Origin of the sequence: Collinsella sp. AF02-46-1 (assembly GCF_003465825.1) — a bacterium.
Taxonomy (GTDB): Bacteria; Actinomycetota; Coriobacteriia; order Coriobacteriales; family Coriobacteriaceae; genus Collinsella.
This window is the reverse complement of record NZ_QSBV01000002.1, coordinates 57,672-115,342: the sequence shown is the minus strand read 5'-3', so window position 1 is coordinate 115,342 and position 57,671 is coordinate 57,672. Positions and strand designations below refer to the sequence as shown.

Below are 57,671 nucleotides of genomic sequence, written 5' to 3'. Positions count from 1 at the left end.
TGGGCGAGAGCTCTACCATCGTCAAGCTTCACGGCGAGGGCGCGCTTCGCCGTCACCTTATGGACCTGGGCCTCATCAAGGGCACTTCGTTCAAGGTCGTTAAGGTTGCACCGCTCGGAGATCCGGTCGAGATCAACGTGCGCGGCTACGAGCTTTCCATCCGCAAGGAGGAGGCTGCCGTCGTCGAGGTCCAGTAAGGGCCCGCGGCAACTATTTATGCAGATAAAGTTAGGTTTTTCTAACTTAAATTTGCAATGTTGAAGCACATTATCCAGCCCGTGCGGAGAAAGCAGCGCGGGCACACAAGGAAGAAGGATTGAATGGCGGATTCTCAGATCCATGTCGCGCTGGCGGGTAACCCCAACTGCGGCAAGACCACGCTTTTCAACCTGATCACCGGCGCCAACGGCTACGTTGGCAACTGGCCCGGCGTCACGGTTGAGAAAAAGGAAGCCAAGCTCCTGAGTGACAAGAACGTCACGATTACGGACCTCCCCGGCATCTACTCGCTTTCCCCCTACAGCCCCGAGGAGCAGTGCTCGCGCGACTACCTCATGAGCGGCGAGCCCGATGTCGTTGTCCAGGTGGTCGACGCGACCAACCTTGAGCGCAATCTGTACCTGGCACTTCAGGTCATCGAGACCGGCCTGCCCGTGGTCGTCGCCCTCAACATGGCCGACCTGGTCGAGAAGAACGGCGACAAGATTGACACGGACAAGCTTTCCAAGAAGCTCGGCTGCCCGGTCATGATGATCTCGGCTCTTAAGAACAAGGGCATTACCGAGCTCTTTGAGCAGGTCAAGAAGTCCGCTGCTTCCAAGGGCCAGGTGCCGGAGCACAAGTTCGATTCCTCCATCGAGGACGTTCTGGACCACATCGAGAACAACCTGCCGGCGAGCGTTCCCGCCAACAAGCGTCGCTACTACGCTGTCAAGCTGTTTGAGCGCGACGCGGACGCCTGCAAGCTCATCAACCTCACCAAGGAGAAGGCCGCTCGCGTCGAGCAGCTGGTCGCCCAGTGCGAGCAGGATTGCGACGACGACGCCGAGTCCATCATCACCGGCGAGCGCTATGGCGTGATTGCCCACATTATCGACGAGTGCATGACCAAAGCTCCGGCCAAGATGAGCGCCTCCGAGAAGATCGACCGCGTGGTTACCAACCGTATCCTGGGCCTGCCGATCTTTGTGGTCATCATGTTCTGCGTGTACTACATCGCCGTTTCCACCCTGGGCGGCACGGTGACCGACTTCACCAACGACCAGCTCTTTGGCACCGACGGTTGGTATGTGCTCGGCCAGGGCCGCGACGCCTACGACGCAGCTGTCGAGGCTGCGGGTGACGCCGCCGACTCGGTCGACCCGGCACAGTACGGCCCCTATGTTCCGGGTATTACCACCGTGGTGCACGATGCCCTTGTGGCGGGCGGCACCGAGGACGGTGGCCTGGTCGATTCGCTGGTCTGTGACGGTATCGTCGGCGGTCTGGGCGCCATCTTCGGCTTCGTGCCGCAGATGTTCCTGCTGTTCGTGATGCTGTCTTTCTTGGAGGACTGCGGCTACATGGCCCGCGTCGCCTTCATCATGGACCGCGTGTTCCGCCGCTTTGGCCTGTCCGGTAAGTCCTTCATCCCCATGCTCGTGTCCTCGGGCTGCGGCGTCCCCGGCGTCATGGCCACCAAGACCATCGAGAACGAGAAGGACCGCCGCATGACGGTCATGACCACCACGTTCATTCCCTGTGGCGCCAAGCTGCCGATCATCGCTCTGCTCATGGGTTCCATCATCGGCGATTCTTCCACCACCGCCGCATGGATCAGCCCGCTGTTCTACTTCTTGGGCGTCTTTGCCGTCATCGCCTCGGGCCTCATGCTCAAGAAGACCAAGCTCTTCGCCGGTCGCCCGACGCCGTTCGTTATGGAGCTTCCCGCCTATCACTTCCCGGCAATCCGCTCTTGGGCGCTGCATGTATGGGAGCGCTGCTGGGCCTTTATCAAGAAGGCCGGCACGGTCATCTTCGCGTCCACCGTCGTGGTTTGGTTCCTCTCCAACTTTGGTAGCTACAACGGTTCCTTCGGCTTCCTGCCTGCGATGGACGGCATCCCTGAGGAGTTTATGGACTACTCCGTGCTCGCCATGCTGGGCAACCTGGTCGCTTGGATCTTCGCCCCGCTCGGCTTTAGCACCTGGCAGGCCACCGCGCTGACTGTCTCTGGACTTGTCGCCAAGGAGAACGTCGTCGCCACCGCCGGCTCGCTGCTGTCCGTTGCCGACGCCGCCGAGACCGACCCGAGCCTGTGGACCGCGTTTGCGGGCATGTTCCCCACCATGGGCGCTTGCGTTGCCTTTGGCGCCTTTAACCTGCTGTGCGCCCCGTGCTTTGCCGCCATGGGCACTATCCGCAACCAGATGGACTCCGGCAAGTGGACCGCGATTGCCATCGGCTACGAGTGCGCCTTTGCCTGGGTGATCGGCCTGTTCATCAACCAGTTCTACAACCTGCTTGTCTTTGGCCAGTTTGGTATTTGGACGGTTGTAGCCATCGTTCTGCTGGTTGCGATGCTCTTCCAGATCTTCCGTCCCATGCCCAAGCACGCTTGGACCGACGAGGACGAGACCAACACCGCTTCCGCTGCAGTTTCCGCTTAAGTCCGAATAAGGATCAGCCCCTTTCCACGAGCCCGGGTGTCCCAGCGACACTCGGGCTTTTTGGTGAGGGAGATGTGGCGTTTCCGCAGATAAAACCGACCAAAATATACCTGTCCCTTATTGGCAGGTGGAGAATGGGGTAAAGTAAGTGATGGTTAACTAGAGGAGGCTTGCTATGGCACCTATCGATATTGTTGTACTGGCTATTATCGGTATTGCGTTTGTCGCCGTGTGCGTGCGCATTTATCGCAAGGGCACCTGCGCCGACTGCGCTCAAGGTGGCGTTTGCACAGGACATTGTTCCAACAAAAAGACCTGCGCCGCACTTAAGGGCGTGGACAAAATTGCCGAAGACTTGGGCCGCGGTATCAAGTAAGGTTCGTCATCCAAGCGCCCCGCGAGCATCCGTTCGCGGGGCGCTTTGCACATTTGGGGGCGAGCGTGGCGAGTTGAAGGGTGATTTTGGGGTATCGTTACCTGTACTGTTAATTGGCAACTTATCTATAACGGAGTAACCCCATGAGCGCTCGCGTAACCATGAAGGACATAGCCGCCGAGCTTGGCGTTTCCATCAATACCGTGCATAAGGCCCTGACGGGCAAGGCCGGCGTGAGCGAATCCGTGCGTGCCAAGGTGAATGCCAAGGCCGAGGCCATGGGTTACCACCGCAACACAAGTGCCTCGAGCCTGCGCCGCAAGGATATCAACTTGGTGTTTTGCCTGCCCCGCGCATCGCGCGAGGGGGCGTACTTTTTCCGTTACCTTTGGGAAGGCTGCAACCGCTTTGAGCAGGAGGTCATCGATCAGGGCATTACGGTTGAGCGCGTTGAATTTGGCGTGGGTGGCTACGCCGATGCGCTCGAGCAGATTGATGAGCGTCTGCAGGTGGGCGAGAAGATTGATGGCCTGCTTGCCTATGTTCCGGGCGATGACCGCGCAACCGAGCTCTTGAGGCAGATTGCCGAGGCGGGCGTGACAATCGAGCTCGTAGACGGCGACCGCCCGCACCTCGATCGCCTGGGTGCCAGTCTGGCGGACTATTCCGCGGCGGGCAGTCTTATGGCGGAGCAGGCGGCAAATCTGGTCCACGCTTCTGGGGCTGACGCCCGCGTGCTCCTGTTGGCGGGCGACCCTTATACCGACTCGCACTATCTGACCGCCCGCGCCTTTCATAATTACCTGCGCGAGCACGATATTCCATGGCGGGTTGAGGACCTTGCCGGTGCCCATGCGCAAGTCAAACAGCTCGAGCGCGAGCTTGAGCAGCGCTTGAGTGCGCCGGATGCTCCCGAGCTCATCTGTAGCGTTTTTGCCGTTGGTTCCGAGGTGGTCGCCGATGCGCTTGTTTCGAGCGGCAAGGCCGGCAAGGTCATGGTGATCGGCAACGACCTGTTCCCCGAGAGCGCCCTGGCCTTACGCCGTGGCATTTTTACCAATATCGTCTATAAGGACCCGGTGAGCTTGGCCTACCGTGGTGCCAAGACCTTGGGCGAGTATTTGCTGTGGGGTAAAACTCCGGCGGAGCCCGTGCAGAAGGGTGCTGTGGAGATGGTGTTTGCCAGCAACGTCGACCGCTACTGCGAGCTTGCGGGAATTTAGCCGTTTGGTCAGGTACCCCCTCTTGCGGCGTGCATTTTTTGGAGTATTCAGCAATGGCGTGTTCCGAAAGAGGCTCAGAACGACTGTTTTAAGTGCCTCCGATGGCGTAAATCGCCATCGGAGGCACTTTTTTATGCCGATCGGGCGCGATATGCGCATCAAATAGGGCGTCGAGGACGGTGCGCAGTACGCCCCGATGCTGAATATTCCCAAAAATGTACGCCGAGACATGACCCACCTGAGCAAAAACGCCCAGGTTCGGTGTTCGGGGACGTTAGTCCATCCGCAATGCATGCGTGTCACGGCTCCAACAACCGTTGAACGGACAAAATCGACCGTTCACCCCATGGTGGTTAGGTGAACGTTCACCTTTTAAGTCGCAATGAATTAGTATAGTGAACGTTCACCTAGAGGATAACGAGCGCATCGTGTGCCCGCTCCGCCAACAAAGGGGTTGTTTGATGAAAAACTTCATGGACGATCAGGATTTCCTGCTGAGCACCAAAACCGGCGAGGAACTGTTCCACAACTTTGCCGAGGGTATGCCCATCGTTGACTACCACTGCCACATTTCTCCCAAGGAGATCTGGGACGACAAGCGTTTTGAGAACATTACCGAGGTTTGGCTGGGCGGCGACCACTACAAGTGGCGCCTAATGCGTGCCAACGGCGTCGACGAGCGCTTCATTACCGGCGATGCCCCTGCTCGCGAGAAGTTCCAGAAGTGGGCCGAGACCCTGGGCCGCTGCGTGGGCAACCCCGTCTTTGAGTGGAGCCACCTGGAGCTTAAGCGTTACTTTGGCTACGAGGGCGTCCTGAACGGCAAAACCGCTCAGGAGGTCTGGGACCTTGCCAACGCCAAGCTCGCCGAGGCCAGCTTTACCTGCCGCAACCTCATCAAGCAGTCCAACGTCCGCATGATCTGCACTACCGACGACCCCGCCGACAGCTTTGAGTGGCACAAGAAGATTGCCGCCGACGACAGTTTTGACGTTCAGGTCGTTCCCGCCATGCGCCCCGATGCCGCCCTGCGCATCGAGCGTGGCCAGGAGTTCGCCGACTACTGCAAGCATCTCTCCGAGGTTGCTGGCGTTGAGATCAGCGACTTCGAGGGCATGAAGGCTGCCATCTCCAAGCGCTACGACGTTGCCCACGAGCTGGGCTGCCGCGCTTCCGACCACGCGCTCGACTACGTTATGTACGTTCCGGCTACCGCCGACGAAATCGAGACTATCTTTGCCAAGGGCCTTGCCGCCGAGCCGCTTACCGAGGACGAGGTCCTCAAGTACAAGACGGCCTTTATGCAGTTCGTCGCCGGCGAGTATGTCCGCCTTGGCTGGGCCATGCAGCTGCACTTTGGCTGCAAGCGTGACAACAACCGCGCTATGTTCGCCAAGCTCGGTCCCGACACCGGCTACGACTGTATCTCCAACTACACGCCGTCCGACCAGCTGGCCGATTTCCTCAACTCCATCCAGGAGTCCACGGGTCTGCCCAAGACCATCCTGTACAGCCTGAACCCCATCGACAACACCATGATCGATACCGTGATAGGCTGCTTCCAGGAGGCTCCGACCGCCGGCAAGATCCAGAACGGCTCTGCCTGGTGGTTCAACGACAACGAGGTCGGTATGCGCGAGCAGCTCACGGCTCTGGCTAACGAGGGCGTGCTGGGCAACTTTGTGGGCATGCTTACCGATTCCCGCTCCTTCCTGTCCTACCCGCGTCATGAGTACTTCCGTCGCGTGCTGTGCGGCGTGATCGGCGAGTGGGTCGAGCAGGGCAAGTATCCGGCCGACATGGAGCTGCTGGGAGCCATCGTGCGCGACATTAGCTACAACAACGCGGTCCGCTACTTTGGCTTTGACCTGGATACCGTCGAGGCCTAAACCCGCATCGAATCACACCGAACTCGGGAGCGCCGTTGCCACACGCGGCGCCCCCGTTTTGCCTGCACGCTAACAGCAATCTAAGGAGAGACATCGATGGAGAACATCAGCTACGAGACGCTCGAGAAGATCGGCTACAAGGGCTACCTGCTGCCCAAGGACGCGCCCGAGAAGGTTCTGCAGTTTGGCGAGGGCAATTTCCTGCGCGCCTTCGTCGACCGCTTCTTTGACATGGGCAACGAGGCAACCGGCTGGAACGGCAAGGTTGTCATGGTCCAGCCCATCAGCGGTGCCTTTGGCTTTGCCGACGGCATTAACGCTCAGGATGACCTGTACACCGTGCTGGTGCGCGGCAAGGAGAGCGGCAACACGGTCGACGAGTCCCGTGTGATCAGCGCCTGCAGCCGCTGCCTCAATCCGTATCGCGAGGACGACTACCGCGCCATGATGGAGGTCGCCGTCTCCGACGATTTGGAGATTATCGTCTCCAACACCACCGAGGCCGGTATCGCCTACGATCCGTCCTGCAAGGCCGACGACATGCCGCCCGCGAGCTTCCCCGCCAAGCTTGCCCAGGTGCTCCACACCCGCTGGGCCGCCGGCAAGCCGGGCGTCATCGTGCTCGCCTGTGAGCTCATCGATCACAACGGCGAGGAGCTGCTGCGCATCATGAACCAGTACGTGAGCGACTGGGGCTGGGAGGACGAGTTTGCGCAGTGGATGGCCAACGACTGCACCGTCTGCACCACGCTCGTCGACACTATCGTCCCCGGCCGTATCCGCGACCCCAAGGAGGCCGCTGCCGTGGCCGAGCGCCTAGGCTACGAGGATCCCTTCCTGGCCGTGCGCGAGCCCTTCCAGATGTGGGGTATCCAGGGCGATGAGTCGCTCAAGGAGCGTCTGCCCTTCGTGAAGGCCGGCCTGCCGGGCGTCTTTGTGACCCCCGATGTCACCCCGTACAAGAAGCGCAAGGTCCGCATCCTCAACGGCGCCCACACTGCCTTTGTTCCGGGTTCCTGGGTTGCCGGCTTTGACATCGTGCGCGATTGCATGCATGACGAGACCGTTCGCGGCTTCATGAACACCATGCTCTACGACGAGGTCATCCCGACGCTTGCCGCCGATCTTGATGTCGAGGACTGCAAGGCCTTTGCCGCCGCCGTCGAGAACCGCTTCGACAACCCGTTTATCGACCACGCGCTGCTCTCCATTTGCCTCAACTCAACCGCCAAATGGCGTGCTCGCGACCTGCCCACGCTCAAGGACTATGTTGCCGAGACCGGCAACCTGCCCAAGTGCCTGGCGACGAGCCTCGCTACGCTCATTGCCTTCTATACGCAGGAGCTCGTTGCTCGCGAGGGCGATGGCCTGCACCTGCGCCGCGCCGACGGCACCGAGTACACCGCTCAGGACGATGCCTTCGTGCTCGATTTCTACGCCGCCCACGCCGGTGCAGACGATGCCGAGCTGGTGCACGACGTGCTCAGCAACGAGCAGATGTGGGGCGAGGACCTTACGCAGATCGCCGGCCTTGAGGAGTTTGTCGTCAACGCGCTTGCCGTTGTGCGCGCCGAGGGCGCCAAGCAGGCATTTGCCAACGCCCAGGCCTAAATCCTTCTGTGCGCCCGCCGGGCAACTGGCGGGCGCCCGCTGACTTCTGCTCAACCTGTAGGGTTAGGACCATTTGTAATGAACACTATCCAGATCAATCCGGCCGATAACGTGATCGTCGCGCTGTCGCCGCTTGCCAAGGGCACCGCCGTCGCGGTTCCCGGGGTGGGCGAGGTCGTTGCCGCGGAGGATATTCCGCAGGGCCACAAGATGGCCGTGCGTGCCATTGCGGCGGGGGAGGACGTCGTCAAGTACGGTCTTCCTATCGGCCACGTGACGGGCGACATCCAGCCCGGTCAGTGGCTTCATACGCATAACGTCAAGACCAACCTTTCGGGCGAGGTCGAGTACGCTTACAACCCGACGCATCCGGTCGTTGAGCCGGTTGAGCCCGAGACCTTTATGGGCTTCCGCCGCGCTGACGGCCGCGCCGCCACGCGCAACGAGCTGTGGATCATCCCCACGGTCGGCTGCGTCAACGAGGTCGCACGTGCCATGTGCGAGCAGGCTCAGGATCTGGTCGAGGGCTCGCTGGAGGGCGTTTACTACTTCCCGCATCCCTTTGGCTGCTCACAGACCGGTGCCGACCATGCCCAGACGCGCCGCTTGTTGGTGGCGCTCTCGCGTCACGCAAACGCTGCGGGTGTGCTGTTCCTGTCCCTCGGTTGCGAAAACTGCACGCACCAGCAGGTACTCGACGAGCTCGGTGACTTCGATCGCGAGCGCGTTCGATTCCTCGCCTGCCAGGATGTAGCCGACGAGCAGGTCGAGGGTCACAAGATCCTGTCCGAGCTTGCCGACCTGGCCAAGCAGGCCAAGCGTGAGCCCATTCCTGCCTCCGAGCTGGTCATTGGCCTTAAGTGCGGCGGCTCTGACGGTCTTTCGGGCATTACCGCCAACCCCACGATCGGTCGCGTGAGCGATATGGTCGTCGCCCGCGGCGGCACGTCGGTGCTCACCGAGGTTCCCGAGATGTTTGGCGCGGAGAGCATTCTGCTCGATCGCTGTGAGAGCCAGGACGTCTTTAACGCAGCTGCCGACATGCTCAACGGCTTTAAGGACTACTTTATCAGCCACGGGGAGGTCGTCTATGAGAACCCGAGCCCCGGCAACAAGGACGGCGGCATTACCACGCTCGAGGACAAGAGCTGCGGCTGCGTGCAAAAGGGCGGATCTGCCCCCATCGTCGACGTGCTGCCGTATGCCGGTCAGGCTACCAAGCATGGCCTGAACATGCTGTGCGGCCCGGGTAACGACATGGTATCCACCACGGCCCTGACGGCTGCCGGCTGCCACGTAATCCTGTTCTCGACCGGCCGCGGCACGCCGTTTGGCGCACCGGCGCCTACACTCAAGGTGTTCACCAACCAGCGTCTGTGCGACCACAAGGCCAACTGGATGGACTTTAACGCCGGCGTGGTCGCCACGGGCGAGCGTACACTCGACGAGGCTGCCCACGACCTGTACCAGCTGGTGCTAGAGACGGCGAGCGGCAAGCTTACGAGTGCCGAGCGCCGCGGCTGTCACGAGATCAGCATCTGGAAGGACGGCGTCTGCCTGTAGCGGTAAATGGGTTCGCATAGGGCGCTATTGACCATGGCCCCGTCGGGAGTGTTCCCGGCGGGGCCATGTTTGTTCTGTCTGTTCGGGCGTGTCTTTCTGAGGGTACGGGAGCGGCGAAAACAATAAACGTTCACCTAATCGACCTCAAATTTAAACCCACTCAATACCCATGTAATCGTGATTTTTTTCAAGTCAGATGTCCGTTTAACGGCAAAAAACGACCGTTCAAGGATAATATAGAAGTGAACGTTCACCTATCATACGCAATCGCGCATAATCTAGCTAAACGTTCACCCTACGAGTGGGCGATATGCAGACAGACATCGGTATGGACTCCAATGTCTTGTTACAAGACAATCGAGAAAAGAGAGGGAGCTCGATGACTAACAAGATCGGTAAAAAGCGCAAGATCACATTCTGGACGCGCTTGGGCTTTGGTATGGGCGGCATGCTCAACTCCGGTGCCCTGAGCTTTACGCACAGCTACATGGTGCTGTTCCTGTCCACGGAGTGCGGTCTGTCCGCAGGCGAGGCTGCGCTGATCAGCTCGTTCGCCATCTATCTCAACGCCATTCTGTGCCCGCTCATGGGCTTTGTGGCCGATAACTTCTACGCTACTAAGATCGGCCGCATCTTTGGCCGCCGCCGTTTCTGGATCTTGCTGGCTATCCCGATGATGGTCGCCGAGCCGCTCATCTTTGTGGCTACGCCGTTTGGTTTCCCGTACTACTTTGTGTTGTACCTGATCTACAACGTCGCGTACACGTTCTGCACCGCCAACCTGTCGCCGCTTACCATCGAGATGACCGATGACTTCAAGGAGCGTACGTACCTCACCGGCTACAAGCACCTCTTTGGTAACGCCGCCGGCTTCCTGATGGCAGCACTCGTCGGCTTTGGCTTTGGCACCTTCGGCGAGACCAACCCGTTCAGCTACTTCATTATTGCTACGATTAACGCTTCGGTCATGGCAATCTCGCTGCTGTGCGTGTACCTGTCCACGTGGGAGCACACCCCCGAGGAGGTCGCTCAGGAGAAAATCGAGAGCGTCGGCGAGGGTATCAAGAAGTTCTTCATCGACGTTGTCTCCACCTTCCGCAACAAGTCCTTCCGCAAGGTCCTGTATGCACAGGTCTCCACGAAGCTCGCTGCTGCCTGCTGGTCTGCCTGCCTGTCCTTCTTCATCGTCTACTGCCTGCAGATTCCTAAGTCCTACGAGTCCGTGATGGAGATGCCCGGCAAGGTCGTCGCTATCGTCTGCACCGCTATCTGGGTCGCCCTCATGGCCAAGAAGGGCTTCCACAAGTCTTGGTACCTGGCCAACGTCGGTTGCGCTGCGTGCATCATCGCCTACAACTACTTCGCCTTTGGTCAGATCAACGGCACCTCCACGGTCGCCATCGCCATGATCGCCTACCCCATCATCTTCGCCATCTGGAAGTTCTTCTACGTTGGCTTCCAGTATCTGCCCGATGTTCTGCTCAACTACATCCCCGATGTCGATGAGCTCATCACCCTGCGTCGTCGCGAGGGCATCTACAGCTCCGCACAGCAGCTCTGCCAGCAGATTGCCCAGGCTGTTGCCGTCAACGTATGGGCTATCGTCCTTGCTGCCTCCGGCTTCATTCAGACCGCCGGCAACAGCGACGCCGTGACCCAGCCCGCCACCGTGCCTCTGTACATCTGCGGCTACATGCTCATCGGCTGCGCCGGCTTCTTCCTGCTCGCGGCCGTCCTTGCCCGCGGCATCAAGATTGACAAGGAGCAGTGCGACATCCTTTGCGACGAGATCCACCGTGTCAAGGAGGGTGGCAAGATGGCCGACGTCAAGCCCGAGGTCAAGGCGCTTTGCGAGGAGCTCTCCGGCTTTAAGTACGAGGACTGCTTTGCCCACAACAATGTTGGCTTCCAGGACGGCAGCGTAATTCCCGCCGAGTAGGGCAGGCGCATCGTCCAAACCACAGGGCCGTGCCACCGGAGATCCACCGGCGGGTACGGCCCTTTTTTAAAAACGAGTAGTATGAACTTCTGATTACATTTGAGGGAGAGACCCATGGAGACGAACGTTATCTGGCGCAATGCCCGCGCGGCCGTTATCGAGCTCGACGATGGCGGCTACTTTACCTGTGCCGATACGTGGGAGATCTTTGTCAACGATGAGCCCGCCGGTACCACGAATACGGTCGAGACCTATGTCGATGGCCTGACCCCCGGCAAGCGCAACCTGATCCGCTTTGTCTGCGGCGAGCGCGAGTTGAGCGTAGGCGTCACCACGCCGGCGGAGCCCTTTACCATCAACGTTCGCGACTGCGGAGCCAAGGGCGATGCCGAGCACGATGACACCACCAACATTCAGGCTGCCATCATGGCCTGCCCCAAGGGCGGGCGCGTGCTGATCCCCGCCGGCAACTACCGCATCAAGTCCCTCTTCCTTAAGAGCAATATCAACATCGAGCTTGCCGAGGGCGCGGTGCTGCTGGCCCGTCACGAGCGCGCGGCGCTTGCCTACATTCCGGGCACGGTCACGGGCGACGAGGGCGCCGGGTATGCCGGCACCGACATGCTGCCCCTGGGCCGCTGGGAAGGCGAGAGCTTTTCGACCTACTGTTCGACCTTTACGGGCCTGAGCGTGCACGACGTGTGCATCTATGGCCGCGGCGCCATCGACGGCCAGACCGATTTTGCCGAGGACAACTGGTGGAACAAGGACTTTAAGAACATCTTCCGTCCCGAGGAGGGCCGCGAGGTCGCCCGCCCGCGCATGATCTTCCTGTCCGAGTGCGAAAACGTGAGTCTTGCCGGCTTTACCGTGCGCAACAGCCCGGCGTGGAATATCCATCCCATTCTGTGCGAGCACGTCGATGCCCTGTGCCTGTCCATCGAGGGTCCCAAGAACTCCCACAACACCGACGGTTTCGATCCCGAGAGCTGCAGTTTTGTCCGCATCCTTGGCTGTCAGTTCTCGGTGGGGGACGACTGCATCGCCATCAAGAGCGGCAAACTGGGCATTGAACCCGAGCTCCGTCCCGCCACGCACGACGTGCTGATCTCGCACTGCTACATGCACGACGGCCACGGCGCCGTGGTGCTGGGATCCGAGGCCGCCGGCGGCATCAAGGACCTCACCGTGAGCAAGTGCCTCTTTGAGCGCACCGACCGCGGCCTGCGCGTCAAGACACGCCGCGGACGCGGCAAGGACGCCGTCAACGAGGGCATCACCTTCGAGCACATTCGCATGGATAAGGTGCTCACGCCCTTCGTGGTTAACTCGTTCTACTTCTGCGACAAGGACGGCAAGACCGACTACGTTCAGTCTCGCGAGGCGCTGCCCGTCGACGACCGTACGCCCGGCTTTGGCGCCACGACGTTTTGCGATATCGAGGCCACCAACTGCCATGCGGCCGCGGCCTATATCACGGGCCTTCCCGAGAGCAAGGTGACGCGCCTGACGTTCCAGGATGTCCATGTGACCTTTGCCGCCGATGCCGAGCCCTTTGTGCCGGCCATGGCCTGCGGCGTGGAGCCCATGGTGCGCCAGGGCATCATCGCGCAGAACGTGAAAGTCCTCGACCTGCAGAACGTGCGCATCGAGGGTCAGGATGGCGACGAGCTGCAGCTGCAAAACGTCGACAAGGTTATCCGCGCGTAGGGTAGTGCTCCTGCACAAGTGAATACGGCATGTTGAGGCGTGCGACGGTCGGGTCTGCCCGGCTGTCGCACGCAATCTATAGGTGCCGGTATTGCACGGTGGGTGTTCTGTGACAGAAAGCGTAATGACAGATGAGTGGTAAAGAACAGCTCTTTGAGGTATCGCTCGAACGCGAAGGCGCGTATCGCAGCATTTCGGCGGCGCTCGAGGCGGCGGAGCGGTGTGTGCCCGATGCGACCGTGCCGGTGCGCGTGCTGGTGGCGCCGGGTGAGTACCGCGAACGGGTCGAAATTCGTCGTCCGCATGTGACGCTCGAGGGCGAGACGGCCGACAGCGTGCGTATCGTGGGAGGCCTGGGTGCCAAGATGCCTTCGGAAGATGGTAGCTGCCAGGATGGAAGACTCGGCACCTTCCGTACGTACACGGTGCTGGTCGATGCCGACGACGTGACGCTTGCGGGTCTAACAATCGAAAACAACGCCGGTGATGGGCGCGAGGTCGGCCAGGCGATTGCCCTGTATGCCGATGGTGACCGCCTGGTTGTCGATGCCTGCTGCATTAAGGGACACCAGGACACGCTCTTTTTGGGGCCGCTGCCGCCGCGCGAGGCCAAGCCGGGCGGCTTTATAGGCCCCAAGCAGTTCGCCCCGCGCCGCGTGGGGCGGCAGTATTTTCGACGTTGCCGGATCGAGGGCGATGTCGACTTTATCTTTGGCGGCGCGCGTGCCTACTTTGAGGGGTGTGAGATTCGCTCGCTCAACCGCGATATGGATGTCAACGGGTATGTAACGGCAGCCTCCACGCCTCAGGGCGAGCCGTACGGATTTGTGTTTCATGGCTGTTCGTTTACAGCCGATGAGGGCATTGCCCCCGGATCGGTCTATCTGGGTCGTCCATGGCGCGAGTGGGCCCAGACCGTTTTGCTCGAATGCTGGCTGGGCCCCCATATTTCACTCGAGGGCTGGTGGGATTGGAATAAGCCAGCGGCACATGACGGCACCCTGTATGCCGGCGGTGCCCTGTTTGGCCCGGCGGGTGATACTGCCGCTTGGGTGCCGTGGGCGCATTGCCTGACCGGTCAGGATTCCGAACGCTATGCGCGTGACCGAGTGCTTGCCGGCACGGATGGTTGGGATCCCGAGGGCGGCGACGGTGATGCGGTAGAGACGGCCGGGCTATCTGCCAATGGCCGCACCGTGCACATCGAGACGTACTACGAGGACGAACCTGCGCTGCGCGCCCGACTGAAGCGCGAGGGGCGCTCGGCCGCATTTACGGGCAAGACTCCCACAGACTTTGAGGCATGGAAGGCTGCGACCAGGACTCGTCTGTACGATATTTTGGGTCTTTCGCTTATGGACCGCGCCCCGATTGAGATTCGTGAGCTCAATCGCGTGCGGGTTGCCGGCAGCATCGTGCGTACTCATGCGGTGTTGCAGGTTGAGCACGATGTGTGGATGCCGTTTTACCTGTTGGAGCCGTCCCGCCCCAAGCTTGACGAGCGGGGACTCAAGCGCTGCTATATCTGCCCGCATGGTCACCAGGGGGCGGGTGCTGCAAGCATAGCCGGCGTTGCGGGCGTGCCGGCGGTCGACGATGCCGTGCGTAAGTTCAATTACGACTACGGTCTGCGTTTGGCGCGCATGGGTTACGTGACCGTCTGCCCCGATGCGCGTGGTTGGGGATACCGTCGTGACTGGAAGGGTCAGGGCGACGACGAGAACAGCTACCTGCGCGGTACGTGTCTGAATCAAGCACGTATGGCCGAGCCGCTGGGTCTTACGGTCGCGGGCCTCAACGCCTGGGACAACATGCGCTTGATTGATTACTTGGAGACACGCGGTGACATTGCCATGGACGACCTGGGCTGCTTTGGTTTTTCGGGCGGCGGTTACATGACGTTGTACCTGTCCGCGCTCGACCCGCGCGTGCGCAAGGCGTTTGTCTCGGGCTATCTGTACGGCGTTGATGATTCGCTACTGCACCTCAACGGCAATTGCAGCTGCAATTACACGCCTGGACTCTGGCGTCTGCTCGACATGGGCGACATTGCATCGCTTGTCGCGCCACGGCCGCTCTTGGTTCAGAGCTGCGAGAAAGACCATCTCAACGGCGCCCGCGGGCTTGCGAACGTAGACGAGCAGCTCGATATCGTTCGCGACGCCTACGCGCTGCTGGGCAAGGACGAAAACCTTCTGCACGAGGTCTGCCCGGGTGGACACCACCTGGGCGTGGCGCATCTTGCCGAGGATATCGAATGGCTCGATTCGCAAGTTGCGGAATGCGCCCACGCATAGCCCCTCGGATGTTGCGAATGAACGGTATGTACCTGTATGACCGCCGGTGTGCGGGTGAGGAGAAGAATATGGAAACGAAAAACTTGAGCGAATTGACCATCTGCTGCTTTGGCGATTCGACCACCTGGGGCGATAACGGATGCGGCGGGGGAGGCAACGATATCTCCTGGACTTCGCACCTGGGTGCGCTGCTGGGCGGCGCTACGATCGAGAACTTTGGTATTAAGGGTTCGCGTATTGCCGTCAAGGCCGACCGTAGCGATTCGTTTGTCGAGCGCTTGGACGGCATCGATCACACGGTAGATATCTGCATCGTCTTTGGCGGCGTTAACGACTTTAGCCGTAACGTGCCGCTGGGAGAGCTGGGCAGCACGGACGTGCACGAGTTCTACGGTGCGCTCGACTACCTGATCCGCACCATCACGGCGCGCTCGCCTCAGGCAAAGCTGGTGTTTATGACGCCGTGCAAGACGAGCGGCAAACACGAGAAGGATATTCCGGCAAGCAACGAGGCCAACCATCTGGGCCTGACGCAAGACGCCTATGTGCAGGCGATGCTGGAGGTTTGCGATCGCTACTCGGTGCCGGTGATCGACCTGTATGCGCAAAGCGGCATCAGCCCGTTTTTGCCGGAGCACCGCGAGCTCTACATGCCGGACGGTCTGCATTACAGCCCTGCCGGCTATGAGCGCCTGGCGCATCGCATCGCTGCGGGCCTCACCGCCGTTTGCCGTTAAAAGTTTGCCGTTCACGGGGATTATAGGGTTAACGTTCACCCTATAATCCCCGTTCGCGTTACACTAGGGGAAACGTTCACCCATCAATAACGTCAGAGGGGACAGCAATGGGTTGCAATCAGATTCTGGACCGTTATATCGAGCAGTTGATCGAGACCTCTACGCCTCAGGCGCCGGCCTGGAATATCGAAAAGCTTCGCGCCGGCAAGGAGAACACCTGGAATTACATTGACGGCTGCATGATCAAGGCGCTCATCGAGCTGTACGAGATCACCGGCGAGCAGCGTTACCTGACCTTCGCCGACGACTATATCGACTTCTTTGTCCAGGATGACGGCACCATCAAGCATTACGATCCCCAGGAGTACAACCTCGACAACGTCAACGCGGGCAAAACCCTCTACAAACTCTATGACCTGGTGGGCAAGCCCAAGTACCGTGCCGCCATGGATACCATCTACCGTCAGCTCGAGACCCAGCCGCGTACCAAAGAGGGTGTGTTTTGGCACAAAGCCGTCTACCCCAACCAGATCTGGCTCGACGGCATGTACATGGCGCAGCCGTTCTACATGCAGTACGAGCTGAGCTTCCACAACCGCCGTGCCTGCTCGGATAGCTTCCATATGTTCCAGGTGGTGCACGACCTGATGCGCAACCCCCTCAACGGCCTGTACTATCACGCCTACGACGCGAGCCGCAAGCAGTTCTGGTGCGATCCCGTCACCGGCCTTTCGGCCAACTTCTGGCTGCGCGCCGAGGGCTGGTTCGCCATGGCGCTCATCGATACCTGGGAGCTCATGCCGCCCTCGATGTCGGCCGAGAAGGACGAGATCCGCAAGATGTTCCACGACCTGATCGACGCCATGCTGCCGTATCAGGACGAGAAGACCGGTATGTGGCACCAGGTCATCAACCTGCCCAATATCGCCCCCAACTATCTGGAGGAGTCGGGCAGCGCCATCTTTGCCAACGCCATCATGAAGGGCGTGCGCCTGGGCGTGCTGGGCGAGCGCTACTACCAGTACGGCCGCCGTGCGTTTGACGGCATCTGCGACACGTGCCTGTCCGAGCGCGACGGACAGCTGGCGCTCGACAACATCTGCCTGGTGGCGGGTCTTGGCAACACCGCGCACCGCGAGGGCACGTTTGGCTACTACATGAGCGAGCCCGTCGTCAAAAACGACGCGAAGGGCGTGGCGCCGCTGGTGCTCGCCTATATCGAGACTATGCATCATGACAAGTTGGCCGGTAAGCGCGATCCGCTCGCCCCTTCGGGCGTGTGCTCCATCGATGACCCGTTTGGCGGCTACACGCCGGGCATCAATGCTCATAAGGGGCGTGAATAGCGTGGGGGCCATTACTCCGGGCGTGCGTTTACACGATCTTCCGCAGGGGACCGTCGAGGAACGCATTCGCATGGCAGGAGAGCTGGGCTTTTCGTGCATTCAGCTGCCGAGCAAGGTGCTCTACGCATCAATGGGAATCGATCGATGCGGTCTGACCCGCGAGCTCGCCGAGCATTTGCGTGCGGTGCTCGATGAGGCGGGCGTTTCGGTCGCCGTGCTCGGCTGTTATAAGAATCTGGCGACGCCCGATCGACAACAGCTCACGGATAACTTTGCCGAGTACGAGGCGTGCTTGAACTTTGCTCAGATGCTCGGCGGCTGTCCGGTTGGCACCGAGACCGGTCGTCCCAATGCGCAGAACTGCGTTGCTGGCGACCGTATGACCGACGAGGCACTCGATGCGTTTATGGATGGACTCGCGCGCGTCTGCGAGTGCGCCGAGGCCGTGGGTGGGCAAATACTGATCGAGCCCGGCTGGAACGAGACGGTCAACACGCCAGATCGCTGCCGTGAGGTGCTGGAGCGCGTCCCGAGCCCGGCGCTCGGCGTGATCTACGACCCGGTGTCGCTGCTGCATCCCAGCGTCGTTGGCGAGGCGCAGGAAATCACCGCGCGTATGCTCTACTTATGCGGCAGTAAGATTCGCGTGCTGCACGCCAAGGATTTTGAGGTCGTCGACAACGAGGACGAAGCCGGCTGGTGCGATGGTACGGGTTCTCGCCTGGTGTGCCACGGCGTGGGCGAGACGGGCCGCTATGACTTTGAGCCCGTGGTGGCCTGGGCGGCTGCCGCCTGTTCGGGGATTCCTTGTGTGGTCGAGAACAGCGTGCCGGCGACGGCGGCTAGCTGCCTGGCGACACTCGAGCGCATGTCCGCTCGCTGCGGGGCTCCGCATCGCGAGATATAGCATTGGCTTTTGCCGTGGCGGCATATTGAGTTTGCTTGACTGGGGGCGGCGGTGAAGGGTTTTTATCGTCGCCTCATTGGATTACATCAAAAAGGGGAGTTGCGTGGCTATCCACATTGTCGAAGAGGCGAATCGTTGCCTAGGTTGCAAAAGGGCGTTCTGCCAGCTTAAAGGCTGCCCGGTGCAGACGCCTATTCCGCAGGTCATTGACTTTTTCAAGCAGCGTCGTCTGGAAGAGGCAGGTGAGCTGCTGTTCCAGAACAACCCCATGAGCGCGGTCTGCTCCATGATCTGCAACCATTCGGGCCAGTGCGAGGGCGCGTGCATTCAGGGCCGCAAGGGCGCACCGGTGCATTTCTCGAGCATCGAGAACTATATCTCGACTGCGTATTTGGATCGTAGGGAGTGGAAGCCTGCGCCGTCGTGCGGCAAGCAGGTTGCCGTGGTCGGTTCCGGTCCTGCCGGCATTACCGTGGCCATTAAGATGGCCCAGCTGGGCTGTGCCGTCACGGTGTTTGAGCAACGCCCCGAGATCGGCGGCGTGCTGGAGTACGGCATCCCCGAGTTTCGCCTGCCCCGTGCTCTCGTGCAAAAGTACCGTCACGTGATGTGCTCGCTTGGCGTACGCGTCCGTCCCTCGACCACCATTGGCGGCGCGCTGCATATCGACGACCTGTTGCGCGACGGCTACGATGCGGTCTTTGTCGGTACCGGTACCTGGCGCGCCCGCAAGCTGGGTATTCCCGGCGAGTCGCGTGGTAACGTACTGTTTGGTATCGATTACCTGGTCGATCCCACGAGCGTGGCGATCGGTCAGAACGTGGCGGTTATCGGCGCCGGCAACGTGGCCATGGATGTTGCCCGCACGGCTCTGCGCTCGGGCGCTCGCAAGGTTACCGTGTATGCCCGATCGCGCCATATCTCGGCCATCGATGACGAGGTGGAGCTGACCGAGCTTGACGGTGCCGAGATCGTGCGCGGCAAGGCGATTTGCGCCATCGACGATAACGGTCCGGTTTTCGAGACGGCTATCTTTGACGAGGGCGACAACGTGGTGGGCTACGAGGAAGAACTTGACCATGTGCCCGCCGACACGGTTGTGATTGCGGCCTCGCAGGTGCCCAAGGACAAACTGGTGCTTACGACGGGCGGTCTGGAGACCGACCATCGCGGTCTTCTTTCGGTCGATGAGTGCGGCATGACCACCGTGCCTGGCGTCTTTGCCGCCGGCGACGTGGTCAACGGCCCGCTCACCGTGGTCCATGCCGTAGCCGGCGCCAAGCTCGCCGTCGAAGGCATGACCAGCTATCTGGGCCTCTAACCCACCCCGCCCATCAGTTGCGGTGAAATACGGACTGTTTTGGCTGTCAAAGGCCTTATCTACTCCGTATTCCACCGCAACTTTTTGTGGGCTGAGTAAAAGCCGGGGGAGCGTGCGCGGTCGGGTACGGCGCGGTTACTGCTACGATAGATAGGTCAGTAACTGCCGCCGAGCGGCTCAAACGAAAGGAACCCTGTATGGAGTCTTCCGCCTACCCGATGCTCTTTAGCCCGATCAAGGTCGGTACGACCGAGGTCAAGAACCGCGTCTTTATGCCGCCGGTGTCCACGAACCTGGCCGATCATGGCTATGTGACCGACGACTTGGTCGATCATTACCGTGCCCGTGCCAAGGGCGGCGTGGGCCTCATCATCACCGAGGTCGTGACGGTCGAGCCCACCTATACCTATCTACCGGGTGACATGTGCTGCTACGACGACACGTTTATCCCTGGCTGGGAAAAGCTCGCCGCGGCCGTCCACGAGTATGGCTGCAAGATCATGCCGCAGCTCTTCCACCCCGCCTACATGGCCTTTAACATTCCGGGCACGCCGCGCCTGATCGCTCCGTCCTTTGTGGGCCCGTCCTATGCCCGCGAGGCGCCGCGCCCCATCACGGTCGATGAGATCCACGAGCTCACGCATCAGTTTGGTGACGCTGCTGTGCGCATGCAGAAGGCCGGTGTCGACGGCGTCGAGGTCCATGCGGCACACGCCCACGGCATGCTCGGCGGCTTTTTGACCCCGCTCTATAACAAGCGCACCGACGAGTACGGCGGCTCGCTCGACGCCCGCATGCGCTTCCTGCTCGAGGTCATCGCCGAGATTCGCGAGCGCTGCGGCAAGGACTTTATCATCGACGTCCGTATCTCGGGCGACGAGTACACCGATGGCGGCCTGACCCTCAACGACATGATCTACGTCTCGCGTCGCCTGGAGAAGGCCGGCGTCGACATGATTCATGTGTCGGGCGGCACCACCATCAAGCGCGGTTCCGCCATTCCCGCCGCCGGCACGCAGCAGGCCTCGCACGCCGCCTGCTCGCGCGAGATCAAAAAGCACGTCAACATTCCCGTTGCCACGGTCGGCCGCATTAACGAGGCATGGATCGCCGAGGAGCTGATCGAGGACGGCGCTGCCGACATTTGCATGATGGGCCGCGCCAATCTGTGCGATGCCGAATTCTGCAACAAGGCTGCTGCCGGCAACGCCGACGACATCCGCCCCTGCATCGGTTGCCTGCGCTGCCTGAACGGTATCATGTTTGGCAAGCGCATCTCCTGCACCGTCAACCCGGACGTGGAGCGTGACGAGGCTGGCTACGAGCCTGCCGCCGAGGCAAAGAACGTGCTCGTTGTGGGTGCCGGTCCCGCGGGCATGGAGGCAGCCTATATTGCCGCCAAGCGCGGCCATAACGTGGTGCTCGTGGATAAGCAGGACGAGCCGGGCGGCGAGATGCGCATTGCGGCCGTTCCGCCGGCAAAGCAGGAGCTCACGCGCGTGATCAAGTATCAGTACCGTCGCCTGGCCGAGGCCGGCGTCACGTGCGTCTTCGGTACCGAGCTTTCGGCCGAGGACATCCAGCGCGACTACGCGGGCTACGAGGTTGTCCTGGCTTATGGCGCCGAACCCATCGCCCCGGCCTTTATGCAGGGATTTAAGCAGGTCATGACGGCTGACGACCTGCTGGGTGGCAAGGCTTTCCCGGGCAAGAAGATTGTCATCGTGGGCGGCGGCACCGTCGGTTGCGAGACGGCCGATTACCTGGCCCCGTTGGTCAACGATCTGTCGCCGGCAAACCGCGACATCACCGTTATCGAGATGACCAAGACGCTCGCCGCCAACGAGGGTGGTGCCGGTCGCGCGGTGCTCATCACGCGCATGCTCTCCAAGGGCGTCCATGTGCTAACCGAGGCCAAGGTGACCGAGATCACCGAGGATGCCATCAGCTACGAGAAGGATGGCGAGGCCCACACCATCGCCGATGCCGATACGCTGGTGCTCGCCATGGGCTATCGTCCCAATACCAAGTTGGCCGACGACCTTGCCGCTGCCGGTGTTGCCACCCACGTGCTGGGCGATGCCAACAAGTGCGGCAACATCCGCGATGCCATCGGCGATGGCTACAAGGTTGCCTGCGAGCTGTAGGCTCTCGGCAAATAGGGGAGCGGCCGCCTTGCGGTGGCTCAAGCGATAGCCAATCAAAAAAGGCGCCGCGACACATGGATTGTCGCGGCGCCTTTTGTCTGGCGGCTTGTTGGGGGGGCGGTGCGCCCCGTGGACCTTATTACAGCCCCAAGAGCTCCTTGACCTTGGCGATGATGGCCTCGTCGGTGGCGTTGGCAAAGAAGTACTCCTGGAAGTGCTCGCCAGCGAGGGCGCCCTTCACCAGATCCTGATCGATTTCGCCCAGGACGTCGACGAGCGGACGCATGGTCACAGCGCGCACGCCGTCGAGAATCTTCTTGTTGCGCTGCTCGGGCTCAACGCGCTCGGCGGGGTAGCCGTTGCCCGAACCAAAGCCAAAGAGCTTCTCGAAGGTGTACTCGAGGTTGAGCTCCTGGCCCCAGCCGTTCTTGAGGGCGAAGGGCATGGCGACGGCATTGCCATCGTTGACCTGGGCAAAGGTGTAGGCATCCAGCGGGTCGGCAACATGGCCGCACAGCACGCCGGGGAAGGAGTTGCAGGCGAGCATGGCGCCCTCGCCGGTGCCGCAACCGGTCACGACGTAGTCGGCAGCGCCGGAGTTGAGCAGCACGGCAGCAAGAATGCCGTTCTGCACGTAGGTGAGGGGCTTGGAGTCGGCGTCGGCATACATGCCATAGTTAAAGACGGTGTGCCCCATGGGCTCGACAACCTTCTTAAGGGCAGCCTCGATCATAGGGTTCTTGGAGTTCTGAGAATTCTCGTTGATTAGAGCGATCTTCATTTGAGTTAACCTTTCAACTAAATCTTCCAGTTTTTTGTTTCTGTGCGCGGGCGGCGGCAAAGCCAATCCGCGATGAGCTATGCGGGCGGTCGGCAGTTAAGTCTGTCGCGAGTTCCGCACGCAAAGGAAAGCACTTAATGTGCTTTCCGTCTTGCGCAGGACTGTTCGAGCAGCAGACTTAACTGCCGACCGCCTCGCCCGGTTTCCTTATTGCGGCTGTTTGCCGATGTATGCGAGGATGCCGCCGTCCACGTACAGAATGTGCCCGTTGACGAAGTTCGATGCGTCGGAAGCCAGGAACACGGCGGGGCCCTTCAGGTCCTCGGGCGTGCCCCAACGGGCGGCCGGCGTCTTGGCAATGATGAACTGGTCAAACGGGTGGCGTCTGCCGTCGGGCTGCGTCTCGCGCAGCGGTGCGGTCTGCGGCGTGGCGATGTAGCCGGGCCCAATGCCGTTGCACTGGATATTGGCCTCGCCAAACTCGGAGCAGATGTTCTTGGTGAGCATCTTGAGTCCGCCCTTGGCGGCGGCATAGCCCGCGATGGTCTCGCGGCCGAGCTCGCTCATCATGGAGCAGATGTTGATGATCTTGCCGTGACCCTTGGCGATCATGCCCGGCAGGCAGGCCTTGGACACGATAAACGGGGCATTGAGGTCGATGTCGACGACGCGACGGAAGTCCTCGGCGCTCATGTCGAGCATCGGGGTGCGCTGGATGACGCCTGCGTTGTTGACCAGAATGTCGGGCGTGGTGCCAAAATCGGCCTCGATCTTGGCGATGAGCTCGGCGACGACGGCCTCGTCGGTGACGTCGGCAACATAGCCGTGAGCATCAAAGCCCAGCTCGCGGTAGTGCTTCTCGGCCTCGGCGACCTTGTCGGCGTGACGGGCGTTAAAGGCGATCCTGGCGCCGGCTTCGCCGAGTGCCTCGGCCATGGCCATGCCGATGCCATAGGTGGCGCCGGTCACGAGCGCGACCTTGCCGTCCAGGCGGAAGCTGTCCATAAGGTTAGACATTACAATCCTTCCAAAAGAAACGTTCATCTATATAAGTCTTGCTTCTATTACAAGTTCAGTATAGGAGAAGCGGAGGAATTAAAAGTCAGGTTTTCCTAGAATCAGGTGAACGTTCACTTTTAAAAGGTGAACGGTTGCAGCCGCTCGTCGCGATATCTGCTACATGGAGTAGCGCCCGTGCGCATCGCATTTCTCCTCTCATAGATGCGCGGCGCAAGAGGTCCCGAGTTCAACACGAGCTCGGGGCCTTTTTGTTTGGATTACGGACGCATTGCCGGACGAAAACACTATGCGTTTGGTAAATAGTCGTATGAACGTGAAATTTGTATCTAGTTTCCGTACGCAAATAAGACGAAAACAGTTTGCGTCTGATTCTAAGCCGTACGCAAATGTTTTTCGTCTTATAATACGGTTCAGATGAGCATGAAAAGGAGAAGGACCGTACGTATGGTTGTCAGAGAGAGTCCTACCGTCGAATACAAGGAAAGCGTAACGCCGACGTTTCTTAAAACGGTGAGCGCCTATGCAAACTACGGGACGGGCAAGATAGAGTTTGGCGTTGACGACGGTGGTGTTGCAGTCGGTCTTTCTGACCCGGTTGCGGAGTGTCTGCGCATCGAGAACATGATTAATGACAGTCTGGATCCTGCGCCTCGTTACACGCTCGAGCTCGACGAGAACCGCGGAACTGTAACGCTTACGGTTTACGAGGGGCAGGACAAGCCCTATCGAAGCAAGGGGAAGGCCTACAGGCGAAATGATTCGGCGACGGTAGAGGTCGACCGTTTTGAATACGGCAGGCTGACGCTCGAAGGCAGCAATCTGACGTTCGATGCGCTCACCTCGGCTCGCCAGGACCTGAGTTTTCATACGCTCGAACACAAGTGCATCGAGCATCTAGGCATTTCTGAGCTCACGTCGGATATCATGCGAACGCTTCGCCTGCTCGGCAAGGATGGCTATACCAATGCCGCGGCGATATTGGCGGATAACAACGAATTTCCGGGCATCGACTGCGTTCGTTTTGGCGACACCGAGGACGTGCTTTTAGATCGTGAGACGACGACGGGCCTGTCTGCAATTGAGCAGGTTGATAGAGCAGTTGCCATGTTCGCGCGCTACTATCGTTATGAGCGCATCGAAGGTGTCGAGCGTGTTCAGACCGACCGGATTCCCCTCGAGGCATTCCGCGAGGCAGTTGCAAACGCTCTAGTGCATCGGACGTGGGACGTGCAAGCGAATGTTCAGGTTGCTCTGTATGATGATCGCGTCGTTGTGACTTCACCCGGGTCGTTGCCCGCTGGCTTGACGACGGAGCAATACCTGTATGGACAGATATCCGTGCTCAGAAATCCCATCGTTGCCGAGGTCTTCTTAAAGTTGGACTATATCGAGAAGTTTGGAACGGGAATTGCGCGCATTAGGCGTGCCTATCGCGATTCGATTAATCAGCCGGTCTTTGATATTCGTGGCGGCGTGGTAGCTGTCGCGTTGCCCGTTACCGATGCCTTTGAAGGGTCTGGAGAAGAGGCTCAGGTTCTTAAGGCCTTGTCGGGCGGACGAATTATGTCGCGAAGTGAGATTGAGAAACAGACGGGGCTGAGCCGTGCGCGAACATTGTCCGCGCTCGAATCTCTGCTCAGCCGAAACGCGATCATGAAACAGGGGACAGGCCGCGCCACGAAATACGAGCGAGCGTAGTCCGAAAGACCTGTGTTACCAGGCAGGCCCCAAGCCGCGAATGGCTTGGGGCCTTTTGCATGCCGGCTGGCAATGGACCAATTTATGTCAAGTTATAGCAACATATAGCTCCGCTTGCGGGGTTTGCGACGGGCTATTCCTCATCGTCCGTATAGCGCGTGCGTCGTTATTTGCGACATCGATATGCCGGGCACTCGAGCCTCGTTTGCTCCGCGGCTGTTCGCTATTTGGCGCCAAACGCCATGCGGACGAATCGCTGGGCAAACAGCTTGTTGGCGAAGTTGATGATGTGGCCCAAGAACAGTGCCGAGATGGCGGTGGTTACGCCAAAGCCGCCTAAGTTGTGCATGCATACCAGCGACAGCGTGAGCGAGGCGGCGACATGCGAGCAATCGAACATGACCTTTACGTCTCCAAAACGGCGCTTGAGCTTTTCCGCAATGACCTGCACCAAGCCGTCGGGTGCGTTGGGGACAACGCCCATGTTGACGACGAGACTGACGCCAAATGCGGTGATAGCGAGGGAGAGCAGCATGGTCGCAACCTGCGCGGGGAGCGCCGTGGGATGCAGCGGGTTGAACGCCATGAACAGATCGGTGAAGCCGCCCATTAGCGTTGAAAAGCAAAGCTCGAGCAAAATGCGCGGTTGAAATTCGCGTCGCAAGATGGCGAGCTGCGCCGCGATGTAAGCGACATAGGTAGTTGTAATCCAAAAGCCGAGCGTCTTGCCCGTGAGCATGGATAGGGTCGTGGCAAAGCACGTGAGCGCGGCGACGCCCAGGCCAGATGCCGTCTGGAGGCTCATACCGAGTGCCAGCACGGCAACGCCCGCCAGATACATCAGCATTCTTATGACGGTATGACGCCAGTCGATCTTCTCGCCATGCATGATGATGAGCGGTCGCATGCTGCTGCATCCTTTCGATTGAAGGATATTTAAAGAGAAATGTCTGACCTGGGCCGGCAAAAAGAGGGTTATCGGAGGCACTGCCTCAACGGCAGAAAAGCCGGCCCCATGGTCAGTCGTCTAGGAATGTCTCGTTGTGCCAGAATGGGACTGAAGGGCTCAACGAGACGGGAAGAAAGCAAATGGCATGGCATGGGCAATAGGATGCCAAGATGGTAGGGTGCGTCTTAGCATCCTATTGCCCAGGCTTGACGAAATCGGTTTCGTTGAGATTTAGTATACGCATGGGAATCCATTTGCAAAGCGAAATAGAAGAAATTAGGTGAACGTTCACCTAATTGCAACAACTTATCGGTCAAAAGCCGAATCCCGGCCCTACCCCTCAAACATCGCCGTGGGATGGGGGATGCGATAGTATTACGTGGAGTTATTCGACAAACCGTGGGCTTCATCCGAGGGCTTTATGGAACAGCACCAGCATTATCAGAGCCTGCAAGATCAGGCATACAACGCATTACGCTCCAAGATCATCTATGCCGAGCTCAAGCCCGGCACGCGCCTTTCGGCGATTGGTCTGGAAAAGGAGACGGGGATCGGGCGCACGCCAATTCGCGAGTCCTTTGTGCGCCTGCGCGAGCAAGAGCTGGTGGAAACGCGTCCCAAGAGCGGCACCTACGTCTCTAAGATCAGCATGGAACACGCCGAGAATGCCTGTTTCTTGCGCGAGAAACTCGAAAGAAGCGTACTCATTAAATGTTGTTCGGCTGCCACGTCCGAGCAAAAGCATCGGCTCGAGCAGATTCTTGCCGAGTCCGAGTCGCTCGACCATAGCGAGACGCGTCGCTTTTTCGACTTGGATAACCTGTTTCATGAGACGTGTTTTGAGATTGCCGGTCGTCACATGCTGTGGGATTGGATGAAGAGCGTCAACACGCATTTTGAGCGATACAACTGGTTGCGTATGGTGTCGCAGGATCTGGATTGGGAGCCGATTCGTCGACAACATCGTCGGATTCTCGAGGCCATTAAGAGGGGCGATACCGACACGGCGAGCTACCTGGCAGAGACGCACTTGCACCTGATGCCCGAGGAGCAGGGTCCGGTTATCGCCTTGCATCCCGACTACTTTGAGCTGTCCAAAGACTCGGCCATCTAACTCGCCCCTACATTAGTTGCGGTGAAATAAGGATTGTTTTGCGGCTCTGACGGCGTAAACAGTCCCTATTTCACCGCAAGTGCTGGGACACATCGGGGCATGAAAAAGCTGCGGCGCCGCTTGGAGGAAAAGACCGGAAGCAAGGGTCCATTCCTTCAGGCGGCGCCGCAGCTGTTTTGGTGGCTCGGCTTTTGTCGAAGTGGCTCAGCTGGGCGCGACTACCAGCCGAGTAGGAAAAGCGGCTCGGGGGCGTGTCGCTTCCGTCACGTTCTATCAGCATACAAGACGGTTTTGGTTCTTGTTCGTGACGGAAACGGCGCGCTTCCGAGCCGCTTTAAAAGAAAGGGGGCGAGGTCTAGGACACGCCCCCTTTCACGATAGAGAGCTAAACCTAGCCGCGGACCTTCTTGACGACGTCCATGGCCTCGCGGGCGATCTGCTCGACCTTGGAGAAGTCGCCGTCGGCGAACAGAGCCGGCTTGACCATCCAGGTGCCACCACAGGCGATGATGGCGCTGGAGCTCAGGTACTCCTCGACGTTGGCGGTGCTCACGCCGCCGGTGGGCATAAAGCGATGACCGACAAACGGAGCGGCGAGGGCCTTGATGGTGTTCAGGCCACCATACTGAGCCGCGGGGAAGAACTTGGTGATCTTGAGGCCCAGGTTCTCGGCCGCGGTGACCTCGGAGGGGGTCACGGTACCGGGAAGGACGGGCAGGTCGATGTCGATGCAGTGCTTCACGACGTCCTCGTTGTAGCCCGGGGAGACGATGAACTTGGCACCGGCGGCGCGGGCCTGCTCAACCTGCTCGACAGTCAGGACGGTGCCGGCGCCAACGCACATCTCAGGCTCGGCCTCGGCCATGGCGGCGATGCACTCGGCGGCGCAGGCGGTGCGGAAGGTGACCTCGGCGGACTTCATGCCTGCTGCCATAAGGGCGTGGGCGAGCGGAGCGGCGTCCTCGACCTTGTCGAGCACGACGACCGGCACGATGCCCAGGGACTCAAGCGTGGTGTAGAACTGATCGAACATGATGTTCCTTTCGATGTACGGCGCGCGCGGGCGCGTGATTGCCAAATATGCTGGTCATGAGCCGGTTTTGGATTGGTTATCGGAGGCACTGCTTGGGGTCACAAGCAATTCCAAAACCGGCTGCGCGACCAGTCGTGTAGGAAATGCCAGGCAAAACCGGAATGGGACTGGTGGTTTTGCCCGACCGGAGGAATCGGGGAGCGGGCCGCAGAGGTATGGGTATGGAAAGCTGCGGCCCGCGGAATGGGGACGGCTTAGCGCGCGACGCGAGTGCCACCGTCGGCGGCGGATGCCACGGCTGCGATCTCGTCTGCGGTCACCAGGTTGGAATCGCCCTTGATGGTGAGCTTGAGGATCGAGGCCGCAATCGCGTAGTTGACGGCGTCCTGCGGGTCGAAGTCGTTGATGAGGGCATGGACGAGGCCGGCGTTAAAAGCGTCGCCGGCGGCAACGCCCTCGAGCACGTGCACATCGTGAGCAGGGGAGAACCAGTGCTCGCCGCTCTCGGCGTCAAAGAGCATGCCCATCCAGATGGAGCGCTCGACGCAGGAGATGTTGCGGACGACCGAGGCAACCTTCTTGCAACCGTACTCGGCGCAGATCTGACGGGCCATCTCGACGTAGGTGTCGCGCTCCTCGATGCCGTGGGCAAGGGAGCCGGAGACGCAGGTCATACCGAGACCGGCAGGAGCGTCCTCGTCGTTGGCAATGCAGATGTCAACGAGCGGCAGGAGTTCCTTCATGGTGGCCTGCGACTTCTCGGGCGACCACATCTTGCCGCGATAGTTCACGTCGCACACGGTGGTGATGCCTTTGGCGCGGCAGGCGGTGAGGGCATCCTTGCAGGCGGCGGCCATCTCGTCGGAGACGGCGGGCGTCACGCCGGAGAAGTAGAAGACGTCGATGCCCTTGAGGATCTCGTCCCAGTCAAAGACGTCGCGCTTGGCCATGTTGATGGCAGAGTACTTGCGGTCGTAGACGCAGCCGTTGCCGCGCTGCGAGGCGCCGACCTCAAACACATAGGAGCCAAGACGGTCGCCCTGGCGCACGACGCGCGAGGTATCGACGTCGTAGACCTTCAGCGAACGCAGGGCGCACTCGCCCAGACGGTTGGCCGGGACAACGGAGACGTAAGCGGCCTTGTCACCCTGGTAGGCCAGGGAAAGGGCGGTGTTGGCCTCGGCACCGCCGTAGCGGACATCAAACTCGGTGGCCTGCTCAATGCGCAGGTGATCTTTGGGCGAGAGCCTCATCATGATCTCGCCGAAGGTAAGAACCGTTTTACCCATGGTCGCGCAGCTCCTTCTTGCTCGTGCGTTCACCTTTGATATGGCGTTGGCACGGAGGTGCCAAGACGGTAGGGTGCATCTTTGCACCTCCGTGCCAACGCTTGCCGAAATCGGTTTACGAAATCGGTTTCGTTTCGAGTTGTAGTATACTCATCTACAACGTTTTGCAAGCGGGATTTTTAAAAAAATGCCTAAAATGGCTCAGACTGCCGACAATTGGGAAACGGGGTGCGCTATGGCGCAGATGAGAATCAAGGACATTGCCGCCGAGGCGGGCGTGAGCCCGGCCACGGTCTCGCGCTATCTCAACAACCGCCCCGGGCAGATGACCGAGGAAACCCGCGCTCGCATCGCGGCAGTTATCGAGCGCACCGGCTATCGTCCACGTGCCGCCGCGCGCAATCTGCGCAGCTCGCGTACCAACCTCATCGGCGTGATTTTGGCCGACATCGCCAACCCGTTCTCGAGCGCCATGCTCGAAGGGCTTTCCGCCAGTGCCGCCGCGCGCGGCTGCTCGCTCATGACGGCCATTAGTGGCAACGACCCCGCCAAGGAGGCAGAGTCGCTCACCAGACTTATCGATGCCGGCGTGGACGGCCTGGTCGTCAACACCTGTGGCGGCAATGACGAGGCAATCGCCGCGGCAGCGGGACGCTTGCCCGTCGTGCTGCTCGACCGCGATATTGCCGCCGGCGGTGTCGATCTGGTGACTTCCAACAACCGTGAACTGGTCGCCGGCCTGGTAGACGCCTTGGCTGTCGCGGGCAGCGAGCGCCTGTGTCTGCTCACCGAGGCAAGCGACGACAGCCCTGTGCGTCGCGAGCGTGCCGAGGCCTTTGTCGACGAGCTTTCGCGCCGCGGCCTGGCCGGCGAGGTCGTCACCCTGGCCGACGGCGGTGCCACGGGCGTTGGTCGCTTAGACGAGACTATTCGCGACAACGCAGGTAAAAAGCTCGGCCTTATCGCCGTCAACGGCTTGGTCTTCCTACGTCTGACCGAGGCGCTGGCACAGCTGGGACCTTCGTTGCCGGCTGGGCTCAAGATCGCGACATTTGACGATTACCCTTGGAACCATGTGCTCTTTGGCGGCGTGACCACGGCCGCGCAGGACACCCTCGCCATCGCCGAGCGCGTGGTCGAGCGTCTGTCCGAGCGCATCGATGTGGTCACCACCACGGTGGGCGAGGCCGCAAGGCTGGCTCCCAAGCGCATGGAGATCCCCGGCCGCATCGAACACCGCGCTTCGACCTCGCGCTAGCCGCTCGTTCGCAACGGCCTGCTCAAGCACGTTTTTTGAGCGCTTGATACGCTTTAACCCTGCGGAAACATTTTTCTGCGATAGTATCTGCGATATAGACCAGTCGAAACCCGCCCGAAAGAAAGGGGAGCGACATGAACCAGCAGAACATCGATTACGTACTCCGCTCCGTAGAGCAACGTGACATCCGCTTTGTTCGTCTGTGGTTTGTCGACATTCTCGGCCGCCTCAAGAACTTTGCCATTAGCCCCGAGGACCTCGAGGTCGCTTTTGAGGAGGGTATTGGCTTTGACGGCTCCGCCATCGAGGGCTTTGCCACGCCCGAGGAAGCCGACATGCTGGCGTTTCCCGATGCTTCGACCTTCCAGATTTTGCCGTGGCGCCCGAGCCACAACGGCGTCGCCCGCGTGTTCTGCGACGTGTGCACTCCCGATCGCAAGCCGTTTGCCGGTGACCCGCGCGATGCGTTGCGTCGCATGTTCCGCAAGGCCGAGAAAGCTGGCTATCTGCTCAACGTGGGCGCCGAGCTGGAGTATTACTACTTCCCCGACGAGCACACGCCCGAGCCGCTCGACAACGTGGGCTACTTCGATCTTTCGGTGAGCGATGCCGCTCGCGACCTGCGTCGTAACACGGTCCTCACGCTCGAGAAGATGTCCGTGCCCGTGGAGTACACCTTCCACGCCGCCGGTCGCTCGCAGCACGGCATGAGCCTGCGCCACGCCGAGGCCCTGAGCATGTCCGATGCCATCACCACGGCCAAACTCATCATTAAGCAGCAGGCCTACGAGAGCGGTTGCCACGCCTCCTTTATGCCCAAGCCGTTGGCGGGCGAGGATGGCAGCGCTATGTTCCTGTGCCAGTCGCTATTCGACCACGACGGCAACAACGTGTTTTGGGGCGAGGACGACGAGAAGTACCATCTCTCCGACGTCGCCAAGCACTATATGGCCGGCATTCTGGCGCATGCCCGCGAGATCAGCGCCATCACCAACCCCACGGTCAACTCGTACAAACGCATCACCACGGGTGGCGACTCCGTGCCGCAGTACGCCACGTGGGGCCTGCGCAACCGCGCGAGCATGGTCCGCATCCCGGTCTACAAGCCCGGCAAGCAGCTGTCCACGCGCATCGAGCTTCGTAGCCCCGACCCCATGGCCAACCCGTACCTGGTCAACGCCGTCACGCTGGCGGCTGGTCTGGACGGCATCGAGCGCAAACTGGAACTCCCGCCCGAGGCCACGGCCGAGACGCTCAAGCTCACCGGCCGTCAGATGCTCGAGGCCGGCTACACGCCACTGCCGCGCTCGCTCAAAGAGGCGCTCGACGTGTTTGAGGACTCGCAGTTTATGAAGGATGCCCTCGGCGAGCACATCCACAGCTTCTTCCTCAAAAAGAAGCGCGACGAGTGGCATAAGTTTGAGTCTACGATCACCGAGTGGGAGATCAAACACTACCTGGCGAACTCCTAATCGCGCTGGCTTGTTCCAGTACGATTGAGCTCATTTCTTTGGAGGCCGATATGTCCGAAAAGAGTGCCCTGTTCATGGCGCGCACGACGCGCTTCCACGAGTTTGCCCGCAGCTTGACGACCACCCTGGGTGTCGAGGTGAGCCTGGCAACTCCCGATTCACCGACTGCGGCGCACGACTTTGACCTGCTGATCCTCGACTCCGACGGCATCCGCAGCGACCGCATCGATCAGATTGCCAAGTGGCTTGACGATCGCGGCGGCGTCCCCATGTTGGTGATTGTCGACGACGAGGCGCTCGGCACCCTGCGCCTGCCGAATCACGCGCATGCCGACTTTGTATGCCCCACGGCGACGCCCAACGAGCTTAAGGCTCGTGCACAGCGCCTGATGGGCGAGGAGGAGACCGTCGCCGCCGACGATGTGCTCAACATCGACAACCTCGAGATCAACCTGGCCACCTACCAGGTGACGCTCGATAACGAGCCCATCGACCTGACGCTGATGGAGTACTCGCTGCTGAGCTTTTTGGCGACGCATCCCAACCGTGCCTACAGCCGCGAGGTGTTGCTGCACCGCGTGTGGGGCTTTGAGTACTGCGGCGGCACGCGCACCGTCGACGTGCACATTCGACGCATCCGCTCCAAGGTGGGCCCGCAGATCGCGGCACATATCACCACCGTCCGCGGCGTGGGCTATCTGTTTAAGGACTAGCAAGTAAATAGAGGGCAATGTGAGGGTACCGGAGATTTCTCCAGTACCCTTTTCTCGTTTAGGGCGAAAAGAAGACCTTTCACCGATTAAAAGTGTGTCAGTAAAAACAATATCAAACGTATAGCACTATCTAGCGAATATCATTTAGTTACCGTATCTCCCTACTACACGGATGGAGGAAGAAATGCGTTATTCGAGAAAGGTGATTGTCGGATTCATAGTGTTGCTTGCCGCCCTGATGTCTCCAAGGTTGGTTTTTGGAGACGACGACTTGGTCCGTGTCACACCGCAAATAGCTGTGGAGCAAGCGCAGGCTTTCTTTGATGATGTATCGGATGAGCCGGTGACCGCTTGTGACCCAGTAAAAATGGTGAATTCCGATGGGGAATCAATCGGGTATATCGTTCGTGCGAAGCGGGATGACGTTAACTATGGCTACGTCGTATTTGATTCAGAGCGATCTTGGTGGATCAGCGAATACTGCTTGGCTCCGAACGCTCTTTTACCTATCGAGAGTGCAAGCGAAGAAATTGCACTCCTCGCATCCTCGGATAACGTCGTTGCGTTAAAGATTGACGAGCTAACTGTTGGCGTTGCCGACTTAGATAAAAACATTGTTTTAGACGCAAGTGGAAAAAAAGTACCAAATAAATTGTCCTCGGGAGGCAATCGCAGCGGATCGCCGGAACATTTCGATGACGTTTTTGTATCTGCCAAGGATTTGTATAAACAGGGATATGTTGTTGATGCGAGCAAAACGGTTTCGGGAATAATAACGCCAACGCAAACAGAAGTTATCAAAGAAACGGGGACTTATGCTTGCGCTGTTTCGGCAATGTTTGCAGTTAGCAGTCACTATGTGACTTTGAACCGCCTTAAATTGTCCGATTTATACTCGGAGCTTTGGAGGCTGTCGGGGACATGGGAAGAAGAAGAAAAGAAATATGATCAAGCGACTGGTCTGTACTTTACTCAAGGCAAGACTTCTCCTGACAAACCCGCTCCGGCCTTAAAGGAGTTTTGTGCAAGACGAGGCAAGGAGCTTGAGACGTCATTCGTTTGGTATCCGTCATGGGATTCCTTTAGGGTGAATACCGACTCGGGGAATCTGAGTATTTTCTCTGGAAGGCTCCGGTCAAATGGCAGCGGGCACGCAATGGCAGTTGTGGGCTACGTGGCGATGCATAACACATACTCGAATGCCAAGAAGTACCTGCTTGTTGTTTGGAATGGATGGACAAACCAGCTACAGTTTCTTCCATATGACGTATCAATTTACACGTCTCACGATGGCACATATTGCAAGGGTTGATTGTACTCGTGAACGGCGACAAGTTCATTCGAAGGGCAATGCTCCTATTGGTGCTTTCCTTTGCTTTGCTCACCGCAGCGAGCTTCTTTCTGTTAAGGGCGACTAATGGGGGAGAAAACGACACGGTTGTTGCAGTCGAGGTGCGCGCTCTATCGGATGTTCATAACGGGCAATTTGAGGCGCTTATGCCAAGTGGTTGCCGTAAGAGAATCGATATGCGCCGTAAGTCAAGTTCCGGATATGTCTCAGGGTTGAAAGCAGGTGATAAATGGATTCTAGTTTTTGTGGAAGATAAGGAACTTGACGGGACTGTTCTGTATCCCCATTCAGCTGAGAAAGTCAAATCAAGTAGACAAGGGGAATGAAGAATGATTGATAGAAAGCAGTTCTTAGGTCTGATGGCGGGGGCTCCTATTTTGATGCGAGCCGGGATGGCAGAAGCCGTGGAGTTGCCGGACGCTCAGAAGCGATTGACGCTCGTGGTCGACACGGTGGTCAGAGATGAAAATGGCAATGAAAAAACGCGAACAAGAAGCAGAGAGACTATTTTCACGCCAGAGAGCAAAACTGTGTCTGCCGACGCTATGGCCGGTGATGTCATAACAATCCAGAGGGAATCAGATGAAACGTTGCCGCTGCTTGCCAAGATTGAGCTCACAGTCGCTTACTATAACGATAAAACAGAAATTGAGATTCGTTCCGGAAAGTACTCGATAGTCCAAATCGATCCGCTTGTGATGTATGCAAACGCTTGGTATGCGCTCATGCAGAAAGATAAATATGTGATGAACTACTTCACAGAAAGCGAAGCATCATATGAAACGGGGTGGGGGCCAACGCCATACGATGCGGAGAAGGATAAGTGGACGTGCGGATCGGGTATGGGCGCGACGATTACAGACTTTATTAACGATTCAACATATAGTTTTGCTATCGACTGCTATATCGAATAGACATGACGGCATAAAACGAATTGGCCTATAAGCATGTCATTACTTAAGCAAAGCTGAAATCTTGGCATCTAGTGCTCGGGACTGCCCAGCTTGGGGTACAACTCAACGTGAACAATGATGGCCCGCCACGTGTTTGGCGGGCCTTTGGTTATTTGACGAAAGGATCGCAGCTATGAGCGAGAACGATTCCCAGCGTCCCCAGGATGCGGGCAATGCCGGCGAGACTCAGCAGCAACCGCGCGTGCAGGTGGAGTCAACGCCTGCCGACAGCAACATTCCCTACGTGCAGGCCTACGACACTCAGACCGGCAAGCCGTTGGGCGGCCAGCAGGTTGTAAACAAGCACACAGTGGTCAAGACCAAGACCAAAAAGCTGCCGATCTTTATTACGGCGCTTGCCGGTTGTGCCTGCGGCGCCCTGCTGGTCATCGCGCTCATTATGAGTGGCACGCTCAACATTGGCGGCGGAAAGAATGCCGTGACGGCGGGTGCTTCGGGTTCGTCGACGCAAAAGATTACAATCGACTCCGAGGACACCACACTTGCCGAGGCCGTTTCTGCCAAGGCCCTGCCCTCCGTCGTTTCCATCACCGCCACTTCGAGCGGTAGCCAGAATGGCTCGCTTTCGCAGTCTGCCGACGAGTCGGACAGCTCGGGCAGCGTCGGCTCGGGCGTTGTGCTCGATACCGAGGGCCACATCCTCACCAACAACCACGTGGTCGATGGTTACGACCAGTACGTGGTTACCATGGACGACGGCACCACGTACGAGGCCGAGTTCGTGGGCAACGACGCTTCGAGCGACCTGGCCGTCATCAAGCTCAAGGACGCCGACGCCTCCAAGCTCACGCCGATTGAGATTGGTGATTCCTCCAAGCTCAACGTGGGCGAGTGGGTCATGGCGATCGGCTCGCCCTTCGGCAACGAACAGTCTGTCTCCACCGGTATCGTCTCGGCGCTGTATCGCTCCACGGCCATGAGCTCTACCAGCGGCAACACCATCTATGCCAACATGATCCAGACCGATGCCGCCATCAATCCGGGCAACTCCGGCGGCGCGCTCGTCAACGACAATGGCGAGCTTGTGGGTATCAACTCGCTTATCGAGAGCTACTCGGGCTCCAGCTCGGGCGTGGGTTTTGCCATTCCGGTTAACTACGCCAAGAACATTGCCGACCAGATCATCGACGGTAAGACGCCGGTGCATCCGTACATGGGCGCTACGCTTTCGAGCGTCAATGCGCTTAACGCCCGCACCAACAAGTTGAGCACCGATAGCGGCGCGTATGTGGCGAGCGTCGTTGAGGATGGTCCTGCCGCCAAGGCCGGCATTCAGGAGGGCGACGTCATCACCAAGCTGGGCGACGATGAGATTTCGAGCGCCGATGGCCTGATCATCGCACTGCGCAGCCACGAGGTGGGTGAGAAGGTCGAGATCACGCTCATGCGCGGCAAGGAAGAGAAGAAGGTCACCGTCGAGCTGGGCTCCGACGAGGAGCTGCAGAACCAGCAGCAGGACGACAGTTCGACCGACACCGGCAACGGCGGTATTACCGACGAGCAGCTGCGCCAGTACCTGGAGGAGCTGCTGGGCCAGCAAGGTCAGGGTCAGGGCAACGGTCAGGGTTTCTAACGAGCCGTTTCGCACATATCGAGCCAGAGGGGGGCTGTTCCGCCAACGCGGGACAGCCCCCTCTTTTCCTATTGATCCGTTGGGACAGAGGAAAACGGATCATTTAGAGCTGATAAAAGCATGGTTTAATCGCGCGACCCACCCCAGTCTGGCGGCTGCCGATTCGGTGCGGTTTGAGACCGCTATTCGGCCCCGTTGCGACCGGTGGTACTCTAGTGTCCGTTTGAAATCGAGCGAAGGAGTACCGCTATGGAGCAATCGAGCCTGTTTGGTGACGGTGTGGATATCGATACCGAAGCGCCCGCGAGCGCGGATGCCGCCGCACTGACCGATGCTCGTGCCCAGGCGGCAGCGCGCGCGGCCGAGCTGCGCCACGAGCTCGATTACCACGCCTACCGTTACTACATGCTTGATGCGCCCGAGATCACGGACGCCGCCTTTGACAAAATGCTCGTTGAGCTGCAGGAGATCGAGGCGGCCTATCCTGACCTGGTGACGCCCGACAGCTATACCCAGCGCGTGGGCGGCTACGTGAGCGAGCAGTTTACGCCGGTCACGCATATGGCGCGCATGTATTCCATGGACGATGCCATGGACCTGGACGAGCTCGACGCGTGGCTCCAGCGCACTGAGGATGCGCTCGGTGCCGGCAGCGTCACCTATACCTGTGAGCTCAAGATCGACGGTCTGGGCGTGGCGCTTACCTACCAAAACGGCACCTTCGTACGTGCGGCCACACGTGGCGATGGCACCACGGGCGAGGACGTATCGCTTAACGTCCGCACCATCAAGGATGTGCCCATGCACCTGTCCGAGCCGGCGCTTGCTCATATGGGCGCCGACCGCGAGCGTGCCATCGAAGTGCGCGGCGAGGTCTATATGCCCAAAGGCAGCTTTGTCCGTCTGAATGAAGAGGCCGATGCCGAGGGCCGCGACCCCTTCGCCAACCCGCGCAACGCCGCCGCCGGATCGTTGCGCCAGAAGGATCCCAAGGTCACGGCGCGCCGCGACCTGGCCACCTTTATCTACGCCATTGCCGATACCGATCCGCTGCACGTCCACAGCCAGCGTGAGTTCCTCGACTGGCTGCGCAGCGCCGGTTTTAGCGTCAACCCCAACGTGGCCCGCTGCGCCACGCCGGCCGAGGTCCACGAGTTCTGTGCCCAGGCCCTCGAGCATCGCGGCGACTTGGACTACGACATCGACGGCGTGGTCGTAAAGGTCGACAGCTTCCAGCAGCAGCTCGACCTGGGCTTTACTGCTCGCGCACCGCGCTGGGCCATTGCCTTTAAGTTCCCGCCCGAGGAAAAGCAGACCGTCCTACGCGAAATTCGCATCCAGGTGGGCCGCACCGGTGTGCTCACGCCGGTCGCCGAGTTCGACCCGGTGACGGTTGCCGGCTCCACCATCGCGCGCGCCACGCTGCACAACATCGACGAGATCCGTCGTAAAAACGTGCGCGAGGGCGATACCATCATCGTGCACAAGGCGGGTGACGTGATTCCCGAGGTCGTGGGGCCGGTGCTCGACAAGCGCCCGGCCGATTCGGTCGACTGGCACATGCCCGAGGTCTGCCCCGTGTGCGGTAGCCCCGTGGTCCACGAGGACGGCGAGGTGGCATACCGCTGCGTGTCCATCGACTGCCCCGCGCAGCTCAAGGAGCGCCTGCTCCACTGGGTGAGCCGCGGCTGTATGGACGTCGATGGCCTAGGCGACGAGATCGTCGACAAGATGATCGCCGCCGGGCTGATTCACGACGTCGCGGACTTCTACCAGCTCACGGTGGACGACATCGCCGGACTGGACACGGGCCGCACCTATGCCAGCTCCAACAGCAAAAAGGGCGTCAAGAAGGGCGACCCCATCCCGGTGGGACTCAAGACGGCCGAGAAAATCATCGCCGAGCTCAACAAGTCCAAGAGCCAGCCACTCGGTCGCGTGCTGTTTGCCCTGGGTATCCGCCACGTGGGCAAGAGTGTGGGCGAGGTCATCGCCGAGCGATTTCTGTCGATCGACAAGCTCATCTTGGCGAGCGAAGAGGACATCGCCGAGTGCGAGGGCATCGGTCCCAAGATTGCGGCGAGCGTCAAGCAGTTCCTGGCCGTGCCCGAAAACCTTGCCGTGCTGGAGCGCCTGCGCCAGGCGGGCCTGTCGCTCGAGGTCGACTTGGGCGCCGCGCATGCACAAGCCGCAGCCGACGCGGGCGTGGCGGGCGAGCTCGCCGATGCACAACCGCTCGCGGGTCTGACCTTCGTGCTCACCGGCACGCTCGTCAACCGCACCCGCGACGAGGCGGGCGCGGCGCTCAAGGTGCTCGGCGCCAAGGTTTCGGGCAGTGTTTCAAAGAAGACGAGCTATCTGATCGCCGGCCCCAAAGCAGGCTCCAAGCTCACCAAGGCCGAGCAGCTGGGTGTGCCCGTACTGGACGAGGATGCGCTCGAGCGGATCTTGGCTACTGGCGAGGTGCCCCGGGCTTAGCGCATCGATAACCAAAGTGAAGATCCGCCCGGAAGCACGATGCCTTCCGGGCGGTTCTTACTTTGCTGGGGCAACCGGCACCGTGATCTGCGTTACGTAGGTTGCCGGGTCGTCGCTGATGATGTCATCGATAAGGGCGATCTCGCGCGAAGGCCCGGTGGGCGCCAGGTTGTGCTCGCGCATATAGCCGAGCAGCTGCTTATAGCGCGGGGCTGCTTGCCCGTGCGTGCCGCGGAAGCTTATGGTCAGGCAGCGCGCGGCAGGTCGCGTCTCAACGTCGCCCAAGTAATCATCGGTGTCATCGAGCAGCAGGAAGACCTCGTCGTAGCCATCAAAGTCGCCGGCGGCGAGGCGTTCGGGCGCGATGCCCACACCCAGATTGCCCAGATAGGCAAAGGTTTCGTGCTGCCCCTGCTGAAGCTGGCGGATATGCCATCCCAGCGAATAGGCGTCGGTGGGATTGACGCGCTCGTGCAGCGTGGCGCAGCGAAGTTCGGGTTCCTCGATTTCGCTAATGGTGTCGAGATCAGCATTCAAAGCGCCATGAAGCAAGGCAAGCCGCTGGTCAATCTTGCGCGACATGCGCTCCAACTCACGCCGCCTGTGCTCAATTAACTCCTGTTGCTTGGTCAGTTGCCGTTGTATCAAATCCATATCGCGCGTAGTGACAAACTCGCGAATCTGCGCCAGCGGCAAGTCGAGAACGCGCAGGTTGCCGATGGTGTTGAGGGTGGAGAGCTGCCGCGATCCGTAGTAGCGGTACCCACTTGCCGGATCGACATATGCCGGCTCCAACAGCCCCATCTGCTCGTAATGACGCAGTGTGCCCACGCTTAAATTGAGCAGGCGCGCCACCTCGCCAATGCGGAGCAGGCCCTCGGTGTGTTCACTTGGCATGTCGGTCACAGGACCACTCCTTTCGGTAAAAACAGGGGAGAGGCGCTAGGCCCGCGTCGCCCCGCTACGCCACCAGCTTGTCAAAAGCCCCGCGCCGGTTGAGCACGGTAAATGCAATCACGCAGATGCCCGCCGACAGAATCGACCCGCACGGCGAGGCGATGCCCATGGGGAACAGCGTGTCGGAATAGGCGTTCGACAGCAGCCATGCGCCGGGCACGCGAATGAGCACCACGGCCAGCACGTTGTGCGCAAAGCCAATGTAGCTCTTGCCATACGCAGCGAAAAAGCCGCTAAAGCAAATGTGGATGCCGGCAAAGATCGCGTCGAAAATATAGCTGCGCATATAGCCGGTACCGGCGGCGACTACTGCAGCGTCCTTGGCAAAAAAGCCGATAAACGCCGGCGCCACCAGCCACATCAGCACCGTGATCAGGCAGCCGTACACCACCGAGATGGTCATGGCGTCCTTGAGTACCTGACGCGCGCGATCGCCCTTGCCCGCGCCGGCATTTTGCGCCGTGAGCGCGCTGACGGTAGCGCCCATGGAACTCGGCACAATGAACAAAAAGCTGATCATCTTTTCGACCAGGCCCACGGCGGCGGCGTCGACCAGACCGCGGTGGTTGGCGATGACGGTGATGAACATAAACGCCACCTGGATGCAGCCGTCCTGCACGGCCACGGGCACGCCGATCTTAAGAATGCTACCGAGCACCTCGGGCTGGGGGCGCAGGTCGCTGCGCTTAACGTGGATGTTCGTGCGGCGGCTCTTGAGCCACACGAGCGCGAGGGCAACGCTGGCCGTCTGCGCGGTCACCGTGCCGAGCGCCGCGCCCACGGGGCCGAGCCCCATGTGGCCGATAAACAGAAAATCGAGCGCGATGTTGATGATGCATGCCACGCCAATTACGTACATGGGCGAGCGCGAATCGCCCAGCCCGCGAAAGATGGCCGAAAGAATGTTGTACGCGGCGATAAAGGGAATGCCGATAAAGCAGATACGCAGGTAGGCGGCAGTGCCTTCGACGGCTTCGGCGGGAGTGCCAATGAGCGCCACGATCTGCGGGCAAAGCGCGAGCAGGACAGCGGCCAGTACCACCGAGACACCCATAAAGAGCGTGATGGTATTGCCGATGGCGGTCTCGGCGCGGTCAAACCGGCGCGAGCCCACGGCGTGGCCGACGATAACCGTCGTTCCCATGGCCAGGCCCACGAGCGTCACGGTAATGATATAGAGCGTCTGCGCGCCATTGCCTACGGCGGTGATGCCGGCGGCGCCGCTGAACTGCCCCATCATGTACAGGTCGGCCATGCCGTAGAGCATCTGCAAAAAGTACGAGAGCATATAGGGCAGGGCAAAGACCGCGATGGTCTTGAGGACATTGCCGCGTGTGAGGTCGTGTTCCATGGGCGGGGCTTTCTGGCTGGGCTTGTTTACGTACCAGTGTAGTGAAAACCCTACAACGATTATAGAGTCAAGGTTTATGTTGGCAGCGGGGCGAAAAAAGTCGCGCTCGCGTTCATTTCCAATTGAATACAGAGATGCACCTTGCGAGCTTAGCGCCTGCACTAGCCTTGCAGAAATCGATTTCGGAACACTTGACACCGCCGCACGGCGCGCCATAATACGTGGGTTTGCGAACAACGTTTGATGGGGGATGAACCTGCGTGCGCAATCTCAAGATTTTGTTTTCCTATCTGGGGGCATACCGCCGCGACGCCATGCTCGGCGTGTTCTTTGTGACTGCCGAGACGGCGCTCGAGCTGTTTATCCCGGTCATCATGGCAAATATCATCGATGTGGGCGTGCCCGCGGGCGACATCAACTACATGCTGTTACAGGGCACGTATATGCTGGTATGCGCCGCATGTTCGCTGGTACTTGGCTTGGGTTATGCACGCACGTCCGCCCGCGTTGCCTCGGGGCTGGGCGCTAACCTGCGCGAGGCCGAGTATCGCAAGATCCAGACGCTCGCTTTTGGCAATCTGGACAACTACGACGCCAGCTCGCTCGTCACGCGCATGACCACCGATATCACCGTCATCCAAAACGCCATCGGCAACGGCTTTCGCCCCATGGTGCGCGGCCCCGTGACGCTCATCGTCGGCTTGGTCTATGCGCTGGTGCTGTCGCGTCCGCTTGCTACGGTATTCGCGATCATCCTGCCGGTGTTGGCGATCGTACTGGGCGTTATCACCTATCGCGTCAGTCCGCTCTACCGCCAGCTGCAGACCTCGATGGACCATCTCAACGGTGTGGTGCAGGAGGACCTCACCGCCGTGCGCGCCGTCAAGGCTTACGTGCGCGCCGAGCACGAGTGCGACAAGTTCGACACCGTCAATACCGAGCTCGCCGGCACGGCGACCAAGACTTTCGGTACCGCTGTGCTCAACCTGCCGGTGTTCCAACTCTCGATGTACGTGGCTGCGCTCTCGATCTTGTGGATTGGCGGCCGCATGATCATCGAAGGTCGCTTGGGCGTGGGCTCGCTCACGGGCTTTATGAGCTACGTGCTGCTGATCATGAACTCGCTCATGATGATTTCCAACGTGTTTTTGCTGCTCACCCGCGCACTTGCCAGCGTGGAGCGCATCTCACGGGTGCTCGACGAGCGTTCGCTTATCCAAGCGCCCGACGCTGCCGCTGCCGTGCACGGGGTGGCCGACGGAAGCATCGAGTTTCGCGACGTGTCGTTTAAGTACCGCGCGGATGCTGCCGAGGATGTGCTCGAGCATATTGACCTTTGCATTGAGGCAGGCTCCACGGTGGGCGTGCTCGGCGGCACGGGCTCGGGCAAGAGTTCGCTTGTGCAGCTGATCGCGCGCCTGTACGACGCCACCGAAGGCGCCGTACTCGTGGGCGGGCGCGATGTGCGCGATTACGACCTGGTTGCCCTGCGCGACGCGGTGGGCATTGTGCTGCAAAAGAACGTGCTGTTTACGGGTACCGTGCGCGAGAACCTGCAGTGGGGCGCGCCCGATGCCACCGACGAGGAGCTCCTGCGTGCCTGCCGGGCGGCATGCGTGGACGAGTTCCTGGATCGCATCGGCGGCCTTGACGGCTATCTGGGCCCGGGCGGTGCCGGTGTCTCGGGCGGGCAGAAGCAGCGCCTGTGCATCGCGCGTACATTGCTCAAGCATCCGCGTGTGCTCATCTTTGACGATTCGACCAGCGCGGTCGATATGGCGACCGACGCCAAGATCCGCGAGCATATCGCTCAGATTCCCAACACGACGGTGATTGTCATTGCGCAGCGCATTGCGAGCGTCATGGATGCCGCCCGCATTATTGTGTTGGACGACGGCCGTGTCCACGGCGTGGGCACGCATGAGGAGCTGCTGGCGGGCGACAACATCTACCAGGAGATTTATGCCTCGCAGATGGAGTTCGCTGGGAACGCAGACACCGGCGACGGCTGCGACGATCGCTGCGCGAACGATCCGTTTTCCTTCGCCCCCAGCGGATTACCCTTGGAAGGGGGTGAGCGCCATGCCTAAGACCGCAGCCCAAGCACGCCCGGCCGACCTCAAGCGCACTGTGCGCCGCCTGCTCTCCTACATGGGGCATGCCAAGTTCTCGTTGCTCGCGGTGGGCGTGCTCGCCTCCGTCGCCGCCATCGCGAGCCTCGCCGGCACCTACATGGTGCGCCCCATCGTTAACGGTTTGGCCACGGGCGGGGAGGAACTGCTTGCCAAGCAGGTCATCCTGACGGCGATCATCTACGCCGCGGGCGTGCTCTCGGCCCTGGGCTACTCACAGATCATGGTGCGCGCGGCCCAACGCGTGGTGTCCGATATTCGCCGCGACCTGTTCGCGCACATCCAGACGCTGCCGCTCAGTTATTTTGACAGCACGCGCTCGGGCGACATCATGAGCTTTTTCACCAACGACGTCGACACCGTCTCCGAGGCGCTCAACAACAGCTTTGCCAACGTGATTCAGGCCGCCATTCAGGTTGTGGGCACCACGGCCATGCTCATCATCCTTAACTGGCAGCTCACGATTATCACGCTCGTGTGCGATGCGGCCATTGTGCTGTATGCGCGCTACTCGGGCGCGCGCTCTAAGCGCTTCTTTGCCGCCCAGCAGGCATCGCTTGGCGACCTGGACGGATATGTCGAAGAGATGGTCTCGGGCCAAAAGGTCATCAAGGTCTTTAATCACGAGGCAGCGAATGTCGCCGGCTTTACCCGCCGCAACGACGAGCTTCGCCGCACCGGCACCGCCGCCGTGAGCTATGCCAACTCCATGGTGCCCATGACCGTCGTGATTGGCTATGTCAACTATGCTATCGTCGCCGTGGCGGGCGGCATACTCTGCATCAAGGGGCTCGCCGACGTAGGTGCGCTCGCGAGCTACCTGGTCTTTGTGCGCCAGGCGGCCATGCCCATCAACCAGTTTACGCAGCTGGGCAACTTCTTGCTCAACGCGTTGGCCGGCGCCGAGCGCCTGTTTGCCGCCATGGATCTTGAGCCCGAGGTGGACGAGGGCTGCGTGGAGCTGGTGCAGACGGGCGACGCCGCGTGGGCATGGAAGATTCCCGAGGGCCAGGGCGTGGGCGCGTACGGGCACCTGCATGATGTGGCTGCCGTTGATGAGTCGGGCCGCGCGGTGTCTGCCGGCGGTACCGAGCTCACGTGCGGTTTGGTTCCGCTTGCCGGCGACGTGCGCTTCCATGCCGTGGACTTTTCCTACGTGCCGGGCACCCGTGTGCTCACGGACCTCAACCTGTTTGCCAAGCCGGGCCAAAAGATCGCCTTTGTGGGCTCCACAGGCGCCGGTAAGACGACCATCACCAACCTCATCAACCGTTTCTACGAGGTCGATGATGGTGAGATCACGTACGACGGCATTGACGTCAAGCACATTGCCAAGGCCAGCCTGCGCGGGTCGCTCGGCATTGTGCTGCAGGACACGCACCTGTTTAGCGGCACCATTGCGCAGAACATCCGCTTTGGCAAGCTCGACGCGACCGACGAGGAGGTGCGCGCCGCTGCCGAGGCAGCCTGCGCCGACTCGTTTATCCGCCGCCTGCCTAGAGGCTACGACACGCCGGTCACGGCCGACGGCGCCAACCTGTCGCAGGGCCAGCGCCAGCTGCTCGCCATCGCGCGCGTTGCGGTAGCCGATCCGCCGGTGCTCATCCTGGACGAGGCCACTTCGAGCATTGACACGCGTACCGAAAAGCTCATCGAGCGCGGTATGGACCGCATCATGCGCGGACGCACCACGTTTATGATTGCGCACCGCCTGTCCACCGTCCGCGACGCCGACGCCATCATGGTCCTCGAACACGGCCGCATCATCGAGTGCGGCACGCACGAAGAACTGCTCGCCCAGCACGGCGAGTACTGGCAGCTGACGCATGGCTTAAAAGAGTTGGACTAACCCGTTCGAGCACGATGCTTTGACCCCTCCGTGCCTCTCACCTCGCTTCAAACCATCACAACATTCGACGTTTTTTGCCAAAATCGGGAAAAGCATCGAATGTTGTGATGGTTTTTCTACCACTCGACCGGGTGGAATCGCTTTCTCGCGCACGAAGGTGTGCGGACCCGTGGGCAGGGGAATAAGGTTGGTTATCCGACTCCATTGGAGGGCTCATGGACCTGCCGATCGTCCTGTCCCATAAGACTGCCTGGCTGTACCACAACGTGGCGCGCCCGTCCGAGCCGCTCTCGCGAGCAAGCAGCCTATACGATGAGGACTCGCTTGCTAACGAGGCGGAGCCGACTGCGGACCTGCCCAAATTGGGGCTCGATGCCAAGGGGCTGAGGGCTTCAACGGCAGTTGGGATCGTTACCGACTATCTGGTTTCGCTTGGTATTCCACGAGAAGAGCTCGATCATATCGACACGCTCGTCAACTTCGATTTTGAGCGCTCGACGCCGGCTGGATTTAGGTGCCACGTGTTTGGGGCGCCGGTACCTCCAGGCCATCTTATCGAGGTGGCAGAGGGCCTTCTAGTGGTTGATGAGGTCATGTGCTTTGTCCAAGCGGGTTCGTGGATGAGCGAGCCCGAGCAGCTGGAATATGGCTACGAAATCTGTGCCCGATACCATTTGAATCATCTGTCGACAGGCAATTATATCGAGATGGGGCAGAGGTATACCGTTGCCGATTTGATTGCTTATTGCAATGAGAACCGATCTCGTCAGGGGGCCATACGCGCGGCCGCCGTGCTCAAACGCGTGCACGATGGCGCGCGATCGCCCATGGAGACGGCCACCGCAATCATGGTCGTAGCAAAACGTTCCCAGGGAGGGCTGGGATACGCCAAGATCGAGCTCAACCATCGGGTCGATGTTCCCAGCGAGTTCAAGTATCTCGCTAAGGCCGGGTATTTCGAGATTGACGTATATGCGCCTGCGAGCGGTACGGGAATTGAATACAACGGTTCGGACCATCTTGATAAACAGCGCAGCGCGTCGGATGCGGAGCGTATGACCGTGCTGAGCGCGCTGGGCTTTAGGATGATCGTCCTCACCGGGACTCAGTTTGCCCACCAGCTGCAATTGCACCGGGCGGTGAACGCCATCGCACTCGCTATGGGTCTCACGTGCGACCGAAGCGAAGCGTTCCAGAAACGTCAAAACGACCTGCGAGAATTCGTGATTCGACACTGGGGTGGTGGCCTTTAGGGGCGTTCTGGCCCTTCTACGGGGTGCTGTGGGCAGGCAGACCATCACAACATTCGACGTTTTTCGCCAAAATCGGAAAAAGCATCGAATGTTGTGATGGTTTGTATGCTGAGGATGGGCTTGGAAAGTCCGTTTTGCTCGAAGCGACCTGTCCTGTCGTACGGGTGTCGGCATGATTCTCTCGTGCGGTATTATGTTTTCCGAAGAATAAAACGCCGCGTGAGGGGAGGCTGCGTGGACGGGCACGTGCAACATGACGGCTTTGGTCGCGATATCAACTACCTGCGCATTGCCGTTACCGACAAGTGCAATTTCCGCTGCATTTACTGCATGCCGGCCGATGGCGTGGCGCCCCGCGCGCACGACGAGCTGCTCAGCGCCGAGGAAATCGCCCGCTTTGTGCGCCTGGTGGCGGGGGAGGGAATTCGCCGCGTACGCCTGACGGGTGGCGAGCCGCTGGTCAGCCGCCGTATTATCCCGCTCATTCGCGACATCCGCGCGATTCCGCAGATCGAGGACATCTCGCTTACCACCAACGGCGCCCTGCTGCCCAAGCTGGCGCCGCAGCTCAAAGATGCCGGGCTTAACCGCGTCAACATTTCGCTCGACACGCTCGACCCTACGCTGTTTGGAAAGATCACGCGCCTGGGTCGACTCGAGCAGACCATGGCCGGCATCGACGCGGCGCTGGCTTGGGGCTTTGAACCCGTTAAGGTCAACTGCGTTGTGGTGCGCCGGCTCAATCAAGATGTGGCGGCCCTCGCGCGGCTCACGCTCGACCGCCCCATCCACCTGCGCTTTATCGAATATATGCCCATCGGCGACGAGCGCACGAGCTCGCATTGCGCTGTGGACCCGCATGCGCCTGCGCTCAATCCGGCGCTGTGGGATGCGAGCGACACCGTGCCGAGCGACGAGCTGCGGGCGCGCATCAATGCCGGGGCCGCCGCGGTTGGTCTGGGCGAGCTTGAGCCGCTCGACATCAACGACGCTCCTGCCGGCGCGGGCCCTGCACGCTACTGGCACTTTCCGGGCGCGGCGGGAACGGTCGGCTTCATCAGCGCCATGTCCAACCATTTTTGCGCGAATTGCAACCGTCTGCGCCTGACGGCAGACGGCAACGTGCGTCCGTGCCTGTTCAGCGATGCCGAGTATTCGGTGCGCGACGCCCTGCGCCGTGGTGATGATATGCAGGTACTTTCGATTTGGCGCGATGCCGTCGCCCACAAACCGCAGGAACACGCGATAATTGAGGGCACACAACGATTTATGTCCCAAATCGGAGGATGATCATATGGCCAAGAGCAGGTACGCCGATGCCACCAAGGCCGCTCGCAGGGCCGCGATGTCTGCCCACAAAGTCACGGCTGCGGCGAATGCTGGCAACGCCGACGCGTCCGCGCAGCCGACTGCCAGTGCTGCCACCGAGCCCGCCCGCGACGCCCGTCGCGACGAGCTGACGCACGTGGACGCCAAGGGCGAGGTACGCATGGTCGACGTGTCCGACAAGGCCGAGACCCATCGCATCGCCATCGCCGAGGGCACCATCCTCATGCACCCCGAGACGCAGGCCATGGTGCTGCAGGATCGCGCCAAAAAGGGCGACGTGCTCGCCTGCGCGCGCGTCGCGGGCATCATGGCCATCAAGCGCACGAGCGACATCATCCCCATGTGCCATCCGCTGCTCATTACCAAGAGCAAGTGCGACATTGCGCCCATCGCTGCGGCGGGGACGCCGGCCGAGGACGTGCCCGAGGGCTGGGCGCCGGCGCGCGCGGACGGGCAGGTCGGCTTTCACGTACTGGTTACGGCGGGCGTGACGGGCAAGACGGGTATCGAGATGGAGGCCCTGACCGGCGCGAGTGCCGCGTGCCTTACGATCTATGACATGTGCAAGGCCGTCGATCGCGGCATGGAGATCGTTGACGTGCGCCTGCTGCACAAGGAGGGCGGCCGCTCGGGTGTGTGGGATCGCGCAGAGCGTCAGGCCGCTGCTGTTGAAGCCATGGCCGCTGACGGTGCCGCGCCCGCGAGCGCATCCGTCGCCGTCGCGCCCGCAGCTCCGACACCGGCCGTCCCCGCGATCGCGTTTATCGGCTACCAAAACTCGGGCAAGACCACGCTCGTCGAGAAGGTTATCGCCGAGCTCACCCGCCGCGGTCTGCGCGTGGGTTCGCTCAAGCATCATGGGCATCACGGCTTTGATATCGATGTACCCGCTAAGGACACCTGGCGCCATCACCAAGCCGGATCCAAGCACGTGGGCCTCATCTGCGCCACGCGCTGGGCGGAGTACGCCGATACGCGCGAGGAGGACGAGATGCCCGCGCGCGAGCTGCTGTCGCGCTACAACGATGTCGACATGGTGATCATCGAGGGCTACAAGACCGAGGGCTTCGACAACATCGTGGTCGCGCGCTCCGGTGTCGACCGTCTGCGCGGCAAGAGCTCGCTCGACCTGGTCGACGGTCACACGCTGGCCCTTGCCTGCAACGAAGCCCTGGCACGTCAGGCCTTCGACGCCGGCTTTGCGACCCGAGCCATCAACATCAACGACGCCCGAGCCATCTGCGATCTTATCCAAGATCACCTTTAAGGGCCGGCTCGCTGCGCTGCCATAACCTGCCAAAAAGGGACAGGTTTGTTTTGGCAGGTTTTATCTGGGCAAACGTCATTTCCACCACAAAGGGGCCAGGCACCTTTGTGGTGGATTTTGCTTTAGTAGATGTGTGGGACATGCCTTACAATCTACCAAGTAGTTCATGACGGGCGAAAAACGGAGAAAAGGGGCTCGATGCGTCCATAATGTTTCATGTGGATAGATTGATTTGACAGACGGTGGCGAATGCCCGCCGTCCGCATTCGTACGAAACAAGGAGTCTCCATGCTCGCCTCTCTTTTCTCAAAGTCTCAATCATCGCTGTCCGTGCAGGCCAAGCGCCTGGTGGCAATGCGCTTTCTCATCTACACCGGCTTTCAGACCAGCTACTTTATCGGCGTCATCGGAACGCTCACCTATGCGGATGACGCTTCGGTCGTCGCGACATCGCTGGCCGTCCTGTTCATGAACGTTTTCGTGATCCTGGGATCCTTTGCGGGCGGCGCGGCGCTCGACGCCTGGGGCCCGCGCCGTCATTTCTTGCTGAGCATCATCGGCGCTCTCGCAACTGGCACGGCAATCATCGCCTTTGGTAGCGCGACCGGCGTCGTCCTGCTCGGCGCGGTGTTTCTGGGCTTTGTGATGGGATTCGCCCAGCCCATCGCCACGTCCTATCCGGCCTACCTCACCGACGATCCTGTCGAGCTCAAAGACATCAACTCCGCCATCGCCATGTTTTCAAACGTGAGTATCATCGTTGGCCCCACGCTGGGCGGCTTTGTCGCGGCGGCTGCGTCGTCGCGCGCGGTGTTCGTGCTCATGATGCTCTTTACCGTGCTGGCGCTCGTCGCCGGTTGGGGCTTTAGGCCGCAGACCAGCCATGTCGCCGGGGATGCGGATGCTGATTCGGCAGAGGAAGGGGAGCGTGCGGGACAAAGCTCCAACCCCAGCACGTCCTCCCGCGTCACCTTCGCAGCCAGCGTCAAGACGGTCTTCACCAACAGCGTCCTCGCGCTACTTTTCTGCATCATTTTTCTTTCGAACTTTGGCTACGGAGCCTTCGATCCGCTGGAGTCGTTCTTCTACCGCGATGTCCTGCATGTCGGTGTTGAGTGGATGGGCTGGCTCTCGTCGGCCAGCGGTGTGGGCGCGGTGCTGGGCGCCGTCCTCGCGCTCCGTTTGCCGCCGCACCTGGTCAACCTTAAAACGCTGCTCGCGGCGCTTATGTCCGTGGGCCTGGGAAGTTTGCTCTATGTGGGGACGCCGTACGTGGGCGTAGCCCTTGTCGGCCAGATTGCCCTAGGCGTGGCCTGGGGCGTCGTCAACCCGCTCCACAACACGATCGTGCAAACGACGGCCCCGCTCGAGCAGCTCGGTCGCGTCAACTCGGTCATGGGCTTTGGCAACATGTTTGCCGGCGTAGCCCCGCTGGCGATTGCCCCCTGGCTGGCGGCGACGTTTGGCGTGCAGCAGACGCTCGTTGGTGCGGGCATGGTCGTGACGACGGTTCCCGCGGCGCTGCTGCTGTTTGGACGCAATCACTTGGATCGTGCCGCAAAGCAGTAAAAACCATCACAACATTCGATGAAAATCGCGATTTTGCCGAAAAACGTCGAATGTTGTGATGGTTTGCGCTCCGGGCTAGGCCATCCTGCATCCTGCCACCACAAAGGGGGCAGGCACCTTTGTGGTGGTTTTGCTTTGACAGGCAGCATCCGCGCCTTGGTATACCATGTACGCCGTTTGCGAATACACCCCACATCGCCGCACAACCCAGAAAGGCTCCCATGGACACCACCTTTAGCCACATCAAAGCCGTGTTCTGCGATATCGACGGCACGCTGCTCACGAGCCAGCACACGGTGTCCCCGCGCACCGTGGCGGCGATCCGCGCCCTGCGCGAGCGTGGCGTGCTCTTTGGCCTGTGCACCGGGCGTGACGCCCACGCGACCGAGGCCATGTACGAGCTCTGGGGCATCGAAGGCCTGGTAGACGTGCTGGTGGGCTGTGGCGGTGCCGAGGTCATTGACCGCGCGCACGACATCAACGAGCTGAGCTATCCGCTGCCGGGCGAGACCATCGCGCGCATCTGCAAGCACATGGCGGACCTTCCGGCAACGCCCGTCTGCCCCCGAGACGGCGTGTTCTACGTGCCCGAGAGCAACGCATGCGTCGAGCACCTGTCGCGCGTCGACGGCGTGCCCTACCAGGTGGTCGATTTTGCCGAGTTTTTGCGTGAGCCGCAGCCCAAGGTGATGTTTACCATGGCGCCCGAGGTAATGCCGCGGGTGATTGAGCGGGCGTCGACGTTTGCCGATAACACTGTTAAGGCGGCGGCTCTGCAAACCACGCAGCGGCTCTACGAGTTCATGGATCCCCGCGTGTCCAAGACGCGCGGCCTTGTGCGCGTGGCGGAGCTCAACGACATGGAGCTCCAGAACATCTGCGTGTTTGGCGATGCCGATAACGACACCTGCATGGTGGCTGACGCCGGCGTGGGTGTGGCCATGGCAAACGGCAGCGACGCCACCCGTGCCGCCGCCGACTTTGTAACCGCGGGCAACGACGAAGACGGCATCGCGATCTTCATCCAGGAGCACCTGCTGTAGCGCTGGGGGAGAACCACCGCAAAAGGGGCAGGCTCTTTTGCGGTGGACTCAGGCGATTTGGGCGAATTGATACCTAAAGTCTGTGTGATAATTCAAATATTGTTGTCTTAACATCATGCTTCTAACCACCGATGGGTTAAAGATATTCTCATCAGTTTGGTAGGATATTCATCCCGGTTAATGACCTACCGCTCACGGTCGATTTTCGACCGTTCACAGGATGTTTGCTCTTGAGCAAATTGTTGTGCAAATAAATCTAATGCCATTAAAAAATAATAGGCAACTAAATTACCAGCAGAAACAAAAAATAGATAGCGAATAAACGAAGGCAAATCCGAGCAATTGTCAAGAGAATTGAGAACTTGCACAAAAATGTCGGTTTTGCTGCTCAGATGTTTAAACAATCATTATAATTGCATCATTAGCGAGCGCAATTACAGATTGCGCAGATACGTTTGATGGTGAAAGAGCAAGATTGCGGTCTCTTGGGGAGGAGACATCGATGAAAGCGAATTCGGACAAATCTAAGCAGAGTAATAAAGCGACGCGCCGTGTACTGGCAGGCGTTTTGTGCGGAGCCTCCGTGTTGAGCCTGGTGCTGTCGCTCGTCATGCCCCCGATCTCGCAGGCCATTGCCAACGATGCCCAGACGGTTTCTACCGAGAAAACTGTGATGGGGGGGGGTTCCTCAAGTGAGTCTACTGATGTAGGCAACACCAACAACGGGGATACCAAAAAGCTGAATAGCGGCGAGACCGAGGGCGGCGCGACCGAAGACGCTGCTGCTGCGGGCTCGACTGCCGATAGCGTGGAGGCCAAGGGCGCCGCACAGCCTTCCGACGCACAGCTTGCGGATGATGAGAATAACGATGAAAACGCGAACGCTCCCGCCACCGTCAGTGCCAATGACTATACCGAGGTAAGCAACGATGTTTCTAAGAAATTCGCCGACGGCGGCAAGTTCCGACTGACGGGTTCTGCCTATTCGGATCAGCAGATTAAAATCACCAAAGACACCATCATCGATCTTAACGGCAACATGCTCTGTAACCGTTCTGGCGGCTTAGACTCCTTCTTTGTGGTCGAAAACGGAGCCACACTCACTATCGAGGATTTGAGCAAAAAAACAAATGATTTACCAAGACCGGTCGATACGGCTAATGCGTCGGCGGGTCAGCCTGCGAGTATGGAGTGGGAAAGGGGAAGCGGCTCTAATAACGGCACTCCTAAGAGGCTTACTTACTATGAGACTAAGAGCACGCCCAATACAAATAGACTTGGCACCACCGAGACTACGTACGAGCATGTCGTTACGGGCTTTGGCGCTATTGATGCAGCATCGGAAAGCGGTTCCGTAAAGTATGTGGTCAACGTTGAAGCGGGCGGCATACTCAATCTCAAGGGCGGCATGATTACCACGGCTGCCAACCTGAGTAACGACGGTCATGTGATTTTTTCTCAGGGTACGGTCAAAATCGAAGGCGGTTACGTCACCAACGGCAACGGCGGTGGCTGGGGCGGTGGTCTGTGCATAACGGGCGCGAATGCCAGCCTCGAAATGACAGGCGGCGTGGTCGCGGGAAACAAGGCAGCTGCCGGCGGCGGCGTCTTTGCTGATAATGGAGCCACTCTGAACCTTGCGGGCGGAATTATCTCTGGCAACGCAACGTATGATAAAGCTATCAATAATGGTGAAAACACACGCGATGGCGGCTACGGTGGTGGTGTTTATACCAAGGGTGCAAAAGTTACCATTAGCGGTTCTGCCTGTATAACCAACAATCGAGTCGATGCTCGCATCACAGATATTGACCACCTTGGCAACAATGGCCTGCTCGGTGGTGGTGGCATTGCATGTACGCACGATGGCACGCTTAACTTAACGGGCGGCTTCGTTACGGCCAACTATTCCTATGAGGCTGGCGGTGGCGTCTACGCTGGTTTTTATGATAAAGATAACGACGGCGAGATCGAGAAAATCACTTTTAAAATGACTGGCGGTACGATTGCCGGCAATGTTGCCGATAACGCCGAAGGCGGCGGTCTGCGTGTCGCGGGCGGCGACAGCGCCGGCACGATGGCAACAATTAACGCCAGTGATACTGGCAGGGTTTACATTACGAACAATAAGACGAATACGGGTAGCACCAAAGGTCGTGGTGGCGACTGGGGCGGCGGTGGCGTCTTTATTCAGAAGGGCGGCAAGCTTAACATCGTAAAGACGCTGATTACTGATAATGAGGCCGGCGGCTGGGGTGGTGGCATCGGTGCCTGCCCTACGGGCGAGACAATTGTTTCGCACTCAAATGGTGCCGCAATCTACAACAATACGGATTATGGCAAGCACTTCTCCGCCGGTGGTGATGGCAAGGATCAGGACAAAGATATTGAGGGTTCTGAGTACATTACCGATGACTTCAAAAATGAGGGTCACAAGGATTTCTTCCTCGTGCGCAAGAAGGGCAGCAATAAGACGGTCGCAGTCGTTCTTGGCAAGATGCTCGGCAATCGTTCTGCTGGCTGGAAAGGTACCTGCGATGGCCAGAAAATCACCATCGATCCTAATGGCGGCGCCGAGGCCAAGTACATGTTTGGCCTTGAGGCTCATCCTTCCGACCAGGCTAAAATTGATGCACAGGCAGCGGCTACGACCATCATCAGCGGTAACTACTCTTACACCCACGGCGGTGGCATCATGACCAACGGCGACCTCATCGTCGGTGAGGTTACTTCCCTGGACGTGTATCCTGCAATCAAGGTCAAGGCTAACAAGGTCCTCATGAAGGACGGCAAACCGCAAGGCCTCACGGGCCACGGCTATAAGTTCAAGCTGTTGGGTAAAGCCGCCGATTCAGCTGGGGAGCCGTATTGGAATACGGACGGCTCACTTAACGCAAACGGATGCGAGGCGACGTCCGAGGTTACCGTTAATGAAAGTGGAGAGATCGTCATTGATACGGCTGCGAACTACCAGTCGGGCAATTACGACCTCTACCTTGTTGAAGTCCCTATCAATGAGGAAGGCACGACCTTTGATAAGGCCATTTACAAAATACATATAAAGGTTGGTACGACACCATTTAATACGACCAACCTCTTGGGGATCAATATTAATCGTTATGAAGTTGATAAGAGCGCTTCCACAGTATCCGTTAAAAGGGAAGGCGAAACGGGCTTCACCGAGTGTAAATCTCCTGAGTTCTATAACTGGAGTGTAGATCCGAAAGATAATACAATCTCGACCGTAAAAATCGGCAACAGCTCCAAACCTGCGTTTACGAACGAACTTGCGCCCTACCAGACTTCAGGCACTTGGACACCTCAGGTGACCAAGAAGGTCGATGGCGGCGAGATGAAGAAGTTCAAGTTCGAGCTATATACCATGGATGGCAGCGAGAAAACGGTGCTTGATACAAAGAGTACCGCTGATGACTCGAACAACTTGCAGACGGTGACGTTCGCCGAGCAGAAGATCGGACCACTCAAAGTCAGCGACTTCAACGACGATAAGGCAACATTCACTTATTACATTTGTGAATGTGCTGCTGACGCCGGCGAAGGCACCAGCCACAAGGGCTATACCAACGACACCAAGACTTTCAAGGTCGTGGTGACGGCAACGGATGACGGCAAAGGACATCTGAACTGCACGCCGTTCTACTACGAGGTCGACGCCAGCGGTCATGAGAGCGCGAAACCGACTGACACCCCCACCTTCACCAACACCTACTCCACCTCTTTGCCCCTTTCTGGTATGTCGGGCGTCACTCTGACGTACCTTGCCGGCGCGGCGGTGCTTTGCGCTGCTGCGGCCTGGATGCACATTCGTCGCAAGGCGAATGCGAAGGGAGGCGAGCGTCGTGAATAAGCAAGTTTGCTCCTTCCCGATCTTGTTTGCGCTGCTTGCCCTCCTGATCGGCACCTGCGCGGTTGTGTTCCCCGCTTCCGCGCAGGCCGCGCCGACCTCGACCGGTTCCATCACGGTGAGCGGCACCGTGGCGAGCAGCTACGACGCCTACCAGATCTTTAACGCCAACGTCGTCGACGGCGACAACGACGCCAAGATCGCCACCGACCTCGTCTGGGCAAGCGGCGCCGTGCGCGACGCCGTCCTGCCCGTGCTGCACAGCGCTGGCATGCCCAATTCCCAGACCACCGCGCAGGAAGCTGCCGAGTGGCTCAACACCGATTCCCACCTCACGAGCGCGCTGAGCGCACAGCTCGCTCGTTCCCTCCAGAGCTCTGGCGCCGTGTCCGTGGCCCTTAACGCGGGCACGGCGGCCGAGCTGCCCTGCGGCTACTGGCTCATCGTCGCCGACGACGACGCCATCGCCCAGGGCGAGGCCGGCACCGCGCCGATCATGGCCCTGGTCGGCGGCAGCGCCGTCACCGTCAAGCCCAAGGCGGCGACCCCCAAGGTTGCCAAGAATGTGCTGGAGGACAGCACCGCCGCATGGCAGAAGGCCGCCGACGCCACCGTGGGTGACGACCTGTACTGGCGCCTCTCGGCCGCGGTCCCGGCGGGGCTCACGGCCTACGACACCTATGCGGTGCGGTTCGTCGACACCATGAGCGCGGGGCTCGACCCCTCCAAGGTGGCCGCGAGCATGCATGTATACGTGGCGGCGGGCGCGGACGGCGGCTTCGACGCCGTCCCGGCCGGCAGGGACGGCCGCGCCGGCACCGAGCCCGCCAAGGGCTGGACCGACATTACCGCCCAGTGCGCCACCAAGGTGGCGGCGGACGGAACCTTCACCGTGCGCACCGGCGACCTCATCGCCGCGCTCGGCGGGGCCGACGCCTTCACCGCGGGCGCCCGCGTGGTCGCCGTGTACAACGCACCGCTCAACAGCGCATGCAACCACGGCATCGCCAAGGGCAACCCCAACGAGGTCTACCTGCGCTACCCGCGTTCCCCCCTTGCCGACCAGTCCGGCGACGCCGGCTTCACCCGTACGCCGAGCGACGATGCGTGCGCCTACACCTGGGATCTCGCGCTCACCAAGCGCGGCAGCGACGGCGACAAGCCGCTGCCCGGGGCGGTCCTGAGCATCGCCGACGACCGCGGCCGCACGCTAGCGGCCGATGGCACGTGGGATGCGGAGGGCAAGGCCACCGTCACCACGGGCGAGGACGGCCGCGTGACCGTCTCGGGCGTGGACTCGGGCAAGCTGGAGGTCCGTGAGCTCAAGGCGCCCAAGGGCTACACCGCTTTTAAGGGTACGCGATCCGTGACGGTCAAGGCCGATGGTCTGGACGTTAAGCAGGTGGCCGCCGCCAAGCCCAAGCTCACCATCACGGCCGAGTCGCCCCTGCGCGCCGACAGCGCTGACGGGTCGACGGGCAGCCTGGAGGCGTCGATCATCAACACGCCCACCGGCACGCCCCCTAGCATCTTCACCGGAGGCTTTATGCCCTCGACTGGCGATATGGCAATGTACGCCGCGGCCGCCGCAGCGGTCGCCGGAGCCGCGCTCATCGTGGTCGCGCTCCTGGTCAAGCGG

General features: G+C 60.0%; 41 protein-coding genes (2 of these 41 cut by a window edge). 34 read left to right on the top strand and 7 right to left on the bottom strand.

From position 1 onward, the window contains the following. From DWV20_RS01635 to DWV20_RS01565, 15 genes are all read left to right on the top strand, one after another. On the top strand, nucleotides 1–197 hold the 3' portion of the coding sequence (locus DWV20_RS01635) for a FeoA family protein (protein ID WP_006234774.1). 25 nt of this gene lie to the left of the window's left edge; 197 of the gene's 222 nt are visible here — the last part of the coding sequence; its start codon lies beyond the left edge, outside the window; it ends in the stop codon at nucleotides 195–197. 123 nt (nucleotides 198–320) lie between these two features. Beyond that, the gene (locus DWV20_RS01630; RefSeq protein ID WP_118256218.1) at nucleotides 321–2,648 is read left to right on the top strand and encodes a ferrous iron transporter B; all 2,328 of its coding nucleotides are present in this window, start codon (nucleotides 321–323) and stop codon (nucleotides 2,646–2,648) included. Between the two features lie 175 nt (nucleotides 2,649–2,823). Next, a complete protein-coding gene (locus DWV20_RS01625) occupies nucleotides 2,824–3,024 on the top strand; it encodes a hypothetical protein (RefSeq protein ID WP_117797110.1) in 201 nt (66 codons plus the stop codon). 143 nt (nucleotides 3,025–3,167) lie between these two features. Continuing rightward, a complete protein-coding gene (locus tag DWV20_RS01620) occupies nucleotides 3,168–4,247 on the top strand; it encodes a LacI family DNA-binding transcriptional regulator (RefSeq protein ID WP_117797109.1) in 1,080 nt (359 codons plus the stop codon). A 461-nt stretch (nucleotides 4,248–4,708) separates the two neighbouring features. Then, nucleotides 4,709–6,136 (top strand): glucuronate isomerase, encoded by a 1,428-nt coding sequence (uxaC, locus tag DWV20_RS01615; protein WP_118256217.1) that lies wholly within the window; start codon nucleotides 4,709–4,711, stop codon nucleotides 6,134–6,136. A 96-nt stretch (nucleotides 6,137–6,232) separates the two neighbouring features. After that, entirely contained in the window at nucleotides 6,233–7,747 is a 1,515-nt protein-coding gene (locus DWV20_RS01610; protein WP_117803648.1) for a tagaturonate reductase, read from the top strand. A 78-nt stretch (nucleotides 7,748–7,825) separates the two neighbouring features. Then, complete coding sequence (locus DWV20_RS01605) at nucleotides 7,826–9,310, top strand: UxaA family hydrolase (protein WP_117817686.1); 1,485 nt, start codon at nucleotides 7,826–7,828, stop codon at nucleotides 9,308–9,310. Between the two features lie 379 nt (nucleotides 9,311–9,689). Beyond that, nucleotides 9,690–11,249 (top strand): MFS transporter, encoded by a 1,560-nt coding sequence (locus tag DWV20_RS01600; protein WP_158566277.1) that lies wholly within the window; start codon nucleotides 9,690–9,692, stop codon nucleotides 11,247–11,249. 114 nt (nucleotides 11,250–11,363) lie between these two features. Then, nucleotides 11,364–12,959 (top strand): glycoside hydrolase family 28 protein, encoded by a 1,596-nt coding sequence (locus DWV20_RS01595; RefSeq protein ID WP_118256215.1) that lies wholly within the window; start codon nucleotides 11,364–11,366, stop codon nucleotides 12,957–12,959. Nucleotides 12,960–13,090: 131 nt separating this feature from the next. Continuing rightward, a complete protein-coding gene (locus DWV20_RS01590) occupies nucleotides 13,091–15,256 on the top strand; it encodes a pectinesterase family protein (protein ID WP_118256214.1) in 2,166 nt (721 codons plus the stop codon). Between the two features lie 68 nt (nucleotides 15,257–15,324). Next, a complete protein-coding gene (locus DWV20_RS01585) occupies nucleotides 15,325–15,993 on the top strand; it encodes an SGNH/GDSL hydrolase family protein (protein WP_233539748.1) in 669 nt (222 codons plus the stop codon). 107 nt (nucleotides 15,994–16,100) lie between these two features. After that, on the top strand, nucleotides 16,101–17,339 hold the full coding sequence (locus DWV20_RS01580) for a glycoside hydrolase family 105 protein (protein ID WP_099432661.1): 1,239 nt from the start codon (nucleotides 16,101–16,103) through the stop codon (nucleotides 17,337–17,339). Between the two features lies 1 nt (nucleotide 17,340). Next, nucleotides 17,341–18,246 carry a sugar phosphate isomerase/epimerase gene (locus tag DWV20_RS01575; RefSeq protein ID WP_158566275.1) on the top strand — a complete coding sequence of 302 codons (906 nt, stop codon included), beginning with the start codon at nucleotides 17,341–17,343 and terminating at the stop codon, nucleotides 18,244–18,246. Nucleotides 18,247–18,349: 103 nt separating this feature from the next. Beyond that, nucleotides 18,350–19,567 (top strand): FAD-dependent oxidoreductase, encoded by a 1,218-nt coding sequence (locus tag DWV20_RS01570; RefSeq protein ID WP_118256211.1) that lies wholly within the window; start codon nucleotides 18,350–18,352, stop codon nucleotides 19,565–19,567. Nucleotides 19,568–19,764: 197 nt separating this feature from the next. Next, nucleotides 19,765–21,714 carry an NAD(P)/FAD-dependent oxidoreductase gene (locus tag DWV20_RS01565; RefSeq protein ID WP_117765408.1) on the top strand — a complete coding sequence of 650 codons (1,950 nt, stop codon included), beginning with the start codon at nucleotides 19,765–19,767 and terminating at the stop codon, nucleotides 21,712–21,714. Nucleotides 21,715–21,853: 139 nt separating this feature from the next. On the opposite strand, the gene DWV20_RS01560 is transcribed toward DWV20_RS01565, so the two are convergent. Both DWV20_RS01560 and DWV20_RS01555 read right to left on the bottom strand, forming a co-directional pair. After that, on the bottom strand, nucleotides 21,854–22,495 hold the full coding sequence (locus DWV20_RS01560; protein WP_117563655.1) for an RpiB/LacA/LacB family sugar-phosphate isomerase: 642 nt from the start codon (nucleotides 22,493–22,495) through the stop codon (nucleotides 21,854–21,856). A gap of 207 nt (nucleotides 22,496–22,702) precedes the next feature. Then, nucleotides 22,703–23,512, bottom strand: a complete 810-nt coding sequence (locus tag DWV20_RS01555; protein WP_118256210.1) for a gluconate 5-dehydrogenase — start codon at nucleotides 23,510–23,512, stop codon at nucleotides 22,703–22,705. Between the two features lie 447 nt (nucleotides 23,513–23,959). On the opposite strand from DWV20_RS01555, the gene DWV20_RS01550 reads away from it, so the two are divergent. After that, nucleotides 23,960–25,213 carry an ATP-binding protein gene (locus DWV20_RS01550; RefSeq protein WP_158548901.1) on the top strand — a complete coding sequence of 418 codons (1,254 nt, stop codon included), beginning with the start codon at nucleotides 23,960–23,962 and terminating at the stop codon, nucleotides 25,211–25,213. Between the two features lie 223 nt (nucleotides 25,214–25,436). On the opposite strand, the gene DWV20_RS01545 is transcribed toward DWV20_RS01550, so the two are convergent. Further along, nucleotides 25,437–26,120 (bottom strand): YitT family protein, encoded by a 684-nt coding sequence (locus DWV20_RS01545; protein ID WP_117758208.1) that lies wholly within the window; start codon nucleotides 26,118–26,120, stop codon nucleotides 25,437–25,439. Between the two features lie 463 nt (nucleotides 26,121–26,583). On the opposite strand from DWV20_RS01545, the gene DWV20_RS01540 reads away from it, so the two are divergent. Then, nucleotides 26,584–27,276, top strand: coding sequence for a GntR family transcriptional regulator (locus DWV20_RS01540; RefSeq protein WP_118256209.1), 693 nt, complete (start codon nucleotides 26,584–26,586; stop codon nucleotides 27,274–27,276). Between the two features lie 391 nt (nucleotides 27,277–27,667). Here DWV20_RS01540 and eda read toward each other — a convergent pair whose 3' ends face one another. Further along, nucleotides 27,668–28,309 (bottom strand): bifunctional 4-hydroxy-2-oxoglutarate aldolase/2-dehydro-3-deoxy-phosphogluconate aldolase, encoded by a 642-nt coding sequence (eda, locus tag DWV20_RS01535; RefSeq protein ID WP_118256208.1) that lies wholly within the window; start codon nucleotides 28,307–28,309, stop codon nucleotides 27,668–27,670. 254 nt (nucleotides 28,310–28,563) lie between these two features. Next, nucleotides 28,564–29,598, bottom strand: a complete 1,035-nt coding sequence (locus tag DWV20_RS01530) for a sugar kinase (RefSeq protein ID WP_118256207.1) — start codon at nucleotides 29,596–29,598, stop codon at nucleotides 28,564–28,566. A gap of 235 nt (nucleotides 29,599–29,833) precedes the next feature. Here DWV20_RS01530 and DWV20_RS01525 point away from each other — a divergent pair, with 235 nt between their 5' ends. The 8 genes from DWV20_RS01525 to ligA all read left to right on the top strand — a co-directional run bounded on the left by DWV20_RS01525 (nucleotide 29,834) and on the right by ligA (nucleotide 39,417). Next, nucleotides 29,834–30,856 (top strand): LacI family DNA-binding transcriptional regulator, encoded by a 1,023-nt coding sequence (locus DWV20_RS01525; RefSeq protein WP_158566273.1) that lies wholly within the window; start codon nucleotides 29,834–29,836, stop codon nucleotides 30,854–30,856. Nucleotides 30,857–30,990: 134 nt separating this feature from the next. Further along, on the top strand, nucleotides 30,991–32,328 hold the full coding sequence (locus DWV20_RS01520; protein ID WP_118256205.1) for a glutamine synthetase family protein: 1,338 nt from the start codon (nucleotides 30,991–30,993) through the stop codon (nucleotides 32,326–32,328). A gap of 50 nt (nucleotides 32,329–32,378) precedes the next feature. Next, nucleotides 32,379–33,041, top strand: coding sequence for a response regulator transcription factor (locus tag DWV20_RS01515; protein WP_118256204.1), 663 nt, complete (start codon nucleotides 32,379–32,381; stop codon nucleotides 33,039–33,041). Between the two features lie 184 nt (nucleotides 33,042–33,225). After that, entirely contained in the window at nucleotides 33,226–34,353 is a 1,128-nt protein-coding gene (locus DWV20_RS01510) for a hypothetical protein (RefSeq protein WP_117583360.1), read from the top strand. A gap of 8 nt (nucleotides 34,354–34,361) precedes the next feature. Further along, entirely contained in the window at nucleotides 34,362–34,718 is a 357-nt protein-coding gene (locus tag DWV20_RS09835; RefSeq protein ID WP_117648531.1) for a hypothetical protein, read from the top strand. A 3-nt stretch (nucleotides 34,719–34,721) separates the two neighbouring features. Then, nucleotides 34,722–35,306 (top strand): hypothetical protein, encoded by a 585-nt coding sequence (locus tag DWV20_RS01505; protein ID WP_118256203.1) that lies wholly within the window; start codon nucleotides 34,722–34,724, stop codon nucleotides 35,304–35,306. A gap of 172 nt (nucleotides 35,307–35,478) precedes the next feature. Continuing rightward, nucleotides 35,479–36,939: a S1C family serine protease gene (locus DWV20_RS01500; RefSeq protein ID WP_118256202.1), complete on the top strand. Its 1,461-nt coding sequence runs from the start codon at nucleotides 35,479–35,481 to the stop codon at nucleotides 36,937–36,939. A 249-nt stretch (nucleotides 36,940–37,188) separates the two neighbouring features. Beyond that, the gene (ligA, locus tag DWV20_RS01495) at nucleotides 37,189–39,417 is read left to right on the top strand and encodes an NAD-dependent DNA ligase LigA (RefSeq protein ID WP_118256201.1); all 2,229 of its coding nucleotides are present in this window, start codon (nucleotides 37,189–37,191) and stop codon (nucleotides 39,415–39,417) included. 57 nt (nucleotides 39,418–39,474) lie between these two features. On the opposite strand, the gene DWV20_RS01490 is transcribed toward ligA, so the two are convergent. After that, on the bottom strand, nucleotides 39,475–40,314 hold the full coding sequence (locus tag DWV20_RS01490; RefSeq protein ID WP_070097163.1) for a MerR family transcriptional regulator: 840 nt from the start codon (nucleotides 40,312–40,314) through the stop codon (nucleotides 39,475–39,477). 64 nt (nucleotides 40,315–40,378) lie between these two features. Beyond that, entirely contained in the window at nucleotides 40,379–41,725 is a 1,347-nt protein-coding gene (locus DWV20_RS01485) for an MATE family efflux transporter (RefSeq protein ID WP_055252511.1), read from the bottom strand. A gap of 260 nt (nucleotides 41,726–41,985) precedes the next feature. On the opposite strand from DWV20_RS01485, the gene DWV20_RS01480 reads away from it, so the two are divergent. From DWV20_RS01480 to DWV20_RS01440, 9 genes are all read left to right on the top strand, one after another. Next, entirely contained in the window at nucleotides 41,986–43,815 is a 1,830-nt protein-coding gene (locus DWV20_RS01480) for an ABC transporter ATP-binding protein (RefSeq protein ID WP_118256200.1), read from the top strand. Further along, the gene (locus tag DWV20_RS01475) at nucleotides 43,808–45,706 is read left to right on the top strand and encodes an ABC transporter ATP-binding protein (RefSeq protein ID WP_118256199.1); all 1,899 of its coding nucleotides are present in this window, start codon (nucleotides 43,808–43,810) and stop codon (nucleotides 45,704–45,706) included. The genes DWV20_RS01480 and DWV20_RS01475 overlap by 8 nt, the downstream gene beginning before the upstream one ends. A gap of 215 nt (nucleotides 45,707–45,921) precedes the next feature. Beyond that, nucleotides 45,922–46,959: a hypothetical protein gene (locus tag DWV20_RS01470; RefSeq protein WP_118256198.1), complete on the top strand. Its 1,038-nt coding sequence runs from the start codon at nucleotides 45,922–45,924 to the stop codon at nucleotides 46,957–46,959. Between the two features lie 234 nt (nucleotides 46,960–47,193). Beyond that, entirely contained in the window at nucleotides 47,194–48,249 is a 1,056-nt protein-coding gene (gene moaA / locus DWV20_RS01465; RefSeq protein WP_233539747.1) for a GTP 3',8-cyclase MoaA, read from the top strand. 4 nt (nucleotides 48,250–48,253) lie between these two features. Next, nucleotides 48,254–49,555, top strand: a complete 1,302-nt coding sequence (mobB, locus tag DWV20_RS10150; protein ID WP_118256197.1) for a molybdopterin-guanine dinucleotide biosynthesis protein B — start codon at nucleotides 48,254–48,256, stop codon at nucleotides 49,553–49,555. 288 nt (nucleotides 49,556–49,843) lie between these two features. After that, nucleotides 49,844–51,124: an MFS transporter gene (locus DWV20_RS01455; RefSeq protein WP_158551319.1), complete on the top strand. Its 1,281-nt coding sequence runs from the start codon at nucleotides 49,844–49,846 to the stop codon at nucleotides 51,122–51,124. 221 nt (nucleotides 51,125–51,345) lie between these two features. Then, nucleotides 51,346–52,167 (top strand): HAD family hydrolase, encoded by an 822-nt coding sequence (locus DWV20_RS01450; protein WP_117637986.1) that lies wholly within the window; start codon nucleotides 51,346–51,348, stop codon nucleotides 52,165–52,167. A 502-nt stretch (nucleotides 52,168–52,669) separates the two neighbouring features. Continuing rightward, nucleotides 52,670–56,035, top strand: a complete 3,366-nt coding sequence (locus tag DWV20_RS01445; protein WP_118256196.1) for a Spy0128 family protein — start codon at nucleotides 52,670–52,672, stop codon at nucleotides 56,033–56,035. Further along, nucleotides 56,028–57,671, top strand: partial view of a SpaA isopeptide-forming pilin-related protein gene (locus DWV20_RS01440; protein WP_158566271.1) — the 5' portion only. The gene runs 24 nt beyond the window's last position; only the first 1,644 of its 1,668 coding nucleotides appear in the window; the start codon lies at nucleotides 56,028–56,030; the stop codon falls past the right edge of the window. Before DWV20_RS01445 ends, DWV20_RS01440 begins: the two co-directional genes overlap by 8 nt.

Coding starts and splice junctions, on each gene's coding strand:
- DWV20_RS01630 (WP_118256218.1), top strand. CDS start 321: ATGGCGGATTCTCAGATCCATGTCGCGCTGGCGGGTAACCCCAACTGC.
- DWV20_RS01625 (WP_117797110.1), top strand. CDS start 2,824: ATGGCACCTATCGATATTGTTGTACTGGCTATTATCGGTATTGCGTTT.
- DWV20_RS01620 (WP_117797109.1), top strand. CDS start 3,168: ATGAGCGCTCGCGTAACCATGAAGGACATAGCCGCCGAGCTTGGCGTT.
- uxaC (WP_118256217.1), top strand. CDS start 4,709: ATGAAAAACTTCATGGACGATCAGGATTTCCTGCTGAGCACCAAAACC.
- DWV20_RS01610 (WP_117803648.1), top strand. CDS start 6,233: ATGGAGAACATCAGCTACGAGACGCTCGAGAAGATCGGCTACAAGGGC.
- DWV20_RS01605 (WP_117817686.1), top strand. CDS start 7,826: ATGAACACTATCCAGATCAATCCGGCCGATAACGTGATCGTCGCGCTG.
- DWV20_RS01600 (WP_158566277.1), top strand. CDS start 9,690: ATGACTAACAAGATCGGTAAAAAGCGCAAGATCACATTCTGGACGCGC.
- DWV20_RS01595 (WP_118256215.1), top strand. CDS start 11,364: ATGGAGACGAACGTTATCTGGCGCAATGCCCGCGCGGCCGTTATCGAG.
- DWV20_RS01590 (WP_118256214.1), top strand. CDS start 13,091: ATGAGTGGTAAAGAACAGCTCTTTGAGGTATCGCTCGAACGCGAAGGC.
- DWV20_RS01585 (WP_233539748.1), top strand. CDS start 15,325: ATGGAAACGAAAAACTTGAGCGAATTGACCATCTGCTGCTTTGGCGAT.
- DWV20_RS01580 (WP_099432661.1), top strand. CDS start 16,101: ATGGGTTGCAATCAGATTCTGGACCGTTATATCGAGCAGTTGATCGAG.
- DWV20_RS01565 (WP_117765408.1), top strand. CDS start 19,765: ATGGAGTCTTCCGCCTACCCGATGCTCTTTAGCCCGATCAAGGTCGGT.
- DWV20_RS01560 (WP_117563655.1), bottom strand. CDS start 22,495: ATGAAGATCGCTCTAATCAACGAGAATTCTCAGAACTCCAAGAACCCT.
- DWV20_RS01555 (WP_118256210.1), bottom strand. CDS start 23,512: ATGTCTAACCTTATGGACAGCTTCCGCCTGGACGGCAAGGTCGCGCTC.
- DWV20_RS01550 (WP_158548901.1), top strand. CDS start 23,960: ATGGTTGTCAGAGAGAGTCCTACCGTCGAATACAAGGAAAGCGTAACG.
- DWV20_RS01545 (WP_117758208.1), bottom strand. CDS start 26,120: ATGCGACCGCTCATCATCATGCATGGCGAGAAGATCGACTGGCGTCAT.
- DWV20_RS01540 (WP_118256209.1), top strand. CDS start 26,584: ATGGAACAGCACCAGCATTATCAGAGCCTGCAAGATCAGGCATACAAC.
- eda (WP_118256208.1), bottom strand. CDS start 28,309: ATGTTCGATCAGTTCTACACCACGCTTGAGTCCCTGGGCATCGTGCCG.
- DWV20_RS01530 (WP_118256207.1), bottom strand. CDS start 29,598: ATGGGTAAAACGGTTCTTACCTTCGGCGAGATCATGATGAGGCTCTCG.
- DWV20_RS01525 (WP_158566273.1), top strand. CDS start 29,834: ATGGCGCAGATGAGAATCAAGGACATTGCCGCCGAGGCGGGCGTGAGC.
- DWV20_RS01520 (WP_118256205.1), top strand. CDS start 30,991: ATGAACCAGCAGAACATCGATTACGTACTCCGCTCCGTAGAGCAACGT.
- DWV20_RS01515 (WP_118256204.1), top strand. CDS start 32,379: ATGTCCGAAAAGAGTGCCCTGTTCATGGCGCGCACGACGCGCTTCCAC.
- DWV20_RS01510 (WP_117583360.1), top strand. CDS start 33,226: ATGCGTTATTCGAGAAAGGTGATTGTCGGATTCATAGTGTTGCTTGCC.
- DWV20_RS01505 (WP_118256203.1), top strand. CDS start 34,722: ATGATTGATAGAAAGCAGTTCTTAGGTCTGATGGCGGGGGCTCCTATT.
- DWV20_RS01500 (WP_118256202.1), top strand. CDS start 35,479: ATGAGCGAGAACGATTCCCAGCGTCCCCAGGATGCGGGCAATGCCGGC.
- ligA (WP_118256201.1), top strand. CDS start 37,189: ATGGAGCAATCGAGCCTGTTTGGTGACGGTGTGGATATCGATACCGAA.
- DWV20_RS01490 (WP_070097163.1), bottom strand. CDS start 40,314: ATGCCAAGTGAACACACCGAGGGCCTGCTCCGCATTGGCGAGGTGGCG.
- DWV20_RS01485 (WP_055252511.1), bottom strand. CDS start 41,725: ATGGAACACGACCTCACACGCGGCAATGTCCTCAAGACCATCGCGGTC.
- DWV20_RS01475 (WP_118256199.1), top strand. CDS start 43,808: ATGCCTAAGACCGCAGCCCAAGCACGCCCGGCCGACCTCAAGCGCACT.
- DWV20_RS01470 (WP_118256198.1), top strand. CDS start 45,922: ATGGACCTGCCGATCGTCCTGTCCCATAAGACTGCCTGGCTGTACCAC.
- mobB (WP_118256197.1), top strand. CDS start 48,254: ATGGCCAAGAGCAGGTACGCCGATGCCACCAAGGCCGCTCGCAGGGCC.
- DWV20_RS01455 (WP_158551319.1), top strand. CDS start 49,844: ATGCTCGCCTCTCTTTTCTCAAAGTCTCAATCATCGCTGTCCGTGCAG.
- DWV20_RS01450 (WP_117637986.1), top strand. CDS start 51,346: ATGGACACCACCTTTAGCCACATCAAAGCCGTGTTCTGCGATATCGAC.
- DWV20_RS01445 (WP_118256196.1), top strand. CDS start 52,670: ATGAAAGCGAATTCGGACAAATCTAAGCAGAGTAATAAAGCGACGCGC.